48 protein-coding genes and 1 pseudogene are annotated in these 57,671 nt (G+C 56.5%); 32 read left to right on the top strand and 17 right to left on the bottom strand.

Going from position 1 to position 57,671, the window contains the following annotated elements:
* Positions 1-21 precede the first annotated feature (21 nt).
* The 7 genes and pseudogenes from phhA (at position 22) to OKC44_RS17220 (ending at position 5,515) form a co-directional block, all read left to right on the top strand.
* Positions 22-816, top strand: coding sequence for a phenylalanine 4-monooxygenase (gene phhA / locus OKC44_RS17250; RefSeq protein WP_270814303.1), 795 nt, complete (start codon positions 22-24; stop codon positions 814-816).
* A 54-nt stretch (positions 817-870) separates the two neighbouring features.
* Entirely contained in the window at positions 871-1,209 is a 339-nt protein-coding gene (locus OKC44_RS17245) for a 4a-hydroxytetrahydrobiopterin dehydratase (protein WP_005300093.1), read from the top strand.
* Between the two features lie 5 nt (positions 1,210-1,214).
* A pseudogene (locus OKC44_RS17240) lies at positions 1,215-1,330 on the top strand (4a-hydroxytetrahydrobiopterin dehydratase); the annotation flags it as partial.
* Positions 1,331-1,464: 134 nt separating this feature from the next.
* A complete protein-coding gene (gene tyrR / locus OKC44_RS17235; protein WP_270814301.1) occupies positions 1,465-3,012 on the top strand; it encodes a transcriptional regulator TyrR in 1,548 nt (515 codons plus the stop codon).
* A gap of 198 nt (positions 3,013-3,210) precedes the next feature.
* Positions 3,211-3,759 carry a YfiR family protein gene (locus OKC44_RS17230; protein ID WP_042862704.1) on the top strand — a complete coding sequence of 183 codons (549 nt, stop codon included), beginning with the start codon at positions 3,211-3,213 and terminating at the stop codon, positions 3,757-3,759.
* On the top strand, positions 3,756-5,024 hold the full coding sequence (locus OKC44_RS17225) for a diguanylate cyclase domain-containing protein (protein ID WP_270814298.1): 1,269 nt from the start codon (positions 3,756-3,758) through the stop codon (positions 5,022-5,024). Before OKC44_RS17230 ends, OKC44_RS17225 begins: the two co-directional genes overlap by 4 nt.
* Before the next feature lie 2 nt (positions 5,025-5,026).
* Positions 5,027-5,515: an OmpA family protein gene (locus OKC44_RS17220; protein ID WP_044799830.1), complete on the top strand. Its 489-nt coding sequence runs from the start codon at positions 5,027-5,029 to the stop codon at positions 5,513-5,515.
* Positions 5,516-5,572: 57 nt separating this feature from the next.
* On the opposite strand, the gene OKC44_RS17215 is transcribed toward OKC44_RS17220, so the two are convergent.
* Positions 5,573-6,307 (bottom strand): TerC family protein, encoded by a 735-nt coding sequence (locus OKC44_RS17215; RefSeq protein WP_206819827.1) that lies wholly within the window; start codon positions 6,305-6,307, stop codon positions 5,573-5,575.
* Between the two features lie 118 nt (positions 6,308-6,425).
* Here OKC44_RS17215 and OKC44_RS17210 point away from each other — a divergent pair, with 118 nt between their 5' ends.
* From OKC44_RS17210 to OKC44_RS17200, 3 genes are all read left to right on the top strand, one after another.
* Positions 6,426-7,541, top strand: a complete 1,116-nt coding sequence (locus OKC44_RS17210; RefSeq protein WP_190283623.1) for an ATP-NAD kinase family protein — start codon at positions 6,426-6,428, stop codon at positions 7,539-7,541.
* A gap of 110 nt (positions 7,542-7,651) precedes the next feature.
* Positions 7,652-7,930 (top strand): YfcL family protein, encoded by a 279-nt coding sequence (locus tag OKC44_RS17205; RefSeq protein WP_011705767.1) that lies wholly within the window; start codon positions 7,652-7,654, stop codon positions 7,928-7,930.
* Positions 7,931-8,027: 97 nt separating this feature from the next.
* Positions 8,028-9,692, top strand: coding sequence for an AMP-binding protein (locus OKC44_RS17200; RefSeq protein ID WP_270814294.1), 1,665 nt, complete (start codon positions 8,028-8,030; stop codon positions 9,690-9,692).
* A gap of 84 nt (positions 9,693-9,776) precedes the next feature.
* On the opposite strand, the gene cdd is transcribed toward OKC44_RS17200, so the two are convergent.
* The 3 genes from cdd to OKC44_RS17185 all read right to left on the bottom strand — a co-directional run bounded on the left by cdd (position 9,777) and on the right by OKC44_RS17185 (position 11,885).
* The gene (gene cdd, locus OKC44_RS17195) at positions 9,777-10,658 is read right to left on the bottom strand and encodes a cytidine deaminase (RefSeq protein WP_029303237.1); all 882 of its coding nucleotides are present in this window, start codon (positions 10,656-10,658) and stop codon (positions 9,777-9,779) included.
* Positions 10,659-10,845: 187 nt separating this feature from the next.
* Entirely contained in the window at positions 10,846-11,532 is a 687-nt protein-coding gene (locus OKC44_RS17190) for an LrgB family protein (RefSeq protein ID WP_011705770.1), read from the bottom strand.
* Positions 11,529-11,885 (bottom strand): CidA/LrgA family protein, encoded by a 357-nt coding sequence (locus OKC44_RS17185; RefSeq protein ID WP_024944025.1) that lies wholly within the window; start codon positions 11,883-11,885, stop codon positions 11,529-11,531. Before OKC44_RS17185 ends, OKC44_RS17190 begins: the two co-directional genes overlap by 4 nt.
* Positions 11,886-12,044: 159 nt before the next feature.
* Here OKC44_RS17185 and OKC44_RS17180 point away from each other — a divergent pair, with 159 nt between their 5' ends.
* Positions 12,045-13,754, top strand: coding sequence for a glycoside hydrolase family 36 protein (locus OKC44_RS17180; protein ID WP_270814290.1), 1,710 nt, complete (start codon positions 12,045-12,047; stop codon positions 13,752-13,754).
* Positions 13,755-13,826: 72 nt separating this feature from the next.
* On the opposite strand, the gene OKC44_RS17175 is transcribed toward OKC44_RS17180, so the two are convergent.
* Positions 13,827-14,333: a hypothetical protein gene (locus tag OKC44_RS17175; RefSeq protein ID WP_039214596.1), complete on the bottom strand. Its 507-nt coding sequence runs from the start codon at positions 14,331-14,333 to the stop codon at positions 13,827-13,829.
* A gap of 154 nt (positions 14,334-14,487) precedes the next feature.
* Complete coding sequence (gene sbcB, locus OKC44_RS17170; RefSeq protein WP_270814288.1) at positions 14,488-15,903, bottom strand: exodeoxyribonuclease I; 1,416 nt, start codon at positions 15,901-15,903, stop codon at positions 14,488-14,490.
* Positions 15,904-16,091: 188 nt separating this feature from the next.
* On the opposite strand from sbcB, the gene OKC44_RS17165 reads away from it, so the two are divergent.
* Positions 16,092-17,285, top strand: coding sequence for a tyrosine-type recombinase/integrase (locus tag OKC44_RS17165; protein ID WP_042863736.1), 1,194 nt, complete (start codon positions 16,092-16,094; stop codon positions 17,283-17,285).
* A 38-nt stretch (positions 17,286-17,323) separates the two neighbouring features.
* On the opposite strand, the gene OKC44_RS22205 is transcribed toward OKC44_RS17165, so the two are convergent.
* The 3 genes from OKC44_RS22205 to OKC44_RS17155 form a co-directional block, all read right to left on the bottom strand.
* On the bottom strand, positions 17,324-17,503 hold the full coding sequence (locus OKC44_RS22205) for a helix-turn-helix transcriptional regulator (RefSeq protein ID WP_080944303.1): 180 nt from the start codon (positions 17,501-17,503) through the stop codon (positions 17,324-17,326).
* A gap of 336 nt (positions 17,504-17,839) precedes the next feature.
* The gene (locus OKC44_RS17160) at positions 17,840-18,172 is read right to left on the bottom strand and encodes a cyclic-phosphate processing receiver domain-containing protein (protein ID WP_080769878.1); all 333 of its coding nucleotides are present in this window, start codon (positions 18,170-18,172) and stop codon (positions 17,840-17,842) included.
* Between the two features lie 29 nt (positions 18,173-18,201).
* A complete protein-coding gene (locus tag OKC44_RS17155) occupies positions 18,202-18,984 on the bottom strand; it encodes an SIR2 family NAD-dependent protein deacylase (RefSeq protein ID WP_118881385.1) in 783 nt (260 codons plus the stop codon).
* Positions 18,985-19,227: 243 nt separating this feature from the next.
* Here OKC44_RS17155 and OKC44_RS17150 point away from each other — a divergent pair, with 243 nt between their 5' ends.
* The 10 genes from OKC44_RS17150 (at position 19,228) to OKC44_RS17105 (ending at position 33,836) form a co-directional block, all read left to right on the top strand.
* Positions 19,228-19,674 carry a hypothetical protein gene (locus tag OKC44_RS17150; protein ID WP_240332636.1) on the top strand — a complete coding sequence of 149 codons (447 nt, stop codon included), beginning with the start codon at positions 19,228-19,230 and terminating at the stop codon, positions 19,672-19,674.
* 187 nt (positions 19,675-19,861) lie between these two features.
* The gene (locus OKC44_RS17145; protein ID WP_118881384.1) at positions 19,862-22,324 is read left to right on the top strand and encodes an HsdM family class I SAM-dependent methyltransferase; all 2,463 of its coding nucleotides are present in this window, start codon (positions 19,862-19,864) and stop codon (positions 22,322-22,324) included.
* Complete coding sequence (locus OKC44_RS17140) at positions 22,324-23,634, top strand: restriction endonuclease subunit S (RefSeq protein WP_118881383.1); 1,311 nt, start codon at positions 22,324-22,326, stop codon at positions 23,632-23,634. Before OKC44_RS17145 ends, OKC44_RS17140 begins: the two co-directional genes overlap by 1 nt.
* Positions 23,631-25,010 (top strand): DUF262 domain-containing protein, encoded by a 1,380-nt coding sequence (locus OKC44_RS17135; protein ID WP_118881382.1) that lies wholly within the window; start codon positions 23,631-23,633, stop codon positions 25,008-25,010. The genes OKC44_RS17140 and OKC44_RS17135 overlap by 4 nt, the downstream gene beginning before the upstream one ends.
* Position 25,011: 1 nt before the next feature.
* Positions 25,012-27,018 carry a DUF262 domain-containing HNH endonuclease family protein gene (locus OKC44_RS17130; protein ID WP_257496923.1) on the top strand — a complete coding sequence of 669 codons (2,007 nt, stop codon included), beginning with the start codon at positions 25,012-25,014 and terminating at the stop codon, positions 27,016-27,018.
* 18 nt (positions 27,019-27,036) lie between these two features.
* Complete coding sequence (gene darT / locus OKC44_RS17125; protein ID WP_118881380.1) at positions 27,037-27,687, top strand: type II toxin-antitoxin system toxin DNA ADP-ribosyl transferase DarT; 651 nt, start codon at positions 27,037-27,039, stop codon at positions 27,685-27,687.
* A complete protein-coding gene (darG, locus tag OKC44_RS17120; RefSeq protein WP_118881379.1) occupies positions 27,687-28,760 on the top strand; it encodes a type II toxin-antitoxin system antitoxin DNA ADP-ribosyl glycohydrolase DarG in 1,074 nt (357 codons plus the stop codon). Before darT ends, darG begins: the two co-directional genes overlap by 1 nt.
* Before the next feature lie 193 nt (positions 28,761-28,953).
* The gene (locus tag OKC44_RS17115) at positions 28,954-32,058 is read left to right on the top strand and encodes a type I restriction endonuclease subunit R (RefSeq protein ID WP_118881378.1); all 3,105 of its coding nucleotides are present in this window, start codon (positions 28,954-28,956) and stop codon (positions 32,056-32,058) included.
* Complete coding sequence (locus tag OKC44_RS17110; RefSeq protein ID WP_039038872.1) at positions 32,058-32,771, top strand: M48 family metallopeptidase; 714 nt, start codon at positions 32,058-32,060, stop codon at positions 32,769-32,771. Before OKC44_RS17115 ends, OKC44_RS17110 begins: the two co-directional genes overlap by 1 nt.
* Complete coding sequence (locus OKC44_RS17105) at positions 32,772-33,836, top strand: hypothetical protein (RefSeq protein WP_139703478.1); 1,065 nt, start codon at positions 32,772-32,774, stop codon at positions 33,834-33,836. It abuts the gene before it with no gap.
* A 137-nt stretch (positions 33,837-33,973) separates the two neighbouring features.
* On the opposite strand, the gene OKC44_RS17100 is transcribed toward OKC44_RS17105, so the two are convergent.
* Complete coding sequence (locus tag OKC44_RS17100) at positions 33,974-34,132, bottom strand: hypothetical protein (RefSeq protein WP_162901958.1); 159 nt, start codon at positions 34,130-34,132, stop codon at positions 33,974-33,976.
* 1,549 nt (positions 34,133-35,681) lie between these two features.
* On the opposite strand from OKC44_RS17100, the gene OKC44_RS17095 reads away from it, so the two are divergent.
* Positions 35,682-35,867 carry a hypothetical protein gene (locus OKC44_RS17095; RefSeq protein ID WP_139703480.1) on the top strand — a complete coding sequence of 62 codons (186 nt, stop codon included), beginning with the start codon at positions 35,682-35,684 and terminating at the stop codon, positions 35,865-35,867.
* Between the two features lie 1,181 nt (positions 35,868-37,048).
* Here OKC44_RS17095 and galK read toward each other — a convergent pair.
* Genes galK through galE form a run of 3 tightly spaced genes read right to left on the bottom strand, consistent with a single transcriptional unit; the run spans position 37,049 to position 40,302 of the window.
* The gene (gene galK / locus OKC44_RS17090; protein WP_113070408.1) at positions 37,049-38,206 is read right to left on the bottom strand and encodes a galactokinase; all 1,158 of its coding nucleotides are present in this window, start codon (positions 38,204-38,206) and stop codon (positions 37,049-37,051) included.
* A 9-nt stretch (positions 38,207-38,215) separates the two neighbouring features.
* Positions 38,216-39,256: a galactose-1-phosphate uridylyltransferase gene (gene galT, locus OKC44_RS17085; RefSeq protein WP_041213008.1), complete on the bottom strand. Its 1,041-nt coding sequence runs from the start codon at positions 39,254-39,256 to the stop codon at positions 38,216-38,218.
* 26 nt (positions 39,257-39,282) lie between these two features.
* Complete coding sequence (gene galE / locus OKC44_RS17080) at positions 39,283-40,302, bottom strand: UDP-glucose 4-epimerase GalE (RefSeq protein WP_041213009.1); 1,020 nt, start codon at positions 40,300-40,302, stop codon at positions 39,283-39,285.
* 312 nt (positions 40,303-40,614) lie between these two features.
* On the opposite strand from galE, the gene galR reads away from it, so the two are divergent.
* Positions 40,615-41,616 carry an HTH-type transcriptional regulator GalR gene (gene galR, locus OKC44_RS17075; protein ID WP_041212951.1) on the top strand — a complete coding sequence of 334 codons (1,002 nt, stop codon included), beginning with the start codon at positions 40,615-40,617 and terminating at the stop codon, positions 41,614-41,616.
* Positions 41,617-42,112: 496 nt separating this feature from the next.
* The gene (locus OKC44_RS17070; protein WP_081999277.1) at positions 42,113-43,399 is read left to right on the top strand and encodes a maltoporin; all 1,287 of its coding nucleotides are present in this window, start codon (positions 42,113-42,115) and stop codon (positions 43,397-43,399) included.
* Between the two features lie 210 nt (positions 43,400-43,609).
* Here OKC44_RS17070 and OKC44_RS17065 read toward each other — a convergent pair whose 3' ends face one another.
* The 4 genes from OKC44_RS17065 to OKC44_RS17050 form a co-directional block, all read right to left on the bottom strand.
* Positions 43,610-44,614 carry a glycoside hydrolase family 53 protein gene (locus OKC44_RS17065; protein WP_042863742.1) on the bottom strand — a complete coding sequence of 335 codons (1,005 nt, stop codon included), beginning with the start codon at positions 44,612-44,614 and terminating at the stop codon, positions 43,610-43,612.
* 123 nt (positions 44,615-44,737) lie between these two features.
* Entirely contained in the window at positions 44,738-45,157 is a 420-nt protein-coding gene (locus OKC44_RS17060) for a hypothetical protein (protein ID WP_041212954.1), read from the bottom strand.
* 25 nt (positions 45,158-45,182) lie between these two features.
* Positions 45,183-47,225 carry a methyl-accepting chemotaxis protein gene (locus tag OKC44_RS17055; RefSeq protein ID WP_041215314.1) on the bottom strand — a complete coding sequence of 681 codons (2,043 nt, stop codon included), beginning with the start codon at positions 47,223-47,225 and terminating at the stop codon, positions 45,183-45,185.
* Positions 47,226-47,523: 298 nt separating this feature from the next.
* The gene (locus OKC44_RS17050; RefSeq protein ID WP_041212956.1) at positions 47,524-48,606 is read right to left on the bottom strand and encodes an ABC transporter ATP-binding protein; all 1,083 of its coding nucleotides are present in this window, start codon (positions 48,604-48,606) and stop codon (positions 47,524-47,526) included.
* Positions 48,607-49,166: 560 nt separating this feature from the next.
* Between OKC44_RS17050 and OKC44_RS17045 the strand changes: the two genes are divergently transcribed.
* The 7 genes from OKC44_RS17045 to OKC44_RS17015 all read left to right on the top strand — a co-directional run bounded on the left by OKC44_RS17045 (position 49,167) and on the right by OKC44_RS17015 (position 57,565).
* Positions 49,167-50,396, top strand: coding sequence for an extracellular solute-binding protein (locus tag OKC44_RS17045; RefSeq protein ID WP_041215313.1), 1,230 nt, complete (start codon positions 49,167-49,169; stop codon positions 50,394-50,396).
* A gap of 78 nt (positions 50,397-50,474) precedes the next feature.
* Positions 50,475-51,779, top strand: a complete 1,305-nt coding sequence (locus OKC44_RS17040) for a carbohydrate ABC transporter permease (RefSeq protein ID WP_041212958.1) — start codon at positions 50,475-50,477, stop codon at positions 51,777-51,779.
* A gap of 12 nt (positions 51,780-51,791) precedes the next feature.
* The gene (locus OKC44_RS17035; RefSeq protein ID WP_041212959.1) at positions 51,792-52,643 is read left to right on the top strand and encodes a sugar ABC transporter permease; all 852 of its coding nucleotides are present in this window, start codon (positions 51,792-51,794) and stop codon (positions 52,641-52,643) included.
* A 22-nt stretch (positions 52,644-52,665) separates the two neighbouring features.
* Positions 52,666-53,865 carry a glycoside hydrolase family 53 protein gene (locus OKC44_RS17030; protein ID WP_118881374.1) on the top strand — a complete coding sequence of 400 codons (1,200 nt, stop codon included), beginning with the start codon at positions 52,666-52,668 and terminating at the stop codon, positions 53,863-53,865.
* 63 nt (positions 53,866-53,928) lie between these two features.
* A complete protein-coding gene (locus OKC44_RS17025) occupies positions 53,929-55,983 on the top strand; it encodes a beta-galactosidase (RefSeq protein ID WP_042016006.1) in 2,055 nt (684 codons plus the stop codon).
* Between the two features lie 54 nt (positions 55,984-56,037).
* Complete coding sequence (locus OKC44_RS17020) at positions 56,038-56,385, top strand: glucose PTS transporter subunit EIIB (protein ID WP_041211339.1); 348 nt, start codon at positions 56,038-56,040, stop codon at positions 56,383-56,385.
* Between the two features lies 1 nt (position 56,386).
* Positions 56,387-57,565 (top strand): glycoside hydrolase family 53 protein, encoded by a 1,179-nt coding sequence (locus tag OKC44_RS17015; RefSeq protein ID WP_042863745.1) that lies wholly within the window; start codon positions 56,387-56,389, stop codon positions 57,563-57,565.
* Positions 57,566-57,671: the final 106 nt, after the last annotated feature.

The raw sequence follows: 57,671 nt of genomic DNA, 5'->3' as shown, positions 1-57,671 counted from the left end.
ACCCAGAGGATGGAGTCACCCATGGCAAGTCTCTACACCGCCCACCAGCCGGATGAAGCGGGCACGATCCACTACTCGGACGAGGAGCACGGCACCTGGCAGATCCTGATCGCGCGCCAGCTGGCGGCGCTCGAGGGCAAGGCCTGTGACGAGTACCAGGCCGGGCTGGCGCGGCTCGACCTGCCCCGGGATCGGATCCCCCAGCTGGCCCAGATCAACGCCGTGCTGCAACCGGCCACCGGCTGGTCGGTGGCGGCAGTGCCGGCGCTCATCTCCTTTGACCGCTTCTTTGCCCTGCTGGCCAACCGCCAGTTTCCGGTGGCCACCTTCATTCGCCGTCGGGACGAGCTCGACTACCTGCAGGAGCCCGACATCTTTCACGAGATCTTCGGCCACTGCGCCATGCTGACCAACCCCGCCTTCGCCCACTTCACCCATGTCTACGGCCAGCTTGGCCTGCGGGCCGGCAAGGAGGAGCGGGTCTTTCTGGCACGGCTCTACTGGTTCACGGTGGAGTTTGGCCTGCTGGCCACGGCGGACGGGCTGCGCATCTATGGCGGCGGCATTCTCTCCTCCATCGGCGAGACCGCCTATGCTCTCGGCGGCCAACCCGTGCTGCAACCCTTTGATCCCATCGAGGTGCTGCGCACCCCGTATCGCATCGACATCATGCAGCCCATCTATTTCGTGCTGCCCGAGCTTGGCGAGCTCTATCGTCTGGCGGAGCAGGACATCATGGCCATGGTGGCTGAGGCGCGCCGTCTGGGGCTGCGTCCACCCCGTTTTGCACCGGCCGGCGGCAAGCAGGCGAGCTGAGTCGCCCGCCGGTGTTTGATTACCCCCTTTTCATCGATACACAAGGAGAGTCCCATGTCCGAACTGGCCAGCCAGCAGTGTGAAGCGTGCCGCGCCGATGCCCCCAAGGTGAGCGAGCAGGAGCTGAGCGAACTGATGCGCCTCATCCCCGACTGGCAGCCGCTGGTGGTGAAAGGTGAGCTGCAGTTGCGGCGCGAATTCACCTTTCGCAACTTCAAGGAGGCGCTCGCCTTCACCAACCGGCTGGGTGAACTGGCGGAGGCGGAGTTTCATCATCCGGCAATCCTGACCGAATGGGGGAAGGTGACCGTCAGCTGGTGGACCCACAAAATTGGCGGTTTGCATCGCAACGACTTCATCATGGCGGCGCGTACGGATGAGCTGCTGAAGTGAAGACGCCCTCACTCACCGAGTGGGCGAGATGGTGACCGTCAGCTGGTGGCCCCACAAGATAGGCGGCTTGCATCGCAACGACTTCATCATGGCGACGTGCACCGACCAGCTGCTTAAATAAACGCCACTTCATGGCGCGGGCCTGCCCGGTGAAAACGGGGCGGGCCCGCATTTTTATGGGCTGGCGCTCGCACTGGCGGGATCGAGTCTGTATTATCCGGTCATTCATAGAGTTAGCTAGGAAGTGTGTCCCGAATGCGTCTTGAAGTCAGCTGTGAAGACCGCCTGGGCCTGACCCGGGAACTGCTCGACCGTCTGGTGGAGCACAACATCGATCTGCGCGGCATCGAAATCGATACCTCAGGCATCATCTATCTCAACTTTCCCGAGCTGGAGTTTCGTGATTTCCAGCACCTGATGCCGGAGATCCGCCGCATTCCCGGGGTCTATGACGTCAAGACCATCCCCTACATGCCCTCCGAGCGCGAACACCACGAGATTGAGGCCCTGCTCAAGGCGCTGCCGGATCTGGTCTTCTCCCTCGATGCCAAGGGCAAGGTGACCCAGGCCAACCAGTCCGCCCTCACCACCCTGGCCCTGCCGGTGGAGGAGGTACGCGGCGTGGCGCTCAGCACCCTGGTCAAGGGCTTCTCCTTCAGCCGCTGGCTGGAAGCGAGCGAGATCCGGCCGCAGACCTGCAAGCTCAGCATCAATGGCGAAGAGTATCTGGCGGATCTGATGCCGCTGTTCGTGGCCGAAGAGAAGGGCAGACAGGCCCTGGCCGGCGCCGTGGTGGTGCTCAAATCCGCCCGCCGGGTCGGCATGCACTTCAGCGCACTGCACGCGGTGGAAGTGGGGGGCTTTGAACACCTGCAGGCCGAGAGCCAGAAGATGAAACAGGTGCTGGCCCAGGCGAGCAAGCTGGCGATGCAGGATGCGCCGCTGCTCATCGTCGGCGAGACCGGTACCGGCAAGGAGCTGCTGGCCCGCGCCTGTCACGGCGCCAGCCTGCGCTCCAGCCACCCCTTCATGGCGCTCAACTGCGCGGCCATGCCGGACAACGTGGCCGAGAGCGAGCTGTTTGGCTACGCCCCCGGCGCCTTTGGCAACAACACCGAGGGCAAGCGCGGGGTACTGGAGCTGGCGAGCGGCGGCACCCTGATGCTGGACGAGATCGGCGACATGTCCCCCCATCTGCAGACCAAGTTCCTGCGGGTGCTGCAGGATGGCGTGTTCCGCCGGGTCGGTGACGAGCAGGAGGTGAAGGTCAACGTGCGCTTCATCTGCACCACTCAGAAGCAGTTGCTGGATCTGGTGCACGAGGGCAAGTTCCGGGAAGACCTCTACTATCGCCTCAACGTGCTGAGCCTGGCGCTGCCGCCGCTGCGCGAGCGCAAGGCGGACATCATGGCGCTGGCCCAGCAGTTCGTCTCGCGCTTTGCCAGCGAACTGCAGCGTCCGCGCCCGCGTTTTACCCGCAACATGGCCGAGTACCTGACCGCCTACCGCTGGCCGGGCAACGTGCGCCAGCTGCGCAACTGCCTCTACCGTGCCATGACATTGCTGGAAGGGGATGAGATCGGCCCTGAGCACGTTGATCTGCCGGTGGCGGCCGACGCCATGCCGCTCATCGACGAGTGGTTCGAAGGGGGGCTGGACGAGGCGGTGAAACGCTTCGAGAGCCGGCTGCTGGAGCGGCTCTACCCGGCGTTTCCCTCCACCCGCCAGCTGGCCAAGCGGCTGGGCGTGTCGCACACCGCCATCGCCAACAAGTTGCGGGAATACGGGATCAACAAGAAGTAACCCCATGAATGCACTTTATTGCAGGGCTCACGCATGGGTGAGCCCTCGTCATTATTGTGATGCCGGCCCGGTCAGCCCCTTGCTCTGTCGGCTGCGCCTTGTCATGCTGCTGACAAGTTCAATACTATTTCCATCCGGCTCACCCCTCGCGGGCAACCGCCCTTCCTGGGTGCTGATGTGGGCTTAAGCGCAGGCACGATGCACTCTTTTTCACTGATCCGGATCCTGGCGTGGTTGGCGCCGCTGGTTTGCACGCTGGCCCTCTCCACCGAGCCGCCCCCCCTGACCTCGGCCGAGTTGCGAGCCGAGCAGGTGCGCCAGACCGTGCTCGACATTCTCAGCTACACCCGCTGGCCGACCGAGCCGAGCGAGCTGCGCCTGTGCGTGGCGGCGCCGACGGAGTACGCCACCGCGCTCTTCTCCATCAAGCAGCAGGCCAACGGTCGGCCGGTCAGCGTCCATCGCTACGACGTCGATGACAAGGCGATCGGCCCCCAGTGTGACGTGCTCTATCTGGGGGTGTTGTCCCCCGAGCGACGGCTGCCGCTGTTCGAGCGGCTGCGCGGCTACCCCATTCTCAGCATCAGCGAACACAGCACCGAGTGCGTGGCCGACTCCGTCTTCTGCCTGCAGATCGGCAAGGAGCGGATCCGTTTTCGGGTCAATCTGGATGCCCTGGCCAGGAGCGGGGTGCGGGTGCACCCCGCCGTGCTCAAGCTGGCCAAGGCCGATGAGGGGGGCTCATGATCGGCTTGTTTCGCCCCCCCAACCAGCGTCTCACCTTGCGACAGAGTCTGGGACGCACCCACCTGGTGACGTCCCTGACGGCGGTCTGCATGGCCGGTGTGCTGCTGACCGGCATCGCCCTGCTGGCGCTGCGGCTCTATGCGGATCACAACCTGGAACTGGTGGCGCGGGCCATCAGCTACACCAGCGAAGCGGCCGTGGTGTTCCACGACGAAGAGGCGGCCCGCGAGGCGCTGCAGGCCATCACCACCCACGAGGATGTGGCGCGAGCCAGCATCTATCTGCCGAGCGGCCAGCTGCTGGCCAGCTGGAGCCGGGCCATGAGCACCCCCTGGTCCGGTCTTGAGCAATATCTGGCGCGGCTCATCCTGCCGGGGCCGGTGGATCTGCCCATGCTGCGGGGCGGGGTGGAGATCGCCCGCATTCATCTGGTGGGGCACGGCCAATACCTGCTGCTGTTCCTGTTGCAGACCCTGCTGGCCATGCTGCTCTGCCTGGTGCTCAGCACCCTGGGGGCGCTCTACGTGGCGCGCCGGATGCAAAACTCCCTCACCGCGCCGCTCAAGGATCTGGCCCAGGTGGCCCACAGCGTCAGCCGCCAGCGGATCCTCGCCATGCGGGTGCCCGAGGCCAACATCGCCGAGCTGCACGCGCTCGGCCAGGATTTCAACTCCCTGCTCGACGAACTGGAAGCCTGGCAGGCCCACCAGCGGAGGGAGAATGCCAGCCTGCTGCACCAGGCTACTCATGATGCCTTGACCGGCTTGCCCAATCGTGCTCTGTTCGAGGCTCGTCTGGATCAGGCGGTGACCACCGGCCGGCTGCATGATGAGCGCTTTGCACTGCTCTACCTCGATTGTGATCGCTTCAAGCAGATTAACGACACCCTGGGCCATGCCGCCGGGGATGACGTGCTGATCGCTCTGGCCAGACGGGTACAACATCAGCTGCGGCCGATGGATCTGGTATGCCGTCTGGGGGGCGACGAGTTTGCCATCCTGCTGACCCCCTTGTCCCAGGTGGGCGAGGCGGAAGATGTGGTTACCCGCATCCAGCAGGCCATGGCAGACCCCGTGGTACTGGGGGATGGCAGCCAGCTGCTGGCCGCTGTCAGCATCGGGATCGCGCTGTATCCGGATCAGGGGCTGACCGCCGCCGATCTGCTGCAGCAGGCGGACCATGCAATGTACCAAGCCAAACGGCTGCGTCGGGAGCTTGCACTCCATGACCAGCTGGAATTCGATGTCTCTGCTGAGGAAAAATAACAATGAAGATCCATGTCCTGATGAAAACCGGCTTGATCGGTCTGCTGTTGAGCGTGCTGGCGGGGTGCCAAAGCGCCCCCCACGGCCTGACCGCAGCGCAGATCGCCGTACTCAAGGAGCAAGGCTTTCGCCTGACCGACGAGGGTTGGACTCTGGACTTCTCCAACCGTGTGCTGTTTGCCAACAACGCCGATGCCCTGACCCCCAAGACCCGTGTGGTGGTGGAAAAACTGGGCAAGACCCTGCAGGAGGTTGGCTTGAACCGGGCGCGGATCGATGGTCATACCGACTCCAACGGGGCGGCGGACTATAACGATCAGCTCTCGTACAAGCGGGCGCAGTCGGTGGCCGACGTGCTGGTTTCGGTCGGTATGCCGCAGGCCAACCTGGACATCCGGGGCCGTGGTGAACGCGATCCGATCGCCGACAACAAGACGGCTGCCGGTCGAGCCGAGAACCGCCGCGTGGCGATTGTCATCAGCAATGAATGACATGGTTGTGTAGATAAAAAAAGAGCGCCTGATGGCGCTCTTTTTTGTGGTTCGCAGTTATTCCTGCTTGAGCTTTTCGCGGTCGTGGTGACTGCGCAGGCGGATGTTGATCATCTCCACCGTCAGCGAGAAGGCCATGGCAAAGTAGATGTAGCCCTTCGGAATGTGCAGATCCATCCCCTCGGCCATCAGTGCGAAACCGACCAGGGTGAGGAAGGAGAGGGCCAGCATCTTGATGGTAGGGTGGTTGTCGACGAAATCACCGATGGCTTTGGCGGCGAACATCATGATGAAGACGGCGATCATAATGGCCAGCACCATGACCGGCACGTGATCCGCCATGCCCACGGCGGTGATGACCGAATCCAGGCTGAAGACGATGTCGAGGATGGCGATCTGGATCAGGGTGCTGACGAAGCCGGACGCGGCGGCGCTCACGCTCTCAGGCTCGGCGGCCCCCTCCAGGGTGGCGTGGATTTCGTGGGCACTCTTGCCGATGAGGAACAGGCCCCCCAGCAGCAGGATGAGATCGCGGCCCGAGATGGCCTCGCCCAGCACGGTGAACAGCGGCTCGGTGAGACGCATCACCCAGGCCAGGGAGAGCAGCAGCAGGATGCGGGTGCCCATGGCGAGACCCAGCCCCAGGATCCGCGCCTTCTGGCGCTGTGCCTCCGGCAGGCGGCCGACCAGGATGGAGATAAAGATGATGTTGTCGATGCCCAGTACGATCTCGAGCAGGGTCAGGGTGGCGAGCGCGACCCAGGCGGAGGGGTCTGCAATCCATTCCAGCATGATTGAACCTTGGTTGAACTTTGATTGAGGGTTGAAGCCGCGCATTCTAACAGGGGGTTATGGCTTGTCCCAGTGGCAGGAAAAGATAAAAATGGCGGCCATCCAACGGGAGGGACATATGTTTCGTTTAGGACTCATCATCAATCCGGTCGCCGGCATCGGCGGCGCGGTCGGACTCAAGGGTAGTGACGGCATGGTGGCCGAGGCGCTGGCCCGTGGCGCCGTGCCCAAGGCTTGCGAGCGGACCCGTCAGGCTTTGCTGCCGCTGTGTGAACTGGCGGACCGCTTCGAGCTGCTGACGGTGGCGGGCGAGATGGGGGCCGAGCTTGCCGGCGAGCTCGGCCTGCCTTGCCGCATCGTCCATCAGCCCGCGGCAGCAGCCACCACGGCGGCGGACACCCGCATCGCCGCCGAACGGATGCGCGAGGCGGGCGTCGATCTGCTGCTGTTTGCCGGCGGTGACGGCACCGCACGGGACATCTGCGCGGCGGTGGGGGAGGCGTGCCACGTGCTCGGCATTCCGGCCGGCTGCAAGATCCACTCCGGGGTCTATGGGGTGACCCCCGCCGCCAGCGGCCGGGTGGCGGCCAGGATGATCGCCGGCGAGCTGCTGAGTCTGGTGGATGCCGAGGTGATGGACATCGACGAGGAGGCGTTTCGCGCCGGCAAGGTGCGCGCCCGCCATTACGGCCAGCTGCAGGTGCCCGGCGATCTGCGCTATGTGCAGGCGGTCAAGCAGGGGGGGCGCGAGTCTGAAGAGCTGGTGTTGGCAGACATCGCCGCCGGCGTGGTCGAGCAGATGGAGCCTGATACCCTCTATCTGATGGGCTCCGGCAGCACGGTGGCGGCCTGCATGACGGAGCTCGGCCTCGAAAATACCCTGCTCGGTGTGGATCTGGTGGAAAATGGCCGGCTTATCGGGCAGGATCTGTCCGCCGCCGAGATCCTGACCCGGATCCGGGGCCGTCGCTGCCGGCTGATCATTACCCTGATCGGCGGTCAGGGACATCTGTTCGGGCGCGGAAATCAGCAACTGAGTCCAGAGGTGTTGCGGGCCGTCGGGCGGGACCAGATCCAGGTCCTGGCCACCAAAGCCAAGCTGGCGGCCCTTGCGGGCAGGCCCTTGCTGGTGGATACCGATGACCCGGCGCTGAACCGGTCGTTAAGTGGTTATCTGCGGATCACCACGGGATACAAGGATCAGGTCATCTACCCGGTGGCCAACCCGGAATAGGACATCAAGGATGCGGCTGGCCTGGCGCCAGAGAGCCGTGATCAACCGGATCGCGGTTCCACTCCCCCGAATTATTTTGCCGGCAACCCCGGAAAATGAGGCTGCGTTAAATGACGATTCATGATTTTGAGCACAAGTTGTTGGGACTGATAGACGGCATGGTGGCCACGGCGACCGACGATGAGCTGTTTGCCGGGGGTTATCTGCGCGGCCACATCTCGCTGGCGGTGGCGCGGGCCGAGCTGGAAGGCAAGACGCTGGTGCGGGATGTAAAGAGTTATGTGCTGCGCAGCCTGAACGAGGCGATCTTGCAGGGTGAACTCTCCGAGCAGGATGAGAAGTTGGTGCAGGCAATGTGGATTCGTTTGCAACAACAAGCAGAAGCTTGATCGGTTACACAGTTCAAACAGAAGTTTGAGTTTATTCTTCCCTGAGGTTAGTGAAAGGTTAATAATAAGTTTCGCCTTTTGTTTCAGGGATTAAACTATGGCTTCCTCCTCGCGTATTGCCAATAAACTGCCGCTCGAAATGCTCTACCAATGGGAGCGGCAGTGTCCTGACCGAGTCTATCTGCGTCAAACCATCAACCGCGAATACCTGGACTTCACCTGGGGTGAGGTCGCTGACGAGGCCCGCCGCATGGTGACGGCGCTGCGTCAGCTGGGGCTGGTGGCCGGCGACAAGGTGGCGCTGCTCTCCAAGAACTGCGCCCAGTGGTTCATCGCCGATCTCGCCATGCAGATGGGACAGTACGTGAGTGTGCCCATCTATCCCACCGCCAACGTCGATACCATCGAATATGTGCTGCGTCACAGTGAGGCCAAGGCGATTTTCGTCGGCAAGCTCGATGACTGGAAGAGCCAGGAGGCGGGGGTACCCGCCGAATTGCTGCGCATCGCCTTTCCCTATGACACCATGCCGGCGGCCCATCAGTGGGACGATCTGCTGGAGCAGTATGAGCCCATCCCGGACAGCCCGGTGCAGGCACCGGACTCCCTGCTGAGCCTGGTCTACACCTCCGGCAGTACCGGCAAGCCGAAAGGGGCCATGCTGAGCGTCGAGCGCTACGCCTGGTCGTGCGAGAAGCTGGTGGAGGCGGTCGGGCTGTGCGAGCAGGATCGCGGCTTCTCCTACCTGCCGCTGGCTCACATCACCGAGCGGGTCTATGTCTATGGCGGCAGCCTCTATGGCCGCGCCGAGATCGCCTTCCCCGAGTCCCTCGATACCTTCATCGAGGACGTCAAACGCTGCCGTCCCACCGTGTTCATCTCGGTGCCACGGCTGTGGGCCATGTTCCGCATCAAGATCCACGAGAAGCTGCCCCAGAAGAAACTCGAGCTGCTGCTCAAGATCCCGTTCGTGTCGGGCCTCATCAAGCGCAAGCTGCAAAAGGGGCTGGGGCTGGATCAGGCGCGGGTGCTGGGCTGTGGCTCGGCGCCGGTGGCACCGGCCCTGCTCGAGTGGTACCACAGCATCGGCATCGAGATCACCGAGGCCTGGGGCATGACCGAGAACCACGCCTTCTCCACCCTCAACTACCCGTTTAGGGCCGACAAGATAGGCACGGTCGGCAAGGCGGGGCCGGGGGTCACCATCAAGATCTCCGACGAAGGGGAGATCCTCTGTCGCTGCGAGGGGATGATGCTGGGTTACTACAAGGATCCCGAGCACAGCCGTGAAGCCATCGACAAGGAGGGCTGGCTGCACACCGGCGACATGGGCAAGCTGGATCGGGAGGGTTATCTCACCATCACCGGCCGCATGAAGGACGTGTTCAAGACCGCCAAGGGCAAGTATGTGGCGCCGGTGCCCATCGAGGGGCTGCTCGGCCAGGAGCCCATCATCGAGCAGCTGTGCGTGATTGGCTACGGCATGTCGCAGCCGGTGGCGCTGGTGCAGCTGGCGGAGAGCGCCATGAAGGGGGATCGCAATCAGGTCAACGCCCAGCTGGAGGCGGCCCGCAACCGGGTCAACGAGCAGCTGGAGTCCCACGCCAAAATTCGCGGCATCCTGGTGGTGAAGAGCCCCTGGAACATCGAGAACGGGGTGCTCACCCCGACCATGAAGATCCGCCGCCACCTGCTGGAGCAGAAGTATGCGGATCTCGGCGACGCCTGGTCCTCTTCCCAGAGCATCATCTGGGAGTCCTGACGGGGCTCGGCAGGCTTGCTGCCGATCACCACAAAACAACAAGGGGAGCCATTGGCTCCCCTTGTTGTTTCAGGCAACGGCAGGTCAGACGGCCTGATACTCCAGCTCGACCGAACCGAGCGCCTTGAGAGTGGCGCGGGCGGAGTCCTGCTGGCTGATCTGGCCATCCTTGCTCTCCAGCAGCACGGCGCGGCGGATGGTGGCGAGATCTTCGCCGCCCAGTACCGCGTGGGCACAGGCCATCTGCATCGGTGGCAGGCTGGGGTTGAAGGCGGCGTTTTCGGCGTAGCGACCGCAGAAGATGCGACCGTCGGCGAACTGCAGCGCCACCGCGGCATAGCCCTGGCTGTAGGGGGCGTAGCTCTGGCGGGCCGCGGCCAGTGCGGCCTGCCACAGCGGATCGTCGCTCTCAAGCGTGAGCTCGTCGTGGGCCTGCGGGCTCATCAGCGCGTCCGTGATGTCCAGATCCGCCGGGCCGAACGAGTGGGGCAGGAAGGATTGCAGCGCGCTCAAGTCATCCGGCAGGGAGACCTTGAGGATCTTGGCGGTGCTCAGCTCGTTCATGAACTGGCGGCAGTGACCGCAAGGGGTGTAATTGACGGTGATTTCAGAGATGCCGGTCTCGCCGCCCAGCCAGGCGTTGGAGATGGCAGACTGCTCGGCATGGACCGAGTGGAACAGACCTTGACCTGCAAACTCCATGTTGGCGCCGAAATACCAGGTGCCGCTCAGGCCGCAGGCGATGGCACCGACGAAGAACTTGGAGATGGGGGCCACCGAGCAGGCGGCGGCCAGCGGCAGCAGGGCCAGGCGCAGGGCGCGATCGTCAAGACCGGTGGCGGCCTTCAGCGTGGCGACCTGATCCGGGGTGAAGCGAGCCTGGAAATCATCGCCCAGCATGGGCAGCAGCGCCGCCTTGAGCGGGGCGGACAGGGTATCGAGTGGCTTGGCAAAACGGGGATGCATAGTGTGTCCTCAAAGGCCAATTGGGGGGCCATTGTAGGGAGCAAGCTCGGGCAAATGTGTGAGCTTGCTCACGCCCTGACGGGCAAACGGAGGGGGATGGTAATGGAAACGTTTGTCTTGTGCAAATTGTGCGGCAGGTCGCACATCGGCGGGCCCGCAGGCCCGCCATCGCGGAAAAGGGTGCTCTTCAGCTCAACCAGTGGTAAATGGCAAACAGCAGGGGGGCCACGGCGGCGGTGAGGATGCCGCACACCACCATGGCCAGCGAGGCAAAGGCCCCCTGGGTGATGCCCTGCTCGGCGGAGGTGGCGGTGCCGATGGCGTGGGCGCAGGCCCCCATGGCCAGCCCCTGGGCTTCGGGGTCGGTGACCCGCATCAGTTTGAGCAGGGGGAAGCCGATCAGGGCGCCGACGATCCCCACCACCACCACCACGGCGGCGGCGATGGCGGGAATGCCGCCCAGGGACTGGCTGACGCTCATGGCGAGCGGCGTGGTGATGGATTTGGTGGCGAGCGAGGCCAGCAGTGCCGGATCGGCGCCCATAAAATGACCGATCAGCAAGGTAGTGCAGACCGAGATCAAGACCGAGCTCAGGGTACAGATTAGGATGGGCTTGAGCCTGGCCTGGATCTGGCGGGCCTGTTGATAAAGGGGCAGTGCCAGCGCCACCACCGCCGGCTCCAGCAGCGCCGTGATGGGGCGGGTGCCGCTCTCGTACTGCTCCAGCGGCAGATCGAACCAGAGCAGCAGGCCGATGATGACGGCGGTGGGCACCAGCACCGGGTTGATGATGGGCCAGGGCAGCTTGCGATAGAGGGCCCGGGTGGCGAAGTAGAGCGCCAGGGTCAAGGGAATGGCCAGCCAGAAGATCATTTGTTCATCCTCTGGTAGAGGCGGCCGACGGTGCCGAGGATCAGCACGATCCCGAGCACGATGCAGAGCATGATGAGGCCGAAGGATTGGCGCAGGGGTTCCAGCCAGGCCACCAGCCCGACTGCCACCGGCACGAACAGGACCCCCATGTGGCGCAGCAGCAGGCCGGCGCCGAGTTCTACCCAATGCAGTTTCACCAGTTGCAGGGAGAGCAGCACGAACAGCAGCAGCATGCCGATGATGCTGCCGGGGAAGGCGAACGGCAGGATGGCTGCCAGGGTTTTGCCCGCCAGCAGGCAGGCGACGATGACCAGAAAGTCACGAAGGTACAGCAAGGCACGTTGCGCGATCACAGGAGCCCCATCTTGGTAACGGTGAACTAAGGAATACGCCAGTCTACCAGAGAGGCCGGGTCGCGGCATTAAAACAATAACAGCTGAAATCAGTTCGTTTGAGGCTGATTTAATTGAAGATTTTCAGATAGAACCCTTTTCGAACCACAAGGAGTCGCCATGACATCTCTCTTGTCCCGCCTGCGCCAGCTGGCGGACGACCACCATCTGCCCCCTTCGTTGCTGCAAACCCGCCAGTGGGAGGGGCCCCTGTGCCGGGTACGGCTCGACAACACCGGCGGCAGCGAGGCCCGGGTCGGGCACTGGACGCTGTTTGACGGCAAGCTCGGCCTCTCGCCCGCGTGCACCATCTACGGCGAAGGTTTCCAGATGCTGGCCCAGACCATGGGCAGCTGGCAAGCGCCGCAACCGGTCGGCCGTTGCCCCGATGCCGGTGTCTATCGCATCACCGATGATCAGGGTTATCACACGGTGCACAACCTGCTGCTGGTGGAGCATGACAAGGGCTGGTTGCTGCTCGCCTTTGCCAGTTGTCAGCGCTTTGGCGGGGAGTTTCGGCTCTACCCCGATGGCCGGCTGCAGATCCTGATGAACGGTGAGGGGCGTGCACTCCCTGCCGGCCAGTTCTGGCAGAGCGAGGCGCTGCTCTGCCTCGAAGGGAAAGATCGGGAGGCACTGCTGGCCGAGTTGGCACAGCGGATCGAGGCCGAGCATGGCTCGCTGATCGGCCAGGTCGGCGAGCGCCCCAGCGGCTGGTGCTCCTGGTATCACTACTACGCGGACGTGAGCGCCGCCGACATTCGCGAGAACCTGCAAGTGCGTGCCGAGCGCTTCCCGGCCCTGCGCTACGTACAGATCGACGACGGTTATCAGGCCAAGATGGGCGACTGGCTCACCCCGTCGGCCAAGTTCGAGCAGGGGGTGGCGTCCCTGGCCACCGAGATCAAAGGCGCCGGCTGCGAGCCCGCGCTCTGGGTGGCTCCCTTTATCGCCGAGCCCGGCTCCCAGGTGTTTCAGGATCACCCCGACTGGTTCGTGAAGGGGGATGACGGGCTGCCGCTGCCCTCCGAGCGGGTTACCTACGGCGGCTGGCGCTGCACCCCCTGGTATGTGCTGGATGGCACCCACCCCGAGGTGCAGGCTCACCTCGAGCGGGTGTTTCGTACCCTGCGCGAGCAGTGGGGCATCCACTACTTCAAGCTCGACGCCAACTTCTGGGGGGCCATCCACGGCGGCCGCTTCCACGACCCGGCCGCCACCCGGGTGGAGGCCTACCGACGCGGCATGGCCGCCATCCTGCGCGGAGCGGGCGAGGGGGCCTTCCTGCTCGGCTGCAACGCCCCCATCTGGCCAAGCCTCGGCCTGGTGCATGGTATGCGGGTGAGCGATGACGTGGAGCGCAATGGCCATCGCTATCGCCAGATCGCTCGCGAGGCCTTCTGCCGCGCCTGGCAGAACGACCGGCTGTGGGCCCTCGATCCTGACTGCATCTGCCTGCGGGATCTGCCGAGCCAGCAGGCGAGCCCTGCCGAGTACCGTTTCCATCTGGCGGCGCTGGTGGCAAGCGGCGGCATGATGCTGGCCGGGGACAGGCTGCAGGATCTCGACGAGGTGCAGGCGGCGCAACTGCGCAAGCTGCTCGAGCTTTGCGCGGCGCGCGCCCCTGGTGCGCGTTTCGAGTCGATGGATTTTGCCTGCGGCGAGGTGAGCCTGCCCGGGGGCGGCACCCTGCTCTGCCTCTTCAACTGGGAGGCGCAGCCTCAGGAGTTCCTGTTGCCGGCAGGCGGCGAAGATTTCTGGGATGAGGGGGCCGTCGGTACCGCGCTCACCCTGCAAGGGGGCGAGGGGCGGGTGATCCGCTACCGCTGAGCGGGCTGGCAATCATGATTCAGACTCCCACGGGAGCCTGAATGTATTGCGAAAGGCGCTGTTATACCGGGGTCAGTAACGCCACTCGAAGCCGATGGCGTAATTGGCGGCGCCATAGCCCGGGATCTCGTTGCTGGAGAGCAGGGCCTTGAAGGTGAGCTGCGCAGTGAGCGGAATGCCGAGCCCCATGCCGAGGGCTACCTCGTCGTTGGTGTTGCCCATCATGTCGGCCCGGATCATCCGATAGAGCGACATGTCCTGGCTCATGTGCACATAGCTCTGGGAGGCGCGGTTGTAGAGCTGGCCGAACACTTCCAGCTGGAAACCGGCCTGGGGGGTGATGGCCAGCGGCACGCCGACGAAGTTGTAGAGATCGGAGCGGTTGAAATAGCTGTTGGTGATCTGGGGGGTAAAGTCGGTCTGCTGATAGAGGCGGCTGAAGTTGCTCTCGATCAGCTGATAGGTCTGCTGCGGCAACTGCAACAGGTAGTCGGGGACATCAAAACGCACACCCGCCATGCTGGCCGATGGCAGCAAGGCGCAGATGAGCAAACCAAAACCGGATAATCCTGAACGCATCGGATGCGGCATCCCCAAGGGTCGATAGGCCAACCGGCCGTTAGTACAATGTTAGCGCACAAATAATTGAAACATCAGGAGTCTTTGCTCCCCTTCCCATTATGTCGCGGGGCGGGGGAGCGTACAGTCATTTAACCGTGAGGCGGGTCACATCTCACAGATTTTCGAGGTAGTGATAGAGGCTCTTGAGGATGGCAAAGTTCCGTTCGTTACCCTGATTCTGCTCGGCCAGCGCCTCCAGGCGCGGCACATAGTCCGGCAGACGGCGGCTGAAGTAGTCGCTGCAGTGCAGCCGCCAGCGCTTTTGCTCCGCTTCGCTCAAGGTGTGCGGCCAGTTGCGGGCACGGTAGCGGAACAGCATCTCCGGCAGCCGTGAGTCGGTGAAGGCAAACTCCCGCTCGCCCAGCAGATCCGCCGGGGTGGCGCGCACCAGATCCATGGTGGACTTGTCGCCGTGACCGAAGAAGCCGGCGTAGAGCTGGGTATCCGGGTCGCCGTCATTGTTGCCGGCAAACTCCTGATTGAACACTTCCACCAGTTTTTCCCGCACTTCGGGGTGGGCGCGCAGCAGATCCAGGCTCTTGCGGCACTGCTCCCGGTCGATGCCAAGCTGGTCGGCACGCTCCGCCGTCAGGGTGGCGGCCGGTGCCAGCACCGGGCACTTGTTGATGTGCACCAGCTTCACCGGAATGCCGGCCAGATCCCCCAGCTCCTCTTTCTTGGTGTAGAGGCGCTCGCGTATCTCCTCGCTGGTGAGCTCGATGAGCGGGGTGGGGTCACGGGTCAGGTCCACCATGATCACCGCGTTCTGGTTGCTGGGATGCCAGGCGAGCGGCGAGACCCAGCTTGCGCACCCTTGCCAGGGGGAGAACATACCGGAGACGTGTACCAGCGGCTTCATGGTCACCACGTCGATGAGGGCCTTCACCTTGTTCTTGTTGCGAAGGTCAAACAGGTAGCCGAACAGCTTGGGCTGGGCCTTTTTCACCAGCTTGGCCATCTCGATGGTGGCCAGCACGTCGGAGAGCGCATCGTGGGCATTGGCGTGGGCCACGCCATTGGCGACGGTGAGCTTCTCCAGCTTGAAACTCGGCTTGCCCTCTTCGTCAAACGCCCACTCGATCCCCTCCGGGCGCAGGGCGTAGCAGGCCCGCAGCATGTCGAGGATATCCCAGCGGGAGTTGCCGTTCTGCCAGGCGTAGGCATAGGGGTCATAAAAGTTGCGATAGAGGGTGTAGCGGGTCACCTCGTCATCGAAGCGGATGCTGTTGTAGCCCAGCACGCAGGTGCCCGGGGTGGCGAACTGCTCGTGGATCTGACGGATGAAATCCGCCTCGCACAGCCCGTCCTTCATCGCCTTCTGCGGCGTGATGCCGGTAATGAGGCAGGCTTCCGGCTCTGGCAGATAGTCCGCGGGCGGCTTGCAATAGATAACCAGCGGCTCACCGATGAGGTTGAAATCCGCATCTGTACGAATACCGGCAAACTGCGCCGGTCTGTCCCTGGCCGGGCTGATGCCGAAAGTCTCGTAGTCGTGGAAATAGAAGGTAGGCTTTGTCTGCTGGCTCATTTCGTGGTTCTGAATTGTGTTTATATGCTTGAAAAACAAGTCGTTATACGGAGTGTTATCTCAGATTGTCTCACTTTGTCTGATCTTGATTCAGTCCGTTTCAGACCAGTTTGGTACGTATCTGTGTACACGTCAGGGCGCGTTAATGTGTCAGTGAAAAATCAGATGGCCAATCACAGGAGAGTCATATGCCACTTACTGATGCGAAGCTACGTGCCCTGTATGGTAAGCCCTACTTTGGTAAGACGGAATTGTCAGATCGTGATGGATTGTCAGCTCGGGTCACCGAGCGTGGCACCATCTCATGGCAATATCGCTATCGCTGGCAAGGAAAAGCGGCGAGACTCAAAATTGGACGCTATCCCGACCTTAAACTCGCTGATGCCAGGGCATTGATCCCTGCTATCCGTGGTGCGCTGGAGCGTAATGAACACCCTAGAGTTTTCTGGGATAAGCTCCACCAGAAGCATGATGTCACACTGAAACAGTGCTGCGAGCATTTTCGTGAGCACCATCTGCCCAAGCTGCGGCCTCGTACGGTCATGCTCTATGAGCATACCATGCAGCGCTATTTCGAACCTCTGTTTATTGGTATTCCGGTTGAACAGATCCCGTTTTCCAGCTGGCTGGAGTGGTTTGATAAAATTGGCAAGAAAAAGCCCAAAAATGCCGGTCATTTATTACGCAGATTAAAGTCCATTCTTAGTTTTTGTATTCGGAGAAATCTCATTGGCGGCTCCCCGGTGTTGCAATTACGCACCGAAGATGTTGGATCTCAACCTGAGAGAGGTACTCGTGTGCTGACCATGCGTGAACTCGCTCAGATTTGGATTGCATTTGAACAGAGCAGGGCCAGCCGCGGATTAAAATTGGCCGCCAAACTGGTGATCCTGCTGGGCTGTCGCAGTGGCGAGGCATTGGGGGCGCAGTGGAGTGAGTTTAATCTGGAGGAGCAAATTTGGACGGTTCCCGCTGCTCGTGCCAAAAGTGGATCACCAATACGTCGGCCTATTCCTACCCGGGTGATGATGTTGCTGCAAGAAGCGGCGGCGAAATCTCGGCTAAAGGGGGGGCCAGTATGTCGCTCGCCGGTGAATCCAAAGCAGTCATTGAGCAGTGCGTCCCTGATCCAGCTAGCAGAGCGGGTGCGAGATAAACTGGATCTTCCGTATTGGCGTATGCACGACATGCGTCGGACGCTGAGTACGCGTTTATCGGAGGAGCGCATCATGCCACAGGTAACCGAGAAAATGCTTGGTCACAGGATGGCTGGTGTCATGGCTATTTACAATCTTCATGATTGGACCAATGAGCAACGTGAGGCATATGAGTTATGGGATAAAAAATTAATGGAGGCAGTGAAATCCATTCAGGAAATGTAAATATAATGGAGTCATTGAATAGCGGTATAATTCATCATCTAAGATGAGCGGTTTTCCCTTGATATCCAACTGCTGACCTCTGCGGCAGAATAAAAACCTTTATTGTGTGGCGGTGGAAACTTGTGTTCTTTAATCCACCTGTACAGAGTCGATCTAGATATGCCAAGTTTTTTTAATAGTGCTTTGGTTTTTATTAGTGCTGGTTCATTCTTGTTCATATAGCCTCCTGTTTTTTAGGAGGTTAAACATCATTGGTGAATGTGTCAATTTGCTCTATTCTTAGGCGACTTGCTTTTGTGATATATAAAAGCAAGTCGCCATGCTCATACTATAAAAATGAACTTTAAAACTGTTTTCGTATATTATAAAAGCAATGAAAATGGTCGTGTATCAATATGGCTCATGGTCATGATATGTAAATTTCAATGGCGGAAGTGCTCGTTCTGTCTCCTTGGTTGCCTTTAGGGTAGGGTTTTGCTTCAGAGTTGAATCCACCGCAGCCTAACATGCACCCCTACTGCTTTATTCAATTGGCCCTCCCTCATGTCACTGAGTCAGCGAACACAATTTGTATCATCTGGGGCGATCCGTGATGGCTTAGCCAGAAAATCATTAATAGCCATAATACCCAATTCCATTTTACTTCGTGCGGAGACATTCGCGGAGTGAACACGAATAAGGGGTGGTATGAAGTGATTGGTCATTACCTCTTTTTCTATCCAAAGAATAACGTCGTAGCCTGTTCCTCTATTATCATCACCTAGGTCATGGTCGAGGCTAATTTCTGTCACTGCTCCTGTTTTTAGCCATGCAATCGCTTCGTCTGGCCAGAATACGCGAACGCACCCTGCCGGTGTTTCTCTCTCATCGTCCAGATACAATTTCATGTTGCTTCCTCTTGGTCACTACAGGCTCATCAGTCATGACATATTTTCTGCAATAGGCGAACAACACCGCGATTAGCCCCATCAACAATCTGCTCACCGGGAAACGGCAGTCTGGATGACAACCCGGGGTCGGGATCGATGTAATAGACAGATGCGCCGGGGTTGATGTTTTGCAGCAAAGAGAATGCAGGTTCAACCAGTAAACTGGTTCCTATAATTATCACAATATCGGCCTCGCAGAGCCAGCGACGAGCGTGTTGATACTCATAAGCCGTCTCACCAAACAGCACGATATCAGGGCGAAATTGTGAGCGGGTACATGGGCAGCACTCGCCCATCTTTACATCTTTGTACCATGGCTGCCGGTATTTTGGATTACGAAAGCCCTTGGGTACCAAAAACCGGATTGAACCATGCAGATGAATAACACCATGGCTACCAGCCCTCTCATGTAAGTCATCAATATTCTGGGTGATGATCCCGACACTATATTTCGGCGGTAGCTTGGCGATCAGATAGTGGGCTTGCGAGGGGGAGGCTTCCAACATGGTTTGACGCCGCTGGTTGTGAAAGGCCAGGAAACCAGCCAGATCTGTGTCCAAGCTGCTCGCATGGGAATAGCGCCAGTTTTCATCGTGATGCCAAATACCCTCCTTGCCTCTGAACGTAGGTACTCCGCTTTCCGCTGACAAACCGGCCCCGGTGAAGAAGATGATATTGGGGCGATAACCTTGGCCGGTAGTAAGGGCTTGTGCTCGTCTCTTTCGATGACGGCGCTGATGTCTTCGTGCTCGGGAAGAAATTGGTTGCATAAGATTACCTTTGGTCAGCATCGGCTGAAATTGACAAATTAGTTGGCGTCATCCCACTCGGGTAAGGGCAGTTTAGAAGCCTTGCGACAATGCCTGTTTGGGCAACAAAGGGGAGGTGAGATGGGATGTGGGCAGTTTGCTACTGTATCCGCCTGAAAACACGACATGTGCAAAACCCCAGTATCGAACCGGCACAGTCCGCTCGGTATAGTCAGTCGAGCTCACATCCAGAGGAGACATGCGATGAGCGTCCGTTTGATCTCCTGGTCAATTGCCCGGTTGCCCTGGCCAGCCGTTTTCTTGCTCGGTGCGTTCCCCCAACTTGGAATCGCGGGCGATTGCACCTACCGCAAGGACAGCCTCGGCCACACCCGCTATCAATGCCAGGATGGCCGCCATGGCTTGCTGCGCACCGACTGCCTTGGCACCGTCAGGGATTCAGGTACCGGCATTACTTGGCGCACCGATCCGTTGGGCAACCTCAAGGGCAGCGATGGCACCACCTACCGTAAAGACGAACTGGGCCATGTGCGTGGCAGCAATGCCAAAACCGACGAACGGGTGACGTGGCGTGAGGATAGTCTCGGTAACCTGCGTGCCTCCGATGGCACCGTCTGCCGAACCAACGCGCTGGGGCAACTCAAATGCCGTGGCGAGAGCACACCGTCAGCCTTGCTTGAAGGCAAATGATGGCTTTTGCAGCAAACGGTCGGCGCATCACCCTCTGATGTGATATCAGGCATGGTTGCAACAGGGCCAAGTGGGTAAACTCGTCGGCAATGTTTGGCACCGCAACCGGCAAGGTTGTGAATCTCTGCCTATTTTCGTTTTCCCTGCGCCCTTGGCGCAAACTGACTCTTATCGGAATACCTGACTCATGGCTATCAAGAAGAACGAACTCTACTCCTCCCTCTGGGCTGGCTGCGATGAGCTGCGCGGCGGGATGGATGCCTCCCAGTACAAGGATTATGTGCTGACCCTGCTGTTTGTGAAATACGTCTCCGACAAGGCCAAGGGCAACCCGTACGCCATGATCGAGGTACCAGCCGGGGCGAGCTTTGACGACATGGTGGCGCTCAAGGGCAGCAAGGAGATAGGCGAGGGGATCAACACCATCATCAGTGCGCTGGCGACCGCCAACGATCTGCAGGGGGTGATCACCATTGCCGACTTCAACGACGAGGACAAACTCGGCAAGGGCAAGGAGATGATCGACCGCCTCTCCAAGCTGGTGGCTATCTTCGAGGGGTTGGATCTGTCGGCCAACCGCACCGAAGGGGATGACCTGCTGGGTGATGCTTACGAATACCTGATGCGCCACTTCGCCACCGAGTCGGGCAAGTCCAAGGGACAGTTCTACACCCCGGCTGAGGTGTCGCGCATTCTGGCCAAAGTGATTGGCATCAGCCGTCAGACCCCGCAAGATGCCACCGTCTACGACCCCACCTGTGGTTCTGGCTCCTTGTTGCTCAAGGCCAGTGACGAGGCTGGCCCCAAGGGGCTGACCATCTACGGGCAGGAGATGGACAACGCCACCAGTGCGCTGGCGCGGATGAACATGATCCTGCACGACAATCCCACTGCAGCAATCTGGAAGGGCAACACCCTGGCCGCGCCCCAATGGAAGGAGTGCAACAACCAGCTCAAGACCTTTGACTTTGCCGTGGCCAACCCGCCCTTCTCCAACAAGAACTGGACCAGTGGCCTCGATGCCGAACACGACGAGTTCGGCCGCTTTGTCTGGGGCGTGCCGCCAGAGAAAAACGGCGATTACGCCTTCTTGCTGCACATCATCAAGAGCCTGAAGAGCACCGGTAAGGGCGCCGTGATCCTGCCCCACGGCGTGCTGTTTCGCGGCAATGCCGAGGCGCGAATCCGCGAGAACCTGCTAAAGCAGGGTTACATCAAGGGGATCATTGGTCTGCCTGCCAACCTGTTCTACGGCACCGGTATTCCTGCTTGCATCATCGTCATCGACAAAGAGAGCGCTCACACCCGCGCCTTCAACGCATTGGCTGACCATGAGCAAGGGCTGTTTATGATCGATGCCAGCAAAGGCTTTATCAAAGATGGCAACAAGAACCGGCTGCGCGAGCAGGACATTCACAAGATTGTCGATACCTTCACCCGTGGCCTGACCCTGGAGGGTTACAGCCGCTGGGTGCCACTTAGCGAGATCGCCCGCAACGACTACAACCTCAATATCCCGCGCTATATCGATGGCAGCGAAGGGGAAGATCTGCACGATCTGGCTGGTCACCTGCAAGGGGGCATCCCTGATCGCGATATCGCGGCGCTTGGGTCCTACTGGCGAGTATTCCCGACCCTCAAGTCCACCCTGTTTGCCCCGCTGCGACCCGGCTACAGTGAGGCGCGGGTCGCAGCCGCCAAGGTCAAGAGCACCATACTGGCCTGTGAGGAGTTTGCCCGCTTCAAACAGGCGGCGCTGGCGCCGTTTGATAAGTGGTTTAGCGAGTGCCAGTTCGGCGAGTTTGCCAAGGGCGACTCGCCCAAGGCGCTGATCGACGAGGTGAGTGAAGCACTGCTTGAGCACTACCGCGCGAGCGCCGAGGCGACCGGTGAGCTGCTCGACCCCTACGCCATCTATCAGCTGCTGATGGACTACTGGCAGAGCCAGCTGCAAGACGATCTTTATGTGCTCTCTCAGGATGGCTGGTCAGCGGGTCGGGTCCTGCGCGAGCTGATTGCCGACAAGGGCGAAAAGATCAAAGAGAGCCCGGATCTGGTGATTGGCAAGGCCAAGTACAAGGCCGAGCTGATCCCACCCGCCTTGCTGGTGGCCCGCTTCTTTGCCAATGAGCAAAATGAGCTCGATACCCTGCAAGCTGCGCTGGATGAAGCGAGTCAGGCATTGGAGAGCTTTATCGAGGAGCAGAGCGGGGAAGAGGGCGGACTGGTCGATGCCATGAACGACAAGGAGAAGGTGACCGCCGCCAGCGTCAAGGCCCGTATCAAGGTCGCCACCGACAAGGAGGAGCTGGTTGTGCTCAAGCAGGCGCAGCAGCTGTTCGACGCCGAGACCCGCGCCAAGAAGGCCCACAAGGAGGCCAGCGACGCCCTCGATAAAGCGGTATTTGCCCACTACCCCAAGCTGCAGGATAACGAGATTAAAACCCTGCTGGTGGAAGAGAAGTGGCAGGCGAGCTTGCGTGCTGCGCTGGAAGCCGAGATTGAGCGGGTTACTCAGCAGCTTGCCAACCGGGTCAAGGAGCTTGAGGAGCGTTATAGCAGTTCCTTACCACAACTCACCCAAAACGTGAGCGAGCTGGAGGCCAAGGTGGCGGCCCATCTAAAGGCCATGGGGCTGGAGTGGGCATAATGGCAGATCAGATGATGCAGCATAATGCAGATGAATTGGCCGCCAAGCAGACTATTCCGGCGGGCTTTAAATGGACCGAAATTGGCATAATTCCTGAGGATTGGATTATCGAGAGGCTCGGAATGTATGCATCATTTCGAACCGGTCCATTTGGGAGTGCGTTACACAAGTCTGATTACGTCATTGATGGTATACCAATAGTAAATCCTATGCAGATTATTGATGGGGGTATTATTCCAACATCATCTATGAGCATATCGACGACTGCGGCCACAAAGCTCTCAGAATTTAGACTTCAGACTGGTGACATTGTTATAGGCCGCAGAGGAGAAATGGGGCGTTGTGCTGTAGTTGGGATTGAGGAAAATGGTTGGCTCTGTGGTACAGGGTCAATGATCATTCGGATTAAGTCGAGTTGTGAGTCTCGATTTATACAACGAGTTCTTTCAAGCAAGGAGATAATTGCTGCGATAGAGAGTTCATCCGTAGGTACTACGATGATAAATCTGAATCAAAGTACCCTACGAGAGCTGAAAATTTTTATTCCTTCGAATAAGAACGAGCAACTTGCAATAGCTACGGTTCTCTCAGATACCGATGCATTGATTTCAGGCTTGGAGCAACTGATCGCCAAGAAACAGGCCATCAAGACCGCCACCATGCAGCAACTGCTGACTGGCCGTACCCGCCTGCCGCAGTTCGCCCTGCTCCCCGATGGCACCTCCAAAGGTTATAAATCCAGCGAGCTGGGACAAATTCCGGAGGATTGGGAGGTAAGATATCTGAAAGAAGTTTGCGGTTCATTTAAAACAGGCAAGCTTGATGCTAATGCAATGAAAACTGATGGTGAATATCGCTTTTATACGTGCGCAAGAAGCTACTACTGGATAGACAGTTATGCTTTCGATGACGATGCACTTCTCATTTCAGGTAATGGCGCCAATGTTGGATATATTCACCATTATAATGGTAAATTTAATGCCTATCAGAGAACATATGTTCTGACGTCATTTTATTCTGACATCCATTTTGTAAAACTACAGATGGAAGTGAATTTGTCAGAACGAATTCGGGTTGAAGTAAATGCTGGAAACACTCCATATATCACGATGGATACATTAACTGATATGTGCATTTGTTTACCAAAAAGCATCGAAGAGCAAACAGCCATCGCCACCATCCTCTCCGATATAGACAGCGAGCTCACCGCGTTGGAGCAGAAGCTGGCCAAGGCCCGTGATGTGAAGCAGGGGATGATGCAGCAGTTGTTGACCGGCCGTATCCGCCTGCCTGTGGAACAGGTTGAATGACAGCCGTATCAGTGACCCATCCCCACACCTTGCAGTACAAGGTGATCAAGGTCAGCCAGCTACTGGCTGACCCCACGTTGGTGATCCCGCCCTACCAGCGTCCCTATAAGTGGACGACCAGACATGTCGAGCAACTGCTGGATGATCTGGCCTTACACCAAGAAAAAGATGCGTATCGATTGGGTACGTTAGTGTTATATGAGCGCCCCTCTCAGGAAGATACTGGAGCGGGCATGCGTATCCGGGACATTGTCGATGGTCAGCAACGGACCATCACACTGCTGCTAATCCTTCATGCGCTACTCAATGAGAAACTCGCCGCAGTGACCGCCCCTAACCTGCGAGAGCAGTTGAACGCGCTGAAATCGAGCATGATACATCCCGATTTCACTAACACAGTGTCACAACACAATATCCGGGAGAACTATCAGGTGATCCGCAGGCGGGTCGTGCGCGCCGATTTTGATGAGAAACAGATCGACTTTCTGCTGAACCGCTGTGAACTGGTACAGGTGGTGCTGTTTGATATCTCAGAAGCATTCCAGTTTTTTGATTCACAAAATGCACGCGGACGAGATCTGGCCCCCCATGATTTGCTCAAGGCTTTCCATCTACGAGAATTTTCAGCGTTGGATGAGCCGCTTAAAACTGCCACCGTATCCGGTTGGGAAAATAGTAATGGGGATCTATTAGAAGCTCTGTTTGGTGAACATCTTTATCGCATTAGACGTTGGATTACAGGGAAACCTGCCCGTTACTTTGGCAAGGATGACGTGGCGCTATTCAAAGGGGTTAATCTGGCCAACAGCGAAGCCTTTCCTTGTATCTCCGCGTTGCGGATAGTTCATAACAAGGTTGATGAACTGCATATGGCGTTTCCGTTTCAGCTGGATCAAACCATTATCAACGGTCGTCGTTTCTTCGAGATGATGAAGCACTATCAGGGGCTGACATTTCTGTTTAACGGTTCGGCGTTGATGGAACGTTATAAGCTCGAGGGCTATGCCCGCGAGATACTTATGGTGCTTGCCGACTACCAGGGCCGCCATCGTACCGGTGATCGCTATGTGCGAACAATGTTCGATTGTTTGTTGCTCTACTACTTCGACAAGTTCGGCGCCACGCACCTCTCCAAAGCGATAGAGAAGATCTTTATCTGGGCCTATGCCTTGCGCCTTGATATGTATTCTGTGCAGTTGGCCAGTATGGATAACTATGTAGTCGGGCGACAAAATATGTTCAAGGTGTTACGTGAGGCGACTAATCCCCAGCTGTTCTTGCAATATGAGGTGCCGACCGTGACCAAGGTTAATGGCACCAAGATTGATGAATTGAAAGCACTATTTGATAAAATGGGGTATCTCGATGAGCGATGAGATGATCACCCTTCTCTCAGTGGGCAAGCTGCTGGGTAACACCCCGCCAGAGGAGCAGGTGAGCTATCTGATCCCTATGTATCAGCGCAACTACGCATGGGAAGAAGCCGAGATAATCCAGCTGATTGAGGATGTGTTCGACTATCAGCCCAAGAGGAAGCGCTACTATATCGGCAGCTTGGTGGTATCCGCACGGGAGCGTGAGGCCGATCGAGCGATATATGAAGTGATCGATGGCCAGCAACGACTGACAACGCTGTCGTTGTTGGTAACCTATTTACGCAATCAGGGGCGATCGCTCGGTGTTGAACTCGACTGGTATCGTCAACCCAATATCGACTTCGAATGCCGTGAGCATTCCCGCCAAACCCTTTCTGCACTGTTCAATGGCCAACTGGAAGGTAACCCGCCTCAGTTAACGGGTATGACCGAGATTAATGACGCCATCCTGCGTGGTTACCGGATAATTCACAACGTGCTGAGAAACAAGTTAAAGGCACGTAATATCAGCCCCATCGAGTTTTCGGATTATCTACTAAACCGTGTCGAGATCCTGCGAGTCGGTGTGCCGCCAAAGACAGACCTCAACCACTATTTCGAGGTGATGAACAGTCGCGGTGAGCAGCTCGTAAAACATGAAGTGCTTAAAGCCCGTTTGCTGGCAGTGATGAATCAAATCCCTGACCCAGTTGAAAAAGCCTGTAGCGAGTATGCTCTGCATAAGGTGTGGGACGCGTGCGCCAATATCGACAAGTATGTGCAAGCTGGTTTTACCACCTCCGAGCGGTCGAAATTGTTTGGTCAAGAGTGGCATCAACTGCGTGTCGATAGCTTTGACGCTTTGACTGAGCTGCTTGGGGATGGGCAAGCTGCCGTGATGGATAGACCAATTTCATTGAGTCTTGAAGCGCTGATCCAACAACCGCTGGGCAAACACACTGAGCAACTTGATGATGATGGCGCGAAACGCTTCCACTCAGTGATCAACTTCCCGAATTTCCTGCTGCATGTGCTGCGTGTCCTGCTCAAACAGGATATTCCCCTCGATGATAAACGGCTGCTGGATACCTTTGACGACTATCTGCTCCGTGGCAACCCAACGCAGGGGGTGATTGGAAAGGCGCAAGCTATTGAAGGCACCAAGGCATTCACCTTTGCCTTACTGCGCTGCAAGCATCTGTTTGACTCGTATGTTATCAAGCGTGAATACGCTGCAAATAAGACAGGCTGGAGTCTGAAAAGCTACAAGAAAGACAGTGGCGGAAGCACCGACTATCCGAAATCATTTAGTAATGAAAAGGGTGAGAATGACATCAATCAGCAACTTGCGATGTTGCTGGCAGCTTTTCATGTCTCCGCTCCGACTATGGTCTATAAGCATTGGCTCAATGCGGCACTTCACTGGCTCTTCAATGACGCGCAGCAACCGATACAAGCCGCTGACTATCTGGTCTATCTGGAGTCGGTTGCCAAGAGGTTTGTTTTTGACCGTTTCCTGGCTGACACCGGGGCCGACTATTTCGATATGATCTATCGGCAGGAAGATCTGCCTCAAACAGTACAAGAGCAGATCGACAGAAATATGGTGAGGCAGCGTCTCTGTTACGGACAGATAGAGAACAATCTGATCTTTAACTTTCTCGATTATCTCTTATGGCAAAGGAATCGTAGAGCGGCTAACAAAGACAGCACTATTGCCAACTTTCAATTCACCTCTCGCAGTTCGGTGGAACACTACTACCCACAGCATCCTAGAGGAGGGAAGCTATGGCCAAGTGAGCACCTGAATGCATTTGGCAATCTCTGTCTGATTAGCCATGAAAAAAATTCACGTCTAAGTGACTATTTGCCCAAAGCCAAACAAGAACACTACGCAGGTGGGGTCATCGACAGCATTAAACAATATTTGATGATGGAGTCAGATGACTGGCACATTGAGGCAATGAAACGCCATGAAGACGAGATGTTAGATGTTCTATTACATGCTTTGCCATGCGACCAGACATAATACGGGAGAACCAGACCAATGCCATATGACTACAGTCGCAGTCTCAATCCAGAGAAGGCGCTGATCTTTCGTATCGTGCATCGCGATAATCTGCCATGGATTTTGACTCATGGTCTGTGGGCGGGCAACGCAACCGAGCAGAGTGATTCTTGGGTACATATTGGTTTGGCCGAGTTGATCAGCAAGCGCGCCCATCATCCGGTGCCGCTGGCGCCTTTCGGGGTATTGAACGACTACGTGCCATTCTATTTCACTCCCTTTTCTCCCATGCTCAGCAATATCCACTCAGGGAGGGGCGTGCCGCAGCGCAGTAATGACGAGATCCTGATCCTGGTATCCAGTCTGCATCGAATTGCCGAGCTGGAGTTGGCATTCCTGTTTACCGACAGCCACGCCTATTATCAATGGGCCAATTTCTACGATGATCTGGGGGAACTGAACCGCATCGACTGGCCTATTTTGCAACGGCGTGACTTCAAACGAAACCCAGATGACCCCGCCAAGTTCGAACGCTACCAAGCAGAGGCGTTGGTGCATCAACACTGTCCCGTTGAGGCATTAGTCGGCGTGGTGTGTTACAACGAAGAGACAAAGGCTCTGGTTGAGCAAACGATGGCCCAATTGGGTGTCGCCCGACCGGTTCATGTTCGTTCTGGATGGTATTTCTGATGATTCGATACACCACTGGCAACCTGCTGGATGCGCCTGTTGAGGCATTGGTGAATACAGTGAACACCGTTGGTGTCATGGGTAAAGGCATTGCGCTGATGTTTAAAGAGCGCTTTCCCGACAACATGGCTCGCTATGCGGCTGCCTGTAAGTCAGGGCAAGTGACCACTGGCAAGATGTTCATCACCGAAACTGGTGAGCTACTCGGCCCCCGCTGGATCATCAACTTTCCCACCAAGCAACATTGGCGATCTCCATCCCAGATGGCATGGATTCAGGAAGGCTTACAAGATCTGCGACATTGGCTGGTGCAAAATCACGTCAAATCTATTGCCATCCCCCCGCTAGGAGCAGGCAATGGTGGCCTACCATGGCCTGAAGTAAAACAGGCCATTGAAGAGGCTCTCGGTGATCTGGATATTGAGATCCTGCTGTTTGAACCCAGCAACCAGTACCAAAATGTTGCCAAACGTACTGGGGTCGAACATCTCACACCTGCCCGCGCCTTGATTGCCGAACTGGTCCGTCGCTACTGGTTTCTTGGCATGGAGTGCAGCCTGCTGGAAATTCAAAAACTGGCATGGTTTCTGGCGCGCTTTATTCGTCAAACGGCGCCACAAGATCCGCTGCAGTTGCACTTTACGGCACACCATTACGGGCCTTATGCCAATAATCTGGCCCACTTGCTGAATGCAATGGACGGCAGTTATCTCAAATCAGATAAGCGGATCCCGGACAGCAAACCCTTCGATGTCATCTGGTTCAATGATGACAAGAAGCAACAACTTGCCGCCTATTTGCATACCGAGGCGCGAGCTTACTTACCCGCGCTGGAGCAAGCTGCTGCGCTTATCGACGGATTTGAATCGCCCTATGGAATGGAGCTGCTAGCAACCGTTGACTGGCTGATAAACCAAGAGGGATGCGAACCCACCGTCGAGGCGCTGCGGGCTGGGCTCCTGCGTTGGCCGAAAGGGGAAAAATGGGCACGGCGCAAAGCTGGCTTGTTTGATGACAAGAGTTTGCAGATTGCACTCACGCGCCTACAGCAGGGGTTTTCTGATTGTCATTGATGAGTGGCAACCGCCATGTTCTTGAAATATGGTAGTCTTGTCTGACTCCGTCGTAATATATCTCATTGTCTTAATTATTGAATCAAGATTAGGGCCGCCTTTGCAGCCCTCTTGATTTGGATATCATCTCTTTCAGGTTGGTTGTTTGGCTATGCAGCCTCGGCCATCTTGTTGTCCACATGGAATTTCTCCTATGGGAAAAGTTGGTCAAAAAGAGCTGGCCACCCAGCAACGCGTTCTCACCTTTTTTCAGCAACGATTAGGGTGGCACTACCTCGGTAACTGGCATACCCGCCCGAACAATCGTAATGTCGAGCCCGCCTTGCTGACCAGTTGGTTGGCTGGACGTGGGGTGGATGCCGCGCTTATTCCCCGAGTCCTGCGCCAGCTGGAGCGGGCGGCCAGCCTGGGGGAGGGGCGTCAGCTCTATGATGCCAATAAAGAGGTCTACCGACTGCTGCGCTATGGCGTTAAGGAGAAGAGCGGGGCGGGTGAGCAGCATCAGACCGTCTGGCTGGTGGACTGGGCCAATCCTGAGGCTAACGACTTTGCCATCGCCGAGGAGGTGACGGTCGCGGGGGAGAATACCAAGCGGCCGGATCTGGTGCTCTACGTTAACGGTATTGCGCTAGGGGTGATCGAGCTCAAGCGATCCACCGTCTCTATCGGTGAAGGGATCCGGCAAAACCTCGACAACCAGCAACAGGATTTCATTCGCAACTTTTTCACCACCCAGCAGTTGGTTATGGCGGGCAATGACAGCCAGGGCCTGCGGTACGGTACCATCGAAACCCCTGAGAAATATTATCTGGAGTGGAAAGAGGCCGGCTCTTCGCAGGATGAAAATCTGTTGGATCGCCACCTGGCCCAGCTCTGCGAGAAGGGGCGCTTTCTTGAGTTAATTCACAACTTTATTGTCTTCGATAGTGGGGTTAAGAAAACCTGTCGCCATAACCAGTATTTTGGGATCTCGGCAGCCAAGCGGTTTATTGAACGTCATGAGGGCGGGATCATCTGGCATACCCAGGGCAGCGGTAAAAGCCTGACCATGGTGTGGCTGGCCAAGTGGATCCGAGAGAATGTTGCTGACAGTCGGGTCTTGATCATCACTGACCGTACCGAACTCGATGAGCAGATAGAGAAGGTATTTGCCGGGGTTGAAGAGGAGATCCTGCGTACCAAGAGTGGGGCCGATCTGGTACGCCGTTTTAACGAGGCACACCCTTGGCTGCTTTGCTCTTTGGTACACAAATTTGGCCGACACACGGAAGAAGAAGATGAGATGGCTGAGCGAGATGACGATGAATTTATCGCCGAGCTCAAAGCCAGCCTGCCGGCTGATTTTGCGGCCAAGGGCAAACTTTTTGTGTTTGTGGATGAGTGCCACCGTACCCAGTCGGGCAAGTTGCATGGGGCCATGAAGAGCATATTGCCCGAGGCACTTTTTATTGGCTTCACCGGCACACCCCTGATGAAGAAGGATAAGAAGAAGTCCGTAGAGGTGTTTGGACCCTTCATTCACACCTACAAGTTTGACGAGGCGGTGAGCGATGGGGTGGTGCTGGACCTGCGTTATGAGGCCCGCGACATTGACCAACGGGTCAAGTCCCAGGCCAAGGTGGATGAATGGTTCGAGGTGAAGACCAAGGCGCTCTCCCGACTTGGTCGCCAGCAGTTAAAAGAGAAGTGGGCCTCGATGCAGAAGCTGCTCTCGAGCCGCTCACGACTCGAGCAGATCGTGGCCGATATCCTGCTCGATTTTGACCGTAAACAGCGCCTGGCGGATGGCCGTGGCAATGCCATGCTGGTGTGCTCCAGTGTCTATCAGGCTTGCAAAAGCTATGAGCTGTTCAGTCAGGCAGGATTTGCTGACAAGTGTGCCATCATCACCAGCTATCAGCCTAATGCCAGTAACATCAAAGGACAGACGACCGGTGCGGGGTTGACCGAAAAGCTGGCGAAATACCATATCTATCGCAAGATGCTGGCGAACTTTTTCGGCCAGAGCGAGGATGAGGCTGGCAAGCGGGTGGAGGAGTTTGAGAAAACGGTCAAACAGCGCTTTATCAAGGAGCCTGGTCGGATGCGGCTGCTGATTGTCGTGGACAAGCTGTTGACCGGTTTCGATGCGCCGTCGGCGACCTACCTTTACATCGATAAAAAGATGGCCGATCACAACCTGTTTCAGGCTATCTGTCGGGTCAACCGGCTCGATGGTGCCGATAAGGAGTATGGCTACATCGTCGATTACAAGGACCTGTTTCGTTCTCTTGAGAAGACCGTCAAGGATTATACGGCCGAGGCGTTTGAAGGCTATGACAAGGAGGATGTCGCTGGGTTACTCAAAGATCGCTTGGCGCAAGGACGGCAGGATCTTGACGACGCTCTGGAGGCAGTTCGAACGCTCTGCGAACCGGTCAAGGCTCCTCGCGAAGAGTTGGATTATCAGCATTACTTCTGCTGTGCTCCGGGGGCAAACGAAGATGAGCTGCTCGACAAGGAGGCGCTGCGTCTAACCCTTTATCAATATGTCGCCAAGCTTATCCGTGCGTTCACTGCGCTGGCGGGGGAGATGGAAGAGGCCGGTTATAGCGCGAGCCAGGTTGCTGCAATCCGTCGTGAGGTGGAGCACTACAGCAAGGTGCGCGACATGATCAAAGTAGCCAGTAGTGATCACGTCGATATGAAGCAGTTCGAGCCGGCGATGCGCCAGATGCTGGATCTCTATATTGATGCTGACCCCAGTGAAACCCTGATGGACTTTGAAGAGCTGGGACTGTTGGAGTTGATCATCGAGCGGGGAGCTGAAGGGCTTGAGGGGGCGCCTGAGGGACTGCGTAAAGACCCCGAGGCTATGGCTGAGGCGATTGAAAACAACGTGCGACGGACCATCGTCGACGAGAATCCGGTTAACCCCAAGTACTACGAAAAGATGTCGGTGCTCCTCGATGAGCTGATTGAGCTGCGTCGCTCTCAGGCTATCTCTTACCAGGAGTATCTGGAAAAGGTGCGAGAGCTGGCCATGAAGGTGAAACGTCCAGCCAGCGGGGGGGCACAGACCTACCCTGCGAGTGTAGATACCTCAGCCAAGCGCGCGCTATATGACAATTTGGGCTGCGATGAAGTGCTGGTGACCAAGATCGATACTGCCGTCAGATATACCAAAAAAGCGGACTGGCTCGGTGATCGCTTCAAAGAGCGGGAGGTTGCCTTTGCTATTGCCGAAGAGATCAAAGAGTACGATGTGACCGTCGCGGATGTGATGACCCTGGTAAAAGCCCAGCCGGAGTACCATTGATGGCGTTGGTTACCTTCGGTGAGCTGACGTTCGAGTTGCAGCGCAAGGGCATCAAAAACTTGCACATCAATGTATTACCCCCTGATGGACGGGTGCGTGTATCCGCGCCTGCTTCTTTGTCAGATACCGCCATTCGAGTTGCAGTGGTGCGAAGACTGGCCTGGATTCGACAGCAGCAGGCGGCGTTTGTTGCCCAGCCGCGCCAGAGCGAGCGCAAGATGTGTAGCGGAGAGACCCATTATCTTTGGGGACGAGGTTACCGGCTGGATGTGATTCAGACCGATGGTGACCATAGCGTCAAGTTACAGGGCGGCTGGATCCGTATGCGGGTGCCTGCACACTATGACGCAGACCGCCGCGAGGTGTTGCTCCTTGAGTGGTACCGCCAGTTGCTACGCCAGCGCTTGCCAGATCTTATCGCCAAGTGGCAGGAGACGTTAAAGGTGTCACCTTCCTTTGTGGGTATCAAACGCATGAAAACCATGTGGGGTAGCTGCAAAACAGATACTGCTCGCATCTGGATCAACCTCGAGTTGGTCAAGAAGCCCCCTGAATGCCTGGAATTTATTGTGGTTCACGAGATGGTGCATCTATTAGAGCGCAAGCATAACCAGCGATTTATCTCCCTGATGGATCTGCACCTGCCAAATTGGCGAGAGCACCGCGAGAAGCTCAACAAGATGCCGCTGGCGTTTAATCGGTGGGGGTATTAAATGTTTCTTTATGATCCATCGCAGTTTATCGAATGGCTTGGTTTTCCTTCACAAGGGGAATTTTTTCGAGGCGTGTTTACTTCCCCTAGCATAAATAAAGACAAGCTGTATCCTCCATGTGCCAAAACACTAAACAAGTATTTTTTATCATCAGGGGATGAGTGCCACAGTACTCAGTCAGAAAAATTCATCAAAAGATTGAAGGATATCTCAGTAACTAGGGGTGTTAGTGCTGATTTTTTTGATACACCATCTGAACCCATACTAATATCGCAATTTGCGATTCGTGTGAAATGGCCAAGCATCTTCAAAGGCCTTCAAATTACAGGTTATTACCCACAAACGTGTGCGCAAGCAGAAAGTTTCCTATATGAATTGCAGATTTTATTGGATAGCCTAGATGGTCTTCGTGGGAGAAGTCGAGCCAAGAAAGTTTTAGAGAACGACTGGCTGAGAGCTAGTCTAATGGAGTTGAATGTAGAGTTGCGAGTCAATGATAGCGATTTTAACATGGGGCCTGAACAAAACAGGGTCCTGTTTAGAACTCTACATTATTTCAATATATATCTTTTTATTAAGATGCTAGCGGCGTTTGATGCTGATTTTAACCGCCATGTGTCGATGGAACACAAACAATCGATATTTCTCAAAATGATGCCTACATCCCCACTAGATAAGTGGGTGCCTCATAGGTCTGGATTGTTTGAACCTCTTCTGAAACGTTTTGTATCCAAGTCAATAGGCTATCAGGCTTTTGCCAAGTACGCGGGTTGCAATGAAGATTCTATCGCAACCAGTTTACGTCAGTTTTATGCAAGAAAACGAAATCTAAAATTTAAAACGGTTAGAGAATGGTTACGTGGAGCACTTGAAGAGTTAGCCAAGACAGAAGATTTTGATGTCGAGGAAGTTCTTCACTATTGTGAGCCGATGTGGGGCGTAGCGGATATATTATCTGGATGGATTCATGTAACGGGTGATCCAGAACTGGATCATGAGGTTGTTACATGTTTTAGCCATTACAATCGATTTTATAATGAAGCTATAGGCAGCAGGGAGCCATAGGCTCCCTGAAAAAGTCATTCATCATCTTCATCATCAGGGCGCTCATCGTAGCCCCGACTCTGCCAGTAGGCATCGTGCTCGGGGTTTAATTGACGCGAGCGGTTATCGTCGTCATCTTTTTTAGACATGTTGTTTCCTTACTTTTTAGTTTCCGGTTTTGGCGGGGTGACTGCAGCGGTTTTTTGTGCACGTGCGGTGAAACTGTCTTTACTCACACCACCTCCGTTACTCCGAGCTTCAGCACTATGGATACGAGATACGGCTTCTGTGGTCATTGGTTTTTTGCTGTTGCTCATCATAGATCTCCTTGTCATCTCCAGTGGATGTACTGGATAGCGACAATGTATGGAAAATGAAGCCATCTAACAGGGGGCAAAAAATGGAAATTTCTGTAAGGTATGGTGCAGAGGGGAGTTGGAATGCCGAGATGTAGTGTCCGAAAAAACTGACCCCGTTTTCCGTCTGTGTTTACCAACTTTCGGTTGCTTTACTCCAGAGCTGCCAAGTTGAACAAGTCTGGATAATGGAATCACCAGAATACAACATTGATGAGAGCTGCATATATTATTAAGTTTCAGAATCAGGTTTCTTCAATTTTTATTCTGGGGGGAGAGGTGTTTTCTTTATTTTTTCTCCGCCAGTGAATGGAATCGTAATGCTATCACTCAGCATTAATATTATTTAAGAGTTTCTCTATATAGAGAACATTTCATCCTGAAATACATATTTAGAGTGAGATGTCAATGAAAGCCAGAATGAAAAGGTATAATTATTGAGCATCTATAATATAGCGCCGAAGGCTACACAATATACATAATAAAGCCCCCTCAGTGCAGGGGAGCGTTTGAGGCTCGTTAAGGGGGCCTGGTTATAATTAATGGTATCCCATTGTACTATCGTGGGACAAGACAATGAGATGAGTGTTTAAGTGATTGTATTTGCATGTTTAGTCACTATTTGTTCATATTTTAATGAATTTTCTGAGTTATCTGTGTGATAAGCCGGTTCAGTAAGGGGAGATGTGGGAGTGTCTGCCAAAATATGGCAGCGCCAAATGCTCATTGCCATATTGTGGCACAAGTTTTTGACATTTAGATAGTAGTTTAATGCACCTAACAGATTGTTTTTTAAAACTATATTTTTTAATGAGTAGGGTTTGTGTACATGATGAAATCATAGCTGTAAGAATGGAAAAATGTTCGATAAAAATTGCCATATTATGGCAATAGTCCCTTTATATGCCATCAAGTTAACCCTGTCATTAACCTGTATTGAGGATGATATTTTAATGGTCGTAGCTTTGTTCGGATATGTGGCGTTGTTGTCTAAATTAGCCTGATTTCCCAGATCCAGTTGGCTGTGACACGCGGGCTTTCTTACTGGCTAACCAAGGGTGTTCAGTTTGTTTATCGCGCTCACATAAGGTTTTACTTATCATCCCTGATCCAGTGCCCTCCATCAACTTTTTGAAATGCGCCATCATTGTTTCTGCCAGCGAGCGACTGAAGTGCCTTGTTCATGATGAGGATTTGAAATTGATGGTGATGATCGGCTCATCGTCCCTTAAGTTTGTTCCACTCAAGCCACAGCGATTTGTGGTAAAAATGTCCTGTACATAGTTTCACAAATTAGAAGGTTAACTTGCTGGAAATATACTCCTCCTTGTATGAAGGGGTATCTTAATATTATTTCGTGCACTCAAATTAAAACATCAGTTCTGGTGGGGTTAATGATGTCAAGGAGGTTCCTGATGGCTGTGGTATTGGTTGCAAGTAATGTGGTAACAGCCGCTGCTACTATTGATGTTAACGTCATAGTGCCCTGTTCATTGTCGATAAGAATAGTGTGGAAAAGGTGTTTAACACCATTAACCAGCGCGTATCGGCTATGGGCGATTATTACGCAAGTCAACGTACAGATATCGTTAACAATGGCGCTTATGTAGATCTGCACTTCGAGGTAAAACAGATCCTCGTTATGAGCGATACCGTGCTGAACGCCAACCGCATGACTTGTTATGCTGATCAATGAGAAAGTCGTTGGAGTACGCGATTCTTACGGCCCTGATTTTGGTATCAAAGCGCCACCGTCTTTGGGATGGTATTTGCACTAACAAGACATTCAAGACCTGACCTGCGCTGTACACAGCCCTTATGCCTCAAGCACGATGAAAATGCCAGATGGTAATCTCCGTGCTTACTACGTATGGGCAAAAGGGTCTGGTGCGGGCTTCATGCCGAGGAGGTTGCTGACCGCACTTTCGTCATGGCAATAGACAGCACAACCCTGACCAATGACAAACTGTACATCGACGTAACCATCACTGCCTCCGGTACTGATGTAGCAACCGAGCGTCTTTCTGTAGAGCTGTATAACCAATCTGGCAGCGCCGTTGTTGGCCAACACTACAACGATGGAATCTCGCAATTGGTGCGCTTTGACCCGACCACTTGCCAAGCGGTACTCGATACGGCGGGCAATCCGACCTACACAGTGCGCATGACAGCCCGTGATCTGGTAGTTTGTGGTTGCCAAGAGCGTCCCCCTCGGTTTGCGTAGCGGTACTGGCACTAACGTGATCACCAAGCCAATCGCTATCACTGTGCAAGGCGTCAATATTGATAACGGTGGTAATGATGGTGGCGACAATGACGGCTGTAGTGGTTCTACCGGCCCTCTGTAACAGCTTACTTTGGTTTCTTTTGGCTTGGTGCGGCAATTCAAAAGGAGTTAGTCCAAAGGTATCCGTTACATCTCTCCATCCGTTTAGCTGGTCAATGTCTAGAGGGAGAATCTTCTCGCTGATTTCAAAGGAGCGCGAATCTATGTTCATGATGCGGCATTCGTGCAAACCGATGTAAAGAACGGCTACTGCAGTGGCAAGATGATCCAGAATTTAGAAACCTTCTGGAGCCAATATTTCAGCCGGTCTAACGGGCAGCTCGTTGCATTTTGGCATCCTGAGCTCACTGTCGCTGTTCAATAATGAACTCACCACGGCTTTGAAACACTAGCCTGTAGAGATGTAATGCACCTCCATAGCGGTGGCGCTTTATTTTTTCGTTCTCCTGAGATGTTCTAACCTATGTCGTAAGCGAGTCTGGATTGCGAGGTGTTTACAAAACCAGTGGCGATTCAATGTGTGTCATGATCAGCTTGGACATATGTAGAGTTGTTTTCGCTGATCATGACATTAAGGTGGCAATGAAAAATCAGAGGGGGCCAGCTCCTGCGGAGGGCTTACAGATATAGATACTCGGGGCCAGACCGCTCACTTGGGGATAACGAATATTAACCTGTTCGCACACTGCTGCTGTCAGTGACTGTGGAACCAATGCAACCACACAGCCACCAAACCCGCCACCAGTCATCCTCACACCACCACGACTGCCGATGATCTCTTTGATCATGTCGACCAAGGCGTCGATAGCAGGCACTGTGATGGCAAAATCATCACGCATCGAGGCATGGGACAGCGCCATTAATTCGGCCATCATGACCATGTCTTCATTGGCAAGCGCATCGGCCGCTGCCAGCGTTCGTTCATTCTCGGAGATGACGTGGCGTGCACGGCTCGCGACGACAGGATCCAGTTCGTTGGCTCGCTCGGTGAACTGGGTCATCGTCAGGTCACGCAGTGCCTTGACCCCAAAATGCCGTGCGGCCTCTTCACACTGTGCCCTGCGGGTATTGTATTCGCTATCCACCAGGCCCCGGCGTACGTTCGAGTTGATGATGACCACATCAATGTCGGCTGGAATGCTCACAGGACGGGTATCCAGACTGCGGCAATCGATCAGCAGAGCATGATCTTGCTGACCCAGAGCCGAGATGAACTGATCCATGATACCGCAGTTGCAACCGACGAACCTGTTTTCCGCCAGTTGTCCATTAAGGGCGATATCTGCTTGGCTGATGTCGAGGTGATTCATCTCTTTGAAGATCTGTCCTACTGCCACTTCCAGAGAGGCGGAAGAGCTCAGGCCTGCTCCCTGAGGTACATTGCCACTGATTACCAGGTCTGCCCCTGTCAGTTGACAGCCTCGCAATAGCAAATATTTGACGACGCCTCGCACATAGTTGGCCCACAGGTATTCCGGGCGCGCCTCTATGGGGTGGCGTAAGTCAAATTCATCCAGTTGGTTGTGATAGTCGGCAGCGATAACCCTGATCAGACTGTCTTGGCGGGGGGCAGCACTGATCACGGTCTGATAATCGATGGCGCAGGGTAGCACGAAACCATCGTTATAGTCCGTGTGCTCCCCAATGAGGTTAACACGCCCAGGTGCCTGAATGGCGAGGGTCGGGCGATAACCATACTGGGTGTAAAAGGTATGTTCAGTCACGCTGTGTGGCGATTCAATACTCATGTCTCAACCTCAAACCTGTTCACGAAAATGGATATCGCTGACGGAACGCAGGCGTTCTGCCGCCTGTTCTGCCGTCAGGTCACGTTGTGTTTCTGCCAGCATTTCATAGCCCACCATAAACTTGCGTACGCTCGCAGAGCGCAGCAGGGGCGGGTAGAAGTGGGCATGCAACTGCCAGTGATCATTCTCTTCGCCATTGAATGGCGCACCATGCCATCCCATCGAATAGGGGAAGGAGCACTGAAACAGGTTGTCATAGCGGCTGGTCAGTTTTTTGAGCGCCAGTGCGAGGTCTGCACGCTGTTGCGGTGTCAGTGTCGGTAGACGTGTTACCGCAAACTTGGGAAGCAACAGGGTTTCGAAGGGCCAGGCAGCCCAATAAGGCACTACTGCCAGCCAGTGTTCCGTTTCCACTACGGTGCGGCTGCCGTCAGCCTGCTCGCGTTCCGCATAATCGAGCAACATGGCTCGACCATGTTTGGCAAAATACTCCCGTTGGGCGACATCTTCCCGCGCGGCTTCGTTGGGCAAGAAGTCGTTGGCCCATATCTGCCCATGGGGATGGGGATTGGAGCACCCCATCATGGTGCCCTTGTTTTCGAATACTTGGATCCAGCGGTATTCGCGCCCCAGCTCTGCAGTTTGTTCACACCAGGTGTTGACCACGGCAGTGAGGGAGGGGATAGACAACTCGGGCAAGGTCTTGCTGTGATCCGGTGAGAAGCAGATTACCCTGCTGGTGCCGCGTGCACTCTCTAGCTGGAAGAGGGGGTCCTCGCTGGTTGGGGCCATAGGTGTATCAACCATCAGTGCCGCAAAGTCGTTGGTAAAAACGAAGGTCGACGGATAATCCGGATTTTTGTCACCAGTGACGCGAGTATTGCCGGCGCAGAGGAAACAATCCGGATCGTGAGGGGAGCGCTGGGTACGATCGGGTTCATCCTGCTGGCCCTGCCAAGGGCGTTTCGCCCTGTGGGGAGAAACGAGAACCCACTGTTGGATCAATGGGTTGTAACGACGGTGAGGGTGGTCGGTCGGTTCGAATTGCATAGTAAGGTCTGTCTCGTTCTGTATATTCATGGAAGGGGGTAACCGTTTGGATTTTGGGATTGCCAGCGCCAGGTATCAGCCGCCATCTCATCAAGCGTGCGATAAGCCTTCCACCCCAGCTCGTTATAGGCCTGTGTTGGATCTGCCCAACACTGTGCTATGTCCCCGGCGCGGCGCGGCACGATCTCATAAGGCAGTTCGCGGCCACAGGCCTTGGAGAAGGCGGCATGAATGTCCAGGACACTGTAGCCATGCCCAGTGCCCAGGTTGTACACATGGACGCCAGCTTGCCCAAGCGCATGTTTCAAGGCTGCGACGTGGCCATCGGCTAGATCCATGACATGAATGTAATCCCGCACACCGGTACCATCTGGTGTCGGGTAGTCATCACCAAAGATGGCGAGTTTGGCACGGCGGCCCACTGCCACCTGGGCAATATAGGGCATCAGGTTATTGGGAATGCCCTGGGGATCCTCGCCCATCAGGCCGCTGGGATGGGCGCCCACCGGATTGAAATAGCGCAACAGGGTTAATGACCAGTCGGGGGCTGAGTGTGCAAAGTCCTTGATGAGGCGCTCCACCATCAGCTTGCTTTGACCATAAGGATTGGTGGCGTGAAAGGTGGGCGACTCCTCGGTGATGGGCATGATCTCCGGCTCGCCATAGACGGTGGCAGATGAGCTGAACAGCAGGGTCTTGACCCCGGCGCGTCGCATTGCCTGCAGCAACACCAGGGTGCCGCTGACATTGTTGTCATAGTACTCGAGAGGCTTTTGTACCGATTCCCCTACGGCCTTGAGGCCTGCGAAATGGATCACGGCATCTATCTGCTGGTCTGCAAACACACGATCCAGCAGGTCGGCATCCCGCACATCACCGTGATAGTGCTGGGGGCGCAGTCCGCTGAGGCTGTGGATACGTTCGAGGACGCTCTCTTTGCTGTTAACCAGATTGTCCAACAAGATGGGGGTCATCCCGGCAGCGATAAGCTGCAAGCAGGTATGACTACCTATGTAACCAGTTCCACCTGTCACGAGTATCTTCAACATGATTCGCTCCTTGGCGCTAGTTTTAATTGGGTTTTATTTAGTGTAATCGCTTTCCCTTATTCTGCGCTTGTGAACAAGCTCCTGGAAGATGCATCTCCATTTGATGTGATTTTTGTCACATTTTTCACCGCGATGAGCATGAGAATGGATAAGGGTGTATGTAAATGGATTACACAGCGAGACGCTCGTATTGATAGAATGCTCTCGCTTTTGATATGAAAGCCGTGTCAGGTATTGGAAATGTCGGTAGTATCTTGACCCAGTACAGCACTGGTTTTTATTTATACCGTTCACCGGAAAAGCTAATTCATGGCAACCATCAAAGATGTAGCACTCCTGTCAGGCGTATCTGTCGCCACCGTCTCACGCGTCATCAATCACTCGCCAAAGGCGAGTCAGGCGTCACGAGACGCAGTCTTCAAGGCGATGCATGAACTCAACTACCATCCCAACGCGAACGCGAGAGCATTGGCCCATCAGAACAATGACACCTTGGGATTGATCGTTGCTGATGTGTCTGATCCCTTCTTTGGCACCATGGTTAAAGCTGTCGAGCAAGTGGCACAAGCTACGGGGAATTTTCTGCTTATAGGAAATGGCTACCACGACGCAGCCAAAGAGAAGCATGTAATAGAGCAGTTGATAGGGCATCGCTGCTCTGGCCTGGTGGTTCATGCCAAAATGCTGCCAGATGAAGAGCTGATCCAGATGATGAGCTATGTTCCTGGAATGGTGCTTATCAACCGTATTGTTCCTGGATTCGAGTCCCGTTGTGTTGCGCTGGATGATCGCTATGGTTCTTGGCTTGCAACTCGTCACCTGATCCAGGAAGGGCACAAGAAGATAGGGTTCCTGTGCTCAAATCATCAGATATCAGACTCTCAGGACCGTCTGCAGGGTTATTTGGACGCACTGCAAGAGCACAATATTCCGGTTGATGAACGTCTGATCTCCCGTGGTAGTCCTGATGAATTGGGGGGGGAGGCAGCAATGACGGAGTTGCTGAGTCGGGGGCAACAGATGACAGCCGTCGTTTGCTATAACGACTCAATGGCGGCGGGGGCCTTGTCAGTGCTTAGTGATAACGGGATTGATGTACCTCAAGACCTCTCTTTGGTGGGTTTTGATGATGTGTTGATATCTCGCTACCTGCGCCCTCGTCTGACAACGGTGCGCTATCCCATCATTGCTATGGCCACTCAGGCTGCAGAGCTGGCCATTGCTTTGGCAAAGGGGGGGCCTTTGCCCCAGACGACGCATATGTTTAGCCCGACACTGGTTCGCCGTCACTCGGTTCGCACCATTGATTAGTCCAAGTGCTGGGCTTGTGGGCCTATAGCGATTACGGCAAGGTTACCAGCTCGGGCCTTGCCTTTTTAAAGTCTCATCTTCCTCTTTAATGCCTCAATGTCCTCCTCTTCAAAACCTCTGAACTAGACGCTCTGGCGAAACAAATAGCCTCCTGGTGCCCAGGAGATGCTTCCGCAAGAGAGGCTTCATGTTCTGCACATCACCTTCATCACCCTTAACGTCAACCATGCTTGAGAACTACCGCTCACTCCTTATGTAATCGATAACACTCTTGTTGGTTTGTTTTATTGATTTAAAATCAACGACTTACCTCATGATGTGTAATGGCTACCAGAAGGCTATCTTATTTATTAGTGTAATTATTACAAATGTGTGAGTTTCGTCATGTCATTCACTACGACGTTGTTCTTATAATCCCTCTCGGATAGTGAAAGCGCTTTCCCTTTGGACTGGTAAGCGGTTTATCAGGATAACAATGCAACAGTGGAATAAAGGAATAACTATGAAAGTGAAGCTACTGACGACTTCCGTTGCCCTCGCTCTGTCAATGACAGCATTAAATGCTAATGCTGTTGATTTCACAGGGTATTTTCGCTCTGGCGTAGGTGTGTCCCAGGATGGTGATATGCAAACTGGTCGACAGAACGTTGTCGGCCGCCTGGGTAACGAAAACGATACCTATACCGAAATTGGTATTGGTCAGGAGGTTTACAACAAGGATGGCAAGACTTTCTACGTTGACAGCATGTTTAGCATGCAGAGCGATGGCTCTAATGACTATGAAAGTACCACCACAGTGTGTAACTTCGATCAAAAAGAGTGTAAGGACGATGCAACCTTTGCCCTGCGCCAATTCAATGTGAAGGCCAAGGGATTGCTCTCAGCCGCGCCCGATGCGGTGGTCTGGGCTGGCAAGCGCTTCTACCAGCGTCATGATCTCCACATCATCGATACCAAGTACTGGAATATCTCGGGAGCTGGCGCCGGTATTGAGAATCTCAAGGCCGGCCCAGGCGCCTTCTCACTGGCCTGGATCCGGTCCGATGGCAACGATATCGATAACTCGATTGTCAACAATGACCTCAACGTCAACTTCCTGGACCTGCGCTATGCCGGCTGGGCTCCCTGGGAAGGGGCTTGGACCGAAGCGGGCGTCAGCTATGCGATGCCTAATCCGACCGATGAACAGAAGAAGGTCGGTAATCTCTATGATCCCAAGAATGGTGTCATGCTGACGGCAGAGATGAGTCAATATTTTGCCGATAGCCGCATCTACGAGAAGTTGGTGCTGCAATATGCTGACAAAGGGTTGGCCCAGAACATGATCTCCCAGGGGGGTGGGTGGTATGATGTTTGGCATTTGACCGACGATGCCAAGGGATACCGTGTAATTTTGACGGGTGACATTCCCATGGGTGAGAAATTCAGTGTGAACCATGTCTTCACTTACGGTAAGGGTGAGAAACTTGAAGCATGGCATGACAACACCGAACTGTTCAGCGCCGTCGCGCGGGGTGGTTATGCGTGGACTGACATCATGAAGACGCTGGTTGAAGCCGGTACTTATGAAACTACCAAGACCTGGACAAGCGGTTCTGAAGAGAAATCGAGTGGCCAGAAATATACCTTGGCTCAAGCCTGGTCAGCTGGACCCAGCTTGTTTGCTCGCCCGGAGATCCGTGTGTTCGCCAGCTATTTGAAAGATGGCGAAGGCAAATCCTTCAACGGTGGTGAAGATGACCACACTTGGAACTTTGGTGTTCAGGCCGAAGCCTGGTGGTAAAAAAACGATTCATCAATATCATGGGAGCCCAACCGGGCTCCTTTTTTAATGTCGTCTCGAAATGATTAGTCCGGACCTGCGTGAAATGATGGGGTTGGGGGGAGGTGAGCATTCCACTGAAGAACCATCAGGCAGTATGTTGAAAGGGGAGATCTCCTTTGAAAAAAAGAGGCGCAGCATTGTGGCTGCGCCTTTGCTTTAACGGGTCAATTACTGCAACAGAAAAGCATCCAGTGCGTAGGTGGGTTTGCCACCATTGTCCATCAATCCCAGGCTGTAACCCTGCCAGTTCTTGTAACTCTGCGGTTCCCAATAAAGCACGCCGAGGCCCTTGTTGTCAGGGATCCACTTCATTTTGTTGAGTAGATCGGCGATGGTGTCATAGCTGTTTTTCGGGTCATCCCAAGGCATGCCAACCTCCACGATCATCACCTCTTTGTCATATCGACTCACCATATCGGATAGATTGTCATAGCAGAGGTTGTTGAGGGTAAACCAGTCACCGTTACCGCTCTGTGTTGGGTAGATGGAGGCACCAATTACATCCCACTTGGCGCCGTTGTTCTTGAGACCATCAAACATCCAGCGATAGAGAGTGTTGTTCTCACAGTTGGCCAAGTGGACGATCACCTTGGTACTACTGTTGACCGCCTTGACAGCGTCGTAGCCGCTGTTAATGAGCCAGGCAAAGTTCTTCATGTTGACCGAGGCGCGCCCCTCTTCCCAGAGCATGCCATTGTTGGTCTCGTTGCCCACTTGTACCCACTTGGGGGTGATTCCTGCGTTTTTCAGGGCAACGAGGGAGTTGTAGGTGTGCCACCATACGTTCGACATTAGCTGATCAAAGGTGTAGCTCTGCCAGGCTGCAGGTTTGGTTTGCTTGCCAGGATCAGCCCAGCTGTCGCTGTAGTGGAAGTCAATCAGCAGATCGAAACCGGCCGCCTTGGCCCGCTTGGCCTTGGCGATGACGTCACTGATGTTGTTCCAGCCATCGGCAGGATTGACCCATACCCTGAGCCGGATGGTGTTCATACCGTGCTCTTTCAGGGTCTTGAACAGATCTTGCTGCTGGCCGGCGTCGTTATAGAACTTGTACCCGGCTTTCTCCATCTGGGTCAGCCAGCTGACGTCAGCTCCCTTGACCATGGCCTCTCCCTGGCCATGAAACAGCAGGGCGCCGCCAAGCAGCAGGGTGGTAAGCAGATGTCTCTTCATTGTTGTTATCTCCTGTCTGGATGTGTGTAGGGTGGCGACAGGGAGGCAGTCCCGCGCCGGGATGGCGTCGCCGTGCGGCGCCATCCCGGCGGAGGCTGGGGCCGCCTTGCGGCGGCCCTGGGATCACCCGGCGGGGGAGACGGTGACCTGGATGTGTTGGGGATCGCGGCGATCCAGGGTGATGCGATACTGGCCGTCGCTGGGCGGGGTGAACTTCATGTCGCTCCACTGCCAGCCGGCCTTGACTACCACCGGCTTGTCCGACTCGACCTTAGCGGCGGGGTCGAACTGGCCATAGGTGGTGTCGGCCTTCCACTTCTCATCGGCAATCTTGAACTTGTAGGCGCCGTGACTGGCCTGCAAGGCCACCTGGACCGACAGCAAGTCCCCTTGCTGGGTAACCAGTTGCTGGTCTGCCGGGGCCTCCCAGTTGTTCATCTCGCCGCGCAGGAACAGCGGGCGGGCCAGGGGATCCTCCTCGTTGGCCAGCGCGGGCTGGAGGCAGGCGATCAGGGTAGTCAGCAACAGTGTCTTCTTGAACATGGATGGTCCTCTCTGTGGTGTGTGCTCAGGCGCTCTGCAGGGTGAAGCGGCGGGTCAGCGACAGTTGCTGCTGCGATAGCTGCTGCAACTGGTCGCTGGTCTGTGCCACCTTTGCCAGGGCGCCCTGGTTGTCGTCGGCAATCCGGGCGATGTTGGTAATGTTGCGGGCGATCTCGGCGCTGGTCTGCTGTTGCTGCAGGGTCGCGCTGGCGATACGGCTGCTCTGCTCGGCCACCTGCTGCAGCGCCTGGGATAGCTCGGCTAGGGTGGCGCAACCCGCGTCGCTGTCGGTGCGACTCTGGGCCATGGCGTCGTGGCAGCGCAGCATGGTGGCGACCGCACCGCGGGTGCTTTGCTGCAGATCGTCGATGATCCCCTGGATGCGGGTGGTGGAGTCTGCTGTGTGGTGCGCCAACTGACGCACCTCGTCGGCCACCACGGCAAAGCCACGCCCCTGTTCGCCGGCGCGGGCCGCCTCGATGGCGGCGTTGAGGGCCAGCAGATTGGTCTGCTCCGTGATGCGCTCGATCAGGGCGAGGATGTCACCGATGCTGACGCTCAATGTCTGCACCTGTTCCACGCTGCGGCGCGACTCCGCCAACTCGTCAGCCAGTTGCTGCAGCCGTTGACCGGTCGCCGCCCCACGCAGGCTGGCGGCGTGGGCCGCCGCGGCTATGTTGCCGAGGGTCTGCTCGGTCTGGCCTATGCTGCCGGCGACCTCGCGCACCGAGTAGTCCATCTCCTCCATGGCGCTGCAGACCCCTGTGGTTTCGTTGCGCTGCTCGCCGATGGCAAGTTGGGCGTGATGCTGGGCGTGCTGGTTCTGGCCGGCCATGCGGCCGAGGGCATCGGCGGCCTGAACTATCTGACCGAGCATGCCGCTCATCTCGTCGGCCAGGGCGTTGATGCCGGTCGCAAGCTGGCCGAACTCGTCGTGGCGCAGTAGCGGCACGCGTTGGCGCATGTCTCCCTGACTCAGGGCCTTGAGGGTGGTGAGGATGTGGTGCAGTGGCTGGCGGATGGCGCGCACCAGGTGCCACAGCACCAGGGCGCCGAGACCGAGGGAGAGCAACAGGCCGGCGCACAGCCCGAGGCGCAGCCAGAGCAGGATGGCGCCGCTGCCGGCGGTGCTGTGGCGAAGCTGAGCGTCGATCGCGGCGTCAAGCTCGCTCAGATCGCCTAGCAGGCTGTCGATAAGGCGGCTGGCCTGCACACTCTGGTTGCGCAACATGATGCTCTGTTCGACCAGCGCCAGGTGGCGTGCCGGCAGGCTCTCGGGGCCGGCCAGCAGGGTGGCGAGGGTATCGAACCTGGCACCCGTACCGCGTTCCAGGCTCAGGGGCACGCCGAAGGCATCCTCCTGGCCGGCGAGCTGGCGTGCCAGCTCCTGGCGCAGTGCCGCCGCCTGTTCGCTGGCGCGTGCATTGGCAGCCAGACGTGCGGCAACGGGGGCCGGATCCTGCTGCTTGAGGATCTCCTGTGTGGCGCTGACCTGCTGTTCCAGGTTTGCCAGCAGGCGGCTCTTGAGCAGCACGGCGGGGTGGCTGCCCAGAGGGGCGAGCAGCACATCGAGGGCGCTGGCAAGCTGGCGCGCCGTGTCGCCAAGGCGGGTGTCGGCCGCCAGCTTGCTCTGTTCGAGGCGGTTGTGTGCATAGTCATCGACCAACTGCTGGGCCAGTTGCCAGTAGGCGGCCTGTTGCTCGCGCAGGCTCTCGACGCGCGCACTCTGTTGCGGCTCCCCCGCTATCTGTCGAGCCAAGGTGGCCAGATCCTGGTCGAAACGGGCCTGCCATTGCTGCATCTGCTCGCGGGCGGCGCCCAGCTCCTCCTCTCCGGTCTGCAACAATGCGTTGCCCAGATGTCGGTCGAGGGTGAAGAGATCGCGGGTCACGGCGCGGCTCTGCACCAGGGTCGGCGCGGTATGGCTGGCGAGCAGCCCCACCTGGTCGGCCAGCCGTTGGCCGGCGTAGAGAGAGAGGGCCACCGAGAGCAGCAGCAGCAACAGGATGACGGCAAAGCCCAGCGCCAGGCGCTGGATGATGGAAAGGTGACGAGTGCGCAAGTTCATGGTATCGATTACATATGGTGTTGAGTCAACCCAGCCTGATGACACAAGTGATAAGTCATATTTTATCAGTGCTTTACCTCGTTAAAAGATAAGGCCGCGATAAGGGAGGGCACCTGATTCTGATTTTTAGTGTAACGTTTTCATTGTTTTGTGAATCTCTTACACTCTTTCTCGGCACCCTTGTACGGGATTTGTCCAGGGTTGCGAGCCCGCTCTCATTTTGTGTCCCGCGCCCGGGGATAAAAAAAAGCCCCCGACTGGCGGGGGCAAAATGGATCGGGGCATGCAGTAGCCGCGTTCAGCGGCTGATCCTGAGCCCTTCGGCATTGAACACAAGGCAATTTTGCGGGGCAAAGAAGACATCCATCTTCTGGTACGGATGAAACTCCCCATCCCCTGCCAGCAGCAGCTTGAAGCCGTCGGTGCCGCAGCACTGACCGAACAGGTAGGTGCTGTTGCCAAGACGTTCCACCACCTCGCAGGTAAAGGCGAGGTGGATCCCCTCTGCGCCCGGCACCACATGCTCGGGACGCAGGCCAAGGGAGATCTCGCTGCCCGGCTCGAGTCGCTCGGTGAGGATGGGCAGGGTGAGCTCCTGCTGGCCGGCTACCTTGACCCGGATCTGCTCCGGGCTCCAGGCCAGTACGCGGGCCGGCAGGAAGTTCATCTTGGGTGAGCCGATAAAACCGGCCACGAAGCGGTTGCAGGGTTTGTAGTAGAGCTCCATCGGCGAGCCGACCTGTTCCACCTTGCCATAGTTCATCACCACTATCTTGTCGGCCAGGGTCATGGCCTCCACCTGATCGTGGGTCACGTAGATCATGGTGGTCTTGAGTTCCTGATGCAGCTTGGCGATGTGCAGGCGCATCTCGACACGCAGCTCGGCATCGAGGTTGGAGAGTGGCTCGTCAAACAGGAACACCTTGGGGTTGCGCACGATGGCACGGCCGATGGCTACCCGCTGGCGCTGGCCGCCGGAGAGCTGCTTGGGCTTGCGATCGAGCAGGTGGGAGAGCTGCAGCGTCTTGGCCACCATGCTGACCTGGTGGGTTATCTCCTCTTTCGGCACGCCATTGACCCGCAGGCCATAGCCCATGTTCTCGGCCACCGTCATGTGGGGATAGAGGGCATAGGACTGGAACACCATGGCCACCCCGCGATGAGCCGGGGCTACATCGTTGACCACCTGCTCATCAATCGCAATGTGGCCGTCCGAAATCTCTTCCAGACCGGCGATCATGCGCAGCAGAGTGGATTTACCACAACCGGAAGGACCGACAAAGACGGTGAACTCACCATCTTCTACATCCAGATTCACATTATGTAGGGTCACATTGCTGCCAAAACGCTTGATCACATTGTTCAGCCTGATACTCGCCATGAGCTTTAACTCCTTGATAATAAATGCCTTAGCTGCAAATGCTGGGGGCAGTCATGCCCCTGCTGCGGCTTCTTTGCCCTGGGAGGGAGAAGGCGTTTCACACCGTTTCACTCTGTGGCTTTGGGAGGACTATATCAGTCAGGTGTAAGCGGTTGCACAAAATGCTGTTTCTTTTGTGCATGAGATCACAGCCTTGGTACGTGCTACTGGCAGGCTGGGCAAGCACCGCTTACCGTAGAGTCATTCGGTGTAATCGTTACCTTTTTTGCTGTTCCAGTGCACTCGAAGAGCTGTGTAAAGCAAAAATCAAGTGATAGAGCGTATTGCTCCGGATCTGATGTATGGGATTAAACCATTTATTTTTCATTGCATTAGGTGGTAGTGAGGTTGTGTCATAGAGGCCAGACCAGTCCGGCGTGTAATGTGGTTGTGCTTTGTTTTACACCCGAATTGGTAACAAGCTTCAGAAGTTACACCGACTGGATGGAATCGTAACACTCACTTTGCCTACGTGGTCTGAGAAGACCTGCTTTTACCTGAGTTAGGGACAAGGAAATCATATGAAAATCAACAAATTGACTGCTGCAATGTTGTTGTCTTTGGGCGTTATGGGGTTGGGCCAGGTAGCCCGTGCCGCTGACGGTGAACTGCTGGTGTGGGAAGACATCAAGAAATCAAACGGCATTGAGGAGGCTGTCAAGGCGTTCGAAGCCAAGCACAACGTCAAGGTGAAGATCCTCGAAACCCCCTATGCCCAGCAGATCGAGAAGCTGCGCCTGGATGGCCCGGCCGGCATAGGCCCGGATGTGCTGGTACTGCCGCATGATCAGGTGGGCACTGCCGTGGTGCAGGGGCTCATCAGCGAGATCAAGCCGGGTGCCGACTATCTGGCAGGCTTTACCAAGCCGGCGGTGGATGCCCAGACTTATGAAGGCAAGCTCTATGGCCTGCCCAAGGCGGTCGAGACCATCGTCATGGTCTACAACAAAGACCTGCTGCCCAAGGCGCCGGAGAGCTTCGACGAGCTGGTCAAGGCCTCCCAGACCCTGCGTGGGGAGAACAAATACGGCCTGCTCGCCAAGTTTGACGAGATCTATTACTCCTACGGCGTAGTGGCCGCCATGGGGGGCTACATCTTCGGCCAGAACCCCAATGGTTCGCTCAACGTCAAGGACGTGGGCCTGGCCAACCAGGGCTCGGTCGATGCAGTGAGTTTCCTCAAGCGTTTCTACAGTGAAGGACTTTTCCCGGCCGGTATCGTGGGTGAGACCGGTGCCAACGCCATCGATTCCCTGTTCACCGAGAAGAAGGCTGCTGCCGTCATTACTGGACCCTGGTCGTTCCAGCCCTACAAGGATGCGGGGGTGAACTACGGTGTCGCACCGCTGCCGACATTGCCCAATGGCGAGCATATGCGTTCCTTCCTCGGCGTGAAAGGGTACAGCATCTCTACCTATTCCAAGCAGAAAGAGTTGGCGCAGCAGTTCATCGAGTTCATCAACCAGCCTGAGTACGCCAAAGTCCGCTTCGAGAAGACCGGCGAGATCCCGCCGCTCAAGGCGCTGATTGACGATCCGCTCATCAAAGATGACGAGAAATCCCGTGCCGTTGCCATTCAGGCCGGTTTCGCCACTCCGATGCCGAGCGTGCCCGAGATGCAAGAGGTGTGGACCCCTGCCAACAGTGCACTGCAGCTTGGCGTGACTGGCAAGCAGGATGTGAAGGCGGCACTGGAAGGTGCAGTCAAGAACATCAACATGCAGATCGAAGTCAACCACGCGCAGCAATAACACAAGTTGGGCGCAGGCCCAATTCGGGCCGGGCGGCATTCGTGGCCGCCCGGGCTCTTAATGGAAAGGAGGTACATTGTGGTTGTCGATTCCGGATCGCTTACCCAGATCGGTACAAGAACCCATCATGCCAAGGTGGCCGCCCTGCTCTCGCTGATCCCGGGACTCGGTCAGTGGTATAACCGGCAATGGGTCAAGGGCACCCTGTTTTTCACCGTCATGGCCTGCTTCTTCGGCGTATTCCATGATTTTCTATCTCAAGGGTTCTGGGGGCTGTTTACCCTCGGCACGGAGTTGCCCCGGGACAACTCCGTCTTCCTCCTGGCCAAGGGGGTTATCAGCGTACTGGTGGCCATCTTTGGTTGCGCCATCTACTACTGGAGCGTCCGCGACGCCTATGTTAACGGCGATCGCCGGGATCGTGGCGTAGCGCTGACCAGTGTGCGCAAGCAATACCAGTTGCTGCTGAGCGAAGGGTTCCCGTATCTGATGATCACCCCGGGCTTCATCCTGCTGGTGTTCGTGGTGGTGTTCCCCATCATCTTTGGTTTCTCCATCGCCTTCACCAACTACGATCTCTACCACACGCCGCCGGCCAAGCTGGTGGACTGGGTGGGGATGAAGAACTTCATCAACATCTTCAAGCTCGATCTGTGGCGTTCGACCTTGCTCGACGTGCTGCAGTGGACCGTGATCTGGACGCTGATCGCCACCACGTTGCAATGCTCGGTCGGGGTGCTGCTGGCGATCCTGGTCAATCAGAAGGATCTGCGCTTCAAGCCGCTCATCCGCACCATCCTGATCCTGCCGTGGGCAGTGCCCGGTTTTGTCACTATTCTGGTGTTCGCCGGCATGTTCAACGAGACCTTTGGTGTCATCAACAACGGTATTCTGGCTTCTCTGGGTATCGACCCCAAGGCATGGATGACAGATCCCTTCTGGACCAAGACGGCCCTCATCCTGATGCAGACCTGGCTTGGCTTCCCCTTCGTCTTCGCCATGACCACTGGGGTGTTGCAGGCTATCCCGGATGATCTCTACGAGGCGGCCACCATTGACGGTGCCAGCACATGGCACAAGCTGACTACCATTACGCTGCCCCTGGTGCTGTATTCGATCGCTCCGATCCTCATCACCCAGTACACCTTCAACTTCAACAACTTCAACATCATTTACCTGTTCAACAACGGGGGACCTGCGGTGGCTGGTTCCAATGCCGGCGGCACCGACATCCTGGTCTCCTGGATCTACAAGCTGACCATGTCGTCATCCCAGTATGCGATTGCAGCGAGCATCACCATTCTGCTCTCCATCTTCGTGGTCGGCATTGCCCTGTGGCAGTTCCGTGCGACCAATTCGTTCAAGCAAGACGACATGGTGTAAGGAGATCCAGCCATGAGTGCCAAACACAGTCTGAAAAAGAGTAATGCCATCCGCCTGACCCTAAGCTATTTGCTGCTGGCTATGGTTGCGGTGATCATCATCTATCCCCTGATCTGGACGGTTGGAGCCTCTCTCAATCCGGGCAGCAGCCTGCTCAACACTTCGATCATCCCGGAAAACTTCTCCTTTATTCATTACCAGGAGCTGTTTGACGGGCGTATCGACTACGCCGCCTGGTACTGGAACTCGATGAAGATCAGTTTCCTGACCATGGTGTTGACCCTCATCAGCGTCAGCTTCACTGCTTATGCCTTCTCGCGCTTTCGTTTCCGTGGGCGGCAAAATGGCCTGATGTTGTTCCTGTTGTTGCAGATGGTGCCCCAGTTCTCGGCCCTCATCGCCATCTTCGTGTTGGCCCAGATGCTGGGTCTGGTCAACAGCCACCTGGCGCTGGTGCTGGTCTATGTGGGCGGCATGATCCCGATGAACACCTATCTGATGAAGGGTTATCTGGACGCCATCCCCAAGGATCTTGACGAGTCGGCGCGCATGGACGGGGCGGGCAACTTCCGCATCTTCATCGAGATCATCATGCCGCTCTCCAAGCCCATCATTGCGGTGGTTGCACTGTTCTCCTTCACCGGCCCGCTTGGCGACTTCATCCTAGCCAGCACCATATTGCGCACCCCGGATCAGTTCACCCTGCCAATTGGTCTCTACAACCTGGTCGCCCAGAAGATGGGGGCCAGCTACACCACCTATGCGGCGGGAGCTGTGCTCATCGCGGTGCCGGTGGCCATATTGTACCTCTCCTTGCAGAAGTACTTCGTTTCCGGTCTTACCGCAGGTGGGACCAAAGGTTAATCCGTTAAACAGGACGTTCGACATGAAAATCAAGAAGACGCTGGTGATGGCGGCGCTGCTCGCCACCGGCATGTTGGGTATGCATGCCCCCGCCGTGGCTGCCGAAAATGTGGTGGTGCAACCAGTTGTGGTACCGCAGGAGTTCATCAAGGGGGCTGATGTCTCCATGTTGGCCGAAGTAGAGAAATTTGGTGGCAAGTTCTTTGATGCCAGTGGCAAGCAACAGGACGCCATGGCAATCCTCAAGGAGAACGGCTTTAACTACATTCGCCTGCGCTTGTGGGTAGACCCCAAGGATGCGGACGGCAAGCCCTACGGCGGTGGTAACAACGATCTGGCTGCAACGATAGCGCTTGCCAAGCGTGCCAAGGCCCTTGGTATGAAGTTCCTGCTCGATTTCCACTACAGCGATTTCTGGACGGATCCGGGCCGCCAGAACAAGCCCAAGGCGTGGCGTACGATGTCAGTCGAGCAGTTGGCGGATGCCGTTTACGCCCATACCAAGGAAAGCATGGATACCCTGGCAAAGGCCGGTGTGATGCCTGACATGGTGCAGGTCGGCAACGAGATCAACGGTGGCATGTTATGGCCAGAGGGCAAGAGCTGGGGGCAAAACGGTGGGGAGTTTGATCGCCTGGCCACACTGCTCAAGGCTGGTGTACGTGCTGTGAAAGAGCACGGCAAAGATATCAAGGTGATGCTGCATCTGGCTGAGGGCACCAAAAACGACACCTTCGTCTGGTGGTTTGATGAAGTCGCCAAGCGCGAGGTGCCCTTCGATATCATCGGACTCTCCTTCTACACCTACTGGAATGGCCCCATCAGTGCCCTCAAGGCCAACATGGATGACATCAGCAAGCGCTATGGCAAGGATGTGATCGTGGTCGAGGCCGCCTACGGCTACACCACAGAGAACTGCGACAACGCCGAGAACAACTTCACTGCCAAGGAGGCGAGCGACGGTGGTTACCCGGCCAGCGTACAGGGGCAGGCCGACTTCCTGCGCGATCTGATCAAGAGCGTGGTGGCGGTACCGGACGGGCGTGGCAAGGGAGTCTTCTACTGGGAGCCTGCGTGGCTGCCAACCCATGGTGCCACTTGGGCCACCAAGGCTGGGATGAAGTACAACAGCGACGACTGGAAAGAGGGCAATGCCCGGGAGAACCAGGCGCTGTTTGACTGCTCCGGCCATGTGCTCCCCTCGATCAAGGTATTCAACTGACCCGGTTTCAACCGATAGGGCGACCGGCCATGGCCGGCGCCCCCTCGTTTTAGGAGATGTGTGATGTTCAAGTTTCCCCCGCTCAGTGAACGGGTGCCCGCTCTGCTGCATGGTGCTGATTACAACCCGGATCAGTGGCTGGATGATCCCCAGGTGTTCGAGCGCGATCTCGAGATGATGAAGCAGACCCGCTGCAATGTGATGTCGGTCGGCATCTTCAGTTGGTCTTCCCTGGAGCCACAAGAGGGGCGCTATGAATTCGGCTGGCTCGATACGGTGCTCGATCGCTTGCACGAAAACGGTGTGTCAGTTTTCCTCGCCACACCAAGTGGTGCTCGCCCGGCTTGGCTTTCCCAGCGTTATCCCGAGGTGCTGCGGGTCAGCAAGGAACGTGTGAAGGCACTGCACGGTGGCCGTCACAATCACTGTATGAGTTCGCCTGTCTATCGTGACAAGGTGCGCGCTATCAACGGTGCCCTGGCCGAACGCTACGGCCATCATCCAGGTGTCATCGCCTGGCACATCTCCAACGAGTATGGCGGCGAGTGCCACTGCGAGCTTTGTCAGGAGCGCTTTCGTGACTGGCTCAAGGCTCGTTATGGCAGCATAGAAGCGCTCAATCACGCCTGGTGGAGCAGCTTCTGGAGCCATACCTACACCGACTGGTCACAGATCGAATCCCCGTCTCCCATCGGCGAGAGCTCGATCCACGGCCTAAACCTCGATTGGAAGCGTTTCAATACCGCCCAGGTGAGCGATTTCTGTGCCGAGGAGATCAAGCCCTTGAAGGCGGCCAACCCGAGCCTGCCGGCCACCACCAACTTCATGGAGTACTTCTACGACTATGACTACTGGCAGTTGGCCAAGGAGATCGATTTCATCTCCTGGGACAGCTACCCCCTCTGGCACAACAGTGGCGATGACTCGACCCTGGCGGCGTACACCGCCATGTATCACGACCTGATGCGCACTCTCAAGGGAGGCAAACCTTTCTTCCTGATGGAGTCGACCCCGAGCCTGACCAACTGGCAGCCCATCAGCAAGCTCAAGAAGCCGGGAATGCATATCCTCTCCTCCTTGCAGGCGGTAGCCCACGGCTCCGACTCGGTGCAGTACTTCCAGTGGCGCAAGAGCCGTGGTTCGGTCGAGAAGTTCCACGGCGCCGTGGTCGATCACGTTGGTCACATCGATACCCGGGTGGGCCGCGAGGTGCAGGCGCTAGGCGAGATCCTGGCCAAGTTGCAAGAGGTCGCTGGCAGTCGCGTCGAGGCCAAAGTGGCCATCATTTTCGACTGGGAGAGCCGTTGGGCCATGGACAATGCCCAGGGGCCGCGCAATGCCGGCCTCTTCTACGAGAAGACGGTAGCCGAGCACTACCGCCCATTTTGGGAGGCAGGAGTTGCGGTGGATGTCATCAATGCCGACTGCGCGCTGGATGGTTATGACCTGGTTATCGCCCCGATGCTCTACATGGTGCGCGATGGCTTTGCCGAACGGGTTGACGCCTTTGTCAAACGAGGTGGGCAGTTTGTTACCACTTACTGGAGCGGCATCGTCAACGAGACCGATCTCTGTCACCTGGGGGGATTCCCAGGGCCGCTGCGCCCGGTCCTTGGGATCTGGGCAGAGGAGATAGACGGTCTCTATGACGAGGAACGTAACGCCGTCTCGGGTCTTGCTGGCAACGAAGCCGGACTCTGCGGCCCTTACGAAGTCACTCACCTTTGCGATCTCATCCACCTGGAAGGCGCGAGGGCCCTGGCCAGCTATGACGGTGACTTTTATGCCGGACGTCCGGCGGTGACGGTCAACGAGCACGGGACAGGTCGCGCCTATTATGTCGCCTCGCGAAATGATCTGGCGTTCCAACGCGACTTCTTTGGCCATCTCATCGAGACCCTGGCCCTGCCGCGTGCTTTGCCAGCCTTGCCGGAGGGGGTCACAGCTCAGTGTCGCAGCGATGGTGAGCAGGAGTTCGTGTTCGTGCAAAACTTCGCCAACGCCGAGCGCCTGGTCACTCTGCCGGGTGGTCACAGTGACATGGTGAGCGGTGAGGCGCTGAGCGATTCGCTGGTGCTGCCTCCATTCGGCTGCCGAGTGCTGCGTCGCGCCCGTTGATTGCGGGGCGGAGCCGGTGGCTTCGCCCTCTTTTTTTATGTTTAGGAGATTCAAATGGTCAAGATGCAGGACTTCAAGCGGCTGTTCGCCGCCGCCCTCGGCCACAAGGAGGAAAAATCGACCGAGGCGCCGCTCTCCGGGCTGGACGAGGCGGCCATCACCGCGCTCATCGCTGCCTTTGGTGGGCACGACAACATAGTGAGCTTTGACGCCTGCCTGACCCGGCTGCGGGTCAAGGTCAATGCCTTGCAGCAGGTCGACAGCGAGGCGCTGCAAGGTCTCGGTGCCATCGGCGTCATCATCATCGGTGACGAGGTGCAGGCCATCTTCGGCAAGCGCTCGGACAACCTGCGCCGCGAGCTCGGTCAGTGGTTCGAGCTGCACGAGCCGGAGCAACACTAGCATGTACCTCCCGCTGAGCTGGCCACTGTTGGTCATGCTGGGAGCGATCAGTGCAGGGGCTGGAGCCGCTCCTCACAACCTGGCCATCCGAGGGGCGGATGTCTCCACCCTGGCCGAACTCGAGCACTTGGGCGTTCACTATCAGGACGAAACGCGACAGGGGGATTTGCTAACCCTGATGCGCGAGCGTGGCCTCAACCTGGTGCGCCTGAGGCTGTGGGTCGATCCCCGCTCGGCCAAGGGGGAACCCTTTGGTGGTGGCAACAATGATCTGGAAAAGGTGATTGCACTGGCGCAGCGAAGCCGGGCTCTCAACTTGCCCTGGTTGCTCGATCTTCATTACAGCGACTTCTGGGCCGATCCGGGCAAGCAGTACACGCCACGGACCTGGCGAGGCAAGTCGGAAGCAGAACTGGCGGCGATGTTGCACGATTACAGCGCCGCCGTGATGCAGCGCCTGCGCGAGGCTGGGGTGCCGCCGCAAATGGTACAGGTCGGCAACGAACTCAATAACGGCATGCTGTGGCCGCTGGGGCAACTACACCGGCAGGAAGAAGAGGAGGGGTTCGATCGACTGGCCCAGCTGCTCAAGGCGGCCATCGCCGGGATCCGCGCTGGCAGCGAGGGGGGGATCACCCCACGACTGATGCTGCATCTTGCTGAAGGAGGGGATGAGGCTCAGTGCCTGCGCTGGTTCAAGGCGATGCAGGCGCGCGATGTGCCGTTCGATCTGGTGGGTCTCTCCTTCTACCCCTATTGGCACGGATCCCTGGGTGACCTCTCGCGCACCATGAACAGCCTTGCCACCCAAATCAGACTCCCGCTGCTGGTGGTTGAGACCGCCTATGGGCACGATACCGTCAACCAGGACGCGGTTCGCAATGCCTTCGGTGAGCAGGAGGCCGTGCGCGGCGGGTTTGCTGCGACGCCCGAGGGGCAACTGGCGTTTCTCGATGCCCTGCGTGCCGCTATTGCCGCAGTGCCGGATCGGCTCGGGCTCGGGTTTGTCTACTGGGAGCCGGGCTGGATCCGGGTCACCGGTGACAGCTGGGCCAGTCAGGCTGGCATGGCGTTCCTCGGGATAGACGAACCCCTCGGTAATGGTTGGGAGAACCAGGCCCTGTTTGATCGGGAGGGCAGAGGACTGCCGGCGTTGGCCGCCTTTGCCCCGACCCGCTGACTATTTCACATTGAAGAGATGACAACAGCACCATGAAGACTGACATGAAAAAGACCAAAATCGTCTGCACCATCGGTCCCAAGACCGAATCCAAAGAAATGCTGGC

Origin of the sequence: Aeromonas sp. S41-2 (assembly GCF_027705845.1) — a bacterium.
In the GTDB taxonomy this organism is placed as follows: domain Bacteria; phylum Pseudomonadota; class Gammaproteobacteria; order Enterobacterales; family Aeromonadaceae; genus Aeromonas; species Aeromonas hydrophila.
Note: the sequence above shows the minus strand (reverse complement) of the source record. Positions and strands in the feature narration are given on the sequence as shown.

Coding starts and splice junctions, on each gene's coding strand:
- OKC44_RS17055 (WP_041215314.1), bottom strand. CDS start 47,225: ATGAACTTGCGCACTCGTCACCTTTCCATCATCCAGCGCCTGGCGCTG.
- OKC44_RS17045 (WP_041215313.1), top strand. CDS start 49,167: ATGAAAATCAACAAATTGACTGCTGCAATGTTGTTGTCTTTGGGCGTT.
- OKC44_RS17110 (WP_039038872.1), top strand. CDS start 32,058: ATGGCGTTGGTTACCTTCGGTGAGCTGACGTTCGAGTTGCAGCGCAAG.
- OKC44_RS17155 (WP_118881385.1), bottom strand. CDS start 18,984: ATGCAACCAATTTCTTCCCGAGCACGAAGACATCAGCGCCGTCATCGA.
- OKC44_RS17160 (WP_080769878.1), bottom strand. CDS start 18,172: ATGAAATTGTATCTGGACGATGAGAGAGAAACACCGGCAGGGTGCGTT.
- OKC44_RS17145 (WP_118881384.1), top strand. CDS start 19,862: ATGGCTATCAAGAAGAACGAACTCTACTCCTCCCTCTGGGCTGGCTGC.
- OKC44_RS17115 (WP_118881378.1), top strand. CDS start 28,954: ATGGGAAAAGTTGGTCAAAAAGAGCTGGCCACCCAGCAACGCGTTCTC.
- OKC44_RS17030 (WP_118881374.1), top strand. CDS start 52,666: ATGAAAATCAAGAAGACGCTGGTGATGGCGGCGCTGCTCGCCACCGGC.
- OKC44_RS17205 (WP_011705767.1), top strand. CDS start 7,652: ATGACGATTCATGATTTTGAGCACAAGTTGTTGGGACTGATAGACGGC.
- darG (WP_118881379.1), top strand. CDS start 27,687: ATGATTCGATACACCACTGGCAACCTGCTGGATGCGCCTGTTGAGGCA.
- OKC44_RS22205 (WP_080944303.1), bottom strand. CDS start 17,503: ATGAACAAGAATGAACCAGCACTAATAAAAACCAAAGCACTATTAAAA.
- OKC44_RS17135 (WP_118881382.1), top strand. CDS start 23,631: ATGACAGCCGTATCAGTGACCCATCCCCACACCTTGCAGTACAAGGTG.
- OKC44_RS17100 (WP_162901958.1), bottom strand. CDS start 34,132: ATGAGCAACAGCAAAAAACCAATGACCACAGAAGCCGTATCTCGTATC.
- OKC44_RS17020 (WP_041211339.1), top strand. CDS start 56,038: ATGGTCAAGATGCAGGACTTCAAGCGGCTGTTCGCCGCCGCCCTCGGC.
- OKC44_RS17015 (WP_042863745.1), top strand. CDS start 56,387: ATGTACCTCCCGCTGAGCTGGCCACTGTTGGTCATGCTGGGAGCGATC.
- OKC44_RS17215 (WP_206819827.1), bottom strand. CDS start 6,307: ATGCTGGAATGGATTGCAGACCCCTCCGCCTGGGTCGCGCTCGCCACC.
- OKC44_RS17105 (WP_139703478.1), top strand. CDS start 32,772: ATGTTTCTTTATGATCCATCGCAGTTTATCGAATGGCTTGGTTTTCCT.
- galR (WP_041212951.1), top strand. CDS start 40,615: ATGGCAACCATCAAAGATGTAGCACTCCTGTCAGGCGTATCTGTCGCC.
- galK (WP_113070408.1), bottom strand. CDS start 38,206: ATGAGTATTGAATCGCCACACAGCGTGACTGAACATACCTTTTACACC.
- OKC44_RS17225 (WP_270814298.1), top strand. CDS start 3,756: ATGATCGGCTTGTTTCGCCCCCCCAACCAGCGTCTCACCTTGCGACAG.
- sbcB (WP_270814288.1), bottom strand. CDS start 15,903: ATGAGCCAGCAGACAAAGCCTACCTTCTATTTCCACGACTACGAGACT.
- OKC44_RS17150 (WP_240332636.1), top strand. CDS start 19,228: ATGAGCGTCCGTTTGATCTCCTGGTCAATTGCCCGGTTGCCCTGGCCA.
- OKC44_RS17210 (WP_190283623.1), top strand. CDS start 6,426: ATGTTTCGTTTAGGACTCATCATCAATCCGGTCGCCGGCATCGGCGGC.
- OKC44_RS17180 (WP_270814290.1), top strand. CDS start 12,045: ATGACATCTCTCTTGTCCCGCCTGCGCCAGCTGGCGGACGACCACCAT.
- OKC44_RS17190 (WP_011705770.1), bottom strand. CDS start 11,532: ATGATCTTCTGGCTGGCCATTCCCTTGACCCTGGCGCTCTACTTCGCC.
- darT (WP_118881380.1), top strand. CDS start 27,037: ATGCCATATGACTACAGTCGCAGTCTCAATCCAGAGAAGGCGCTGATC.
- cdd (WP_029303237.1), bottom strand. CDS start 10,658: ATGCATCCCCGTTTTGCCAAGCCACTCGATACCCTGTCCGCCCCGCTC.
- phhA (WP_270814303.1), top strand. CDS start 22: ATGGCAAGTCTCTACACCGCCCACCAGCCGGATGAAGCGGGCACGATC.
- OKC44_RS17165 (WP_042863736.1), top strand. CDS start 16,092: ATGCCACTTACTGATGCGAAGCTACGTGCCCTGTATGGTAAGCCCTAC.
- OKC44_RS17230 (WP_042862704.1), top strand. CDS start 3,211: ATGCACTCTTTTTCACTGATCCGGATCCTGGCGTGGTTGGCGCCGCTG.
- tyrR (WP_270814301.1), top strand. CDS start 1,465: ATGCGTCTTGAAGTCAGCTGTGAAGACCGCCTGGGCCTGACCCGGGAA.
- OKC44_RS17035 (WP_041212959.1), top strand. CDS start 51,792: ATGAGTGCCAAACACAGTCTGAAAAAGAGTAATGCCATCCGCCTGACC.
- OKC44_RS17050 (WP_041212956.1), bottom strand. CDS start 48,606: ATGGCGAGTATCAGGCTGAACAATGTGATCAAGCGTTTTGGCAGCAAT.
- galT (WP_041213008.1), bottom strand. CDS start 39,256: ATGCAATTCGAACCGACCGACCACCCTCACCGTCGTTACAACCCATTG.
- OKC44_RS17065 (WP_042863742.1), bottom strand. CDS start 44,614: ATGAAGAGACATCTGCTTACCACCCTGCTGCTTGGCGGCGCCCTGCTG.
- OKC44_RS17060 (WP_041212954.1), bottom strand. CDS start 45,157: ATGTTCAAGAAGACACTGTTGCTGACTACCCTGATCGCCTGCCTCCAG.
- OKC44_RS17200 (WP_270814294.1), top strand. CDS start 8,028: ATGGCTTCCTCCTCGCGTATTGCCAATAAACTGCCGCTCGAAATGCTC.
- OKC44_RS17130 (WP_257496923.1), top strand. CDS start 25,012: ATGATCACCCTTCTCTCAGTGGGCAAGCTGCTGGGTAACACCCCGCCA.
- OKC44_RS17220 (WP_044799830.1), top strand. CDS start 5,027: ATGAAGATCCATGTCCTGATGAAAACCGGCTTGATCGGTCTGCTGTTG.
- OKC44_RS17025 (WP_042016006.1), top strand. CDS start 53,929: ATGTTCAAGTTTCCCCCGCTCAGTGAACGGGTGCCCGCTCTGCTGCAT.
- OKC44_RS17175 (WP_039214596.1), bottom strand. CDS start 14,333: ATGCGTTCAGGATTATCCGGTTTTGGTTTGCTCATCTGCGCCTTGCTG.
- OKC44_RS17245 (WP_005300093.1), top strand. CDS start 871: ATGTCCGAACTGGCCAGCCAGCAGTGTGAAGCGTGCCGCGCCGATGCC.
- OKC44_RS17140 (WP_118881383.1), top strand. CDS start 22,324: ATGGCAGATCAGATGATGCAGCATAATGCAGATGAATTGGCCGCCAAG.